The sequence below is a fragment of the Actinomadura sp. NPDC023710 genome (assembly GCF_040639875.1).
GTDB lineage: Bacteria > Actinomycetota > Actinomycetes > Streptosporangiales > Streptosporangiaceae > Spirillospora > Spirillospora citrea.
The window spans coordinates 1-56,570 of sequence record NZ_JBFAGB010000044.1; the positions used below are offsets into that span (position 1 = coordinate 1).

The 56,570-nt window shown below is 72.9% G+C and carries 50 protein-coding genes and 1 riboswitch (1 of these 51 running past the window's edge); of the genes, 18 read left to right on the forward strand and 32 right to left on the reverse strand.

The features are described 5' to 3' along the window. Positions 1–114: 114 nt before the first annotated feature. Positions 115–1,968: a translational GTPase TypA gene (gene typA / locus AB0H37_RS36700; RefSeq protein ID WP_329094791.1), complete on the reverse strand. Its 1,854-nt coding sequence runs from the start codon at positions 1,966–1,968 to the stop codon at positions 115–117. A 190-nt stretch (positions 1,969–2,158) separates the two neighbouring features. Then, a riboswitch (cyclic di-AMP (ydaO/yuaA leader) is annotated at positions 2,159–2,289 on the forward strand. 7 nt (positions 2,290–2,296) lie between these two features. Here typA and AB0H37_RS36705 point away from each other — a divergent pair. Further along, complete coding sequence (locus AB0H37_RS36705) at positions 2,297–3,313, forward strand: C40 family peptidase (protein WP_179832767.1); 1,017 nt, start codon at positions 2,297–2,299, stop codon at positions 3,311–3,313. Positions 3,314–3,677: 364 nt separating this feature from the next. On the opposite strand, the gene AB0H37_RS36710 is transcribed toward AB0H37_RS36705, so the two are convergent. Genes AB0H37_RS36710 through AB0H37_RS36720 form a run of 3 tightly spaced genes read right to left on the reverse strand, consistent with a single transcriptional unit; the run spans position 3,678 to position 6,196 of the window. Continuing rightward, positions 3,678–4,067: a (deoxy)nucleoside triphosphate pyrophosphohydrolase gene (locus AB0H37_RS36710; protein ID WP_360617289.1), complete on the reverse strand. Its 390-nt coding sequence runs from the start codon at positions 4,065–4,067 to the stop codon at positions 3,678–3,680. Between the two features lie 28 nt (positions 4,068–4,095). Further along, a complete protein-coding gene (locus AB0H37_RS36715) occupies positions 4,096–4,878 on the reverse strand; it encodes a Mut7-C RNAse domain-containing protein (RefSeq protein WP_360617252.1) in 783 nt (260 codons plus the stop codon). Between the two features lie 28 nt (positions 4,879–4,906). Continuing rightward, positions 4,907–6,196, reverse strand: coding sequence for an amidohydrolase family protein (locus AB0H37_RS36720; RefSeq protein WP_360617253.1), 1,290 nt, complete (start codon positions 6,194–6,196; stop codon positions 4,907–4,909). Between the two features lie 61 nt (positions 6,197–6,257). Between AB0H37_RS36720 and AB0H37_RS36725 the strand changes: the two genes are divergently transcribed. After that, positions 6,258–6,761 (forward strand): MarR family transcriptional regulator, encoded by a 504-nt coding sequence (locus AB0H37_RS36725; RefSeq protein WP_179832764.1) that lies wholly within the window; start codon positions 6,258–6,260, stop codon positions 6,759–6,761. 13 nt (positions 6,762–6,774) lie between these two features. Here the strand turns inward: AB0H37_RS36725 and AB0H37_RS36730 are convergent, their stop codons facing one another. The 8 genes from AB0H37_RS36730 to ychF all read right to left on the reverse strand — a co-directional run bounded on the left by AB0H37_RS36730 (position 6,775) and on the right by ychF (position 19,460). Beyond that, on the reverse strand, positions 6,775–7,833 hold the full coding sequence (locus tag AB0H37_RS36730) for a bifunctional lytic transglycosylase/C40 family peptidase (protein WP_329094797.1): 1,059 nt from the start codon (positions 7,831–7,833) through the stop codon (positions 6,775–6,777). Next, complete coding sequence (locus AB0H37_RS36735) at positions 7,830–8,471, reverse strand: hypothetical protein (protein WP_360617255.1); 642 nt, start codon at positions 8,469–8,471, stop codon at positions 7,830–7,832. The genes AB0H37_RS36730 and AB0H37_RS36735 overlap by 4 nt, the downstream gene beginning before the upstream one ends. Then, the gene (locus tag AB0H37_RS36740; RefSeq protein ID WP_360617256.1) at positions 8,471–10,954 is read right to left on the reverse strand and encodes a type IV secretion system protein; all 2,484 of its coding nucleotides are present in this window, start codon (positions 10,952–10,954) and stop codon (positions 8,471–8,473) included. Before AB0H37_RS36740 ends, AB0H37_RS36735 begins: the two co-directional genes overlap by 1 nt. Further along, positions 10,951–13,440: an ATP-binding protein gene (locus AB0H37_RS36745; RefSeq protein WP_329094804.1), complete on the reverse strand. Its 2,490-nt coding sequence runs from the start codon at positions 13,438–13,440 to the stop codon at positions 10,951–10,953. Before AB0H37_RS36745 ends, AB0H37_RS36740 begins: the two co-directional genes overlap by 4 nt. Positions 13,441–13,606: 166 nt before the next feature. After that, positions 13,607–16,486 (reverse strand): TcpE family conjugal transfer membrane protein, encoded by a 2,880-nt coding sequence (locus AB0H37_RS36750; protein WP_360617258.1) that lies wholly within the window; start codon positions 16,484–16,486, stop codon positions 13,607–13,609. Positions 16,487–16,542: 56 nt separating this feature from the next. Next, on the reverse strand, positions 16,543–16,818 hold the full coding sequence (locus tag AB0H37_RS36755; protein ID WP_179832758.1) for a hypothetical protein: 276 nt from the start codon (positions 16,816–16,818) through the stop codon (positions 16,543–16,545). 63 nt (positions 16,819–16,881) lie between these two features. Continuing rightward, positions 16,882–17,901 (reverse strand): conjugal transfer protein, encoded by a 1,020-nt coding sequence (locus AB0H37_RS36760; protein WP_329094809.1) that lies wholly within the window; start codon positions 17,899–17,901, stop codon positions 16,882–16,884. 467 nt (positions 17,902–18,368) lie between these two features. Beyond that, positions 18,369–19,460, reverse strand: coding sequence for a redox-regulated ATPase YchF (ychF, locus tag AB0H37_RS36765; protein WP_179832756.1), 1,092 nt, complete (start codon positions 19,458–19,460; stop codon positions 18,369–18,371). A gap of 154 nt (positions 19,461–19,614) precedes the next feature. Here ychF and rmuC point away from each other — a divergent pair, with 154 nt between their 5' ends. Continuing rightward, positions 19,615–20,994, forward strand: coding sequence for a DNA recombination protein RmuC (gene rmuC / locus AB0H37_RS36770; RefSeq protein WP_360617260.1), 1,380 nt, complete (start codon positions 19,615–19,617; stop codon positions 20,992–20,994). Further along, positions 20,991–21,602, forward strand: coding sequence for a DUF6542 domain-containing protein (locus AB0H37_RS36775; RefSeq protein ID WP_329094814.1), 612 nt, complete (start codon positions 20,991–20,993; stop codon positions 21,600–21,602). Before rmuC ends, AB0H37_RS36775 begins: the two co-directional genes overlap by 4 nt. On the opposite strand, the gene AB0H37_RS36780 is transcribed toward AB0H37_RS36775, so the two are convergent. Next, complete coding sequence (locus AB0H37_RS36780; protein WP_329094816.1) at positions 21,599–22,561, reverse strand: 4-hydroxy-3-methylbut-2-enyl diphosphate reductase; 963 nt, start codon at positions 22,559–22,561, stop codon at positions 21,599–21,601. The two genes, AB0H37_RS36775 and AB0H37_RS36780, sit on opposite strands and share 4 nt — an antisense overlap. Positions 22,562–22,700: 139 nt before the next feature. Between AB0H37_RS36780 and AB0H37_RS36785 the strand changes: the two genes are divergently transcribed. Next, positions 22,701–23,636, forward strand: coding sequence for a hypothetical protein (locus tag AB0H37_RS36785; RefSeq protein WP_360617262.1), 936 nt, complete (start codon positions 22,701–22,703; stop codon positions 23,634–23,636). A gap of 63 nt (positions 23,637–23,699) precedes the next feature. Here AB0H37_RS36785 and AB0H37_RS36790 read toward each other — a convergent pair whose 3' ends face one another. Together AB0H37_RS36790 and AB0H37_RS36795 are read right to left on the reverse strand one after the other, a co-directional pair. Next, positions 23,700–24,980, reverse strand: a complete 1,281-nt coding sequence (locus AB0H37_RS36790) for an MFS transporter (RefSeq protein ID WP_329094818.1) — start codon at positions 24,978–24,980, stop codon at positions 23,700–23,702. A 20-nt stretch (positions 24,981–25,000) separates the two neighbouring features. Then, complete coding sequence (locus AB0H37_RS36795; RefSeq protein ID WP_308427249.1) at positions 25,001–25,426, reverse strand: MarR family transcriptional regulator; 426 nt, start codon at positions 25,424–25,426, stop codon at positions 25,001–25,003. 144 nt (positions 25,427–25,570) lie between these two features. On the opposite strand from AB0H37_RS36795, the gene xseA reads away from it, so the two are divergent. Beyond that, positions 25,571–26,779 (forward strand): exodeoxyribonuclease VII large subunit, encoded by a 1,209-nt coding sequence (gene xseA, locus AB0H37_RS36800; protein ID WP_329094823.1) that lies wholly within the window; start codon positions 25,571–25,573, stop codon positions 26,777–26,779. A 77-nt stretch (positions 26,780–26,856) separates the two neighbouring features. Continuing rightward, positions 26,857–27,093: an exodeoxyribonuclease VII small subunit gene (locus AB0H37_RS36805; protein ID WP_329094825.1), complete on the forward strand. Its 237-nt coding sequence runs from the start codon at positions 26,857–26,859 to the stop codon at positions 27,091–27,093. A gap of 3 nt (positions 27,094–27,096) precedes the next feature. Here the strand turns inward: AB0H37_RS36805 and AB0H37_RS36810 are convergent, their stop codons facing one another. Together AB0H37_RS36810 and AB0H37_RS36815 are read right to left on the reverse strand one after the other, a co-directional pair. Continuing rightward, positions 27,097–27,831, reverse strand: coding sequence for a DUF4245 domain-containing protein (locus AB0H37_RS36810; RefSeq protein ID WP_329094827.1), 735 nt, complete (start codon positions 27,829–27,831; stop codon positions 27,097–27,099). Positions 27,832–27,845: 14 nt separating this feature from the next. Then, complete coding sequence (locus tag AB0H37_RS36815; protein ID WP_179832747.1) at positions 27,846–28,517, reverse strand: TetR/AcrR family transcriptional regulator; 672 nt, start codon at positions 28,515–28,517, stop codon at positions 27,846–27,848. 238 nt (positions 28,518–28,755) lie between these two features. Between AB0H37_RS36815 and glpX the strand changes: the two genes are divergently transcribed. Next, a complete protein-coding gene (gene glpX, locus AB0H37_RS36820) occupies positions 28,756–29,790 on the forward strand; it encodes a class II fructose-bisphosphatase (protein WP_329094829.1) in 1,035 nt (344 codons plus the stop codon). A gap of 11 nt (positions 29,791–29,801) precedes the next feature. Here glpX and AB0H37_RS36825 read toward each other — a convergent pair whose 3' ends face one another. Beyond that, the gene (locus AB0H37_RS36825; protein WP_329094831.1) at positions 29,802–30,413 is read right to left on the reverse strand and encodes a DUF1707 domain-containing protein; all 612 of its coding nucleotides are present in this window, start codon (positions 30,411–30,413) and stop codon (positions 29,802–29,804) included. Positions 30,414–30,496: 83 nt separating this feature from the next. Here AB0H37_RS36825 and AB0H37_RS36830 point away from each other — a divergent pair, with 83 nt between their 5' ends. The 3 genes from AB0H37_RS36830 to AB0H37_RS36840 all read left to right on the forward strand — a co-directional run bounded on the left by AB0H37_RS36830 (position 30,497) and on the right by AB0H37_RS36840 (position 33,604). Next, entirely contained in the window at positions 30,497–31,450 is a 954-nt protein-coding gene (locus tag AB0H37_RS36830) for an ABC transporter ATP-binding protein (protein ID WP_179832744.1), read from the forward strand. Beyond that, positions 31,447–32,259, forward strand: coding sequence for an ABC transporter permease (locus tag AB0H37_RS36835; protein ID WP_329094834.1), 813 nt, complete (start codon positions 31,447–31,449; stop codon positions 32,257–32,259). The genes AB0H37_RS36830 and AB0H37_RS36835 overlap by 4 nt, the downstream gene beginning before the upstream one ends. Before the next feature lie 88 nt (positions 32,260–32,347). Next, entirely contained in the window at positions 32,348–33,604 is a 1,257-nt protein-coding gene (locus tag AB0H37_RS36840; RefSeq protein ID WP_360617265.1) for an MFS transporter, read from the forward strand. Here AB0H37_RS36840 and AB0H37_RS36845 read toward each other — a convergent pair. Then, positions 33,587–33,820, reverse strand: a complete 234-nt coding sequence (locus AB0H37_RS36845) for a hypothetical protein (RefSeq protein ID WP_179832741.1) — start codon at positions 33,818–33,820, stop codon at positions 33,587–33,589. The genes AB0H37_RS36840 and AB0H37_RS36845 overlap by 18 nt on opposite strands. A 29-nt stretch (positions 33,821–33,849) precedes the next feature. Next, positions 33,850–35,268 (reverse strand): PLP-dependent aminotransferase family protein, encoded by a 1,419-nt coding sequence (locus AB0H37_RS36850; protein WP_360617267.1) that lies wholly within the window; start codon positions 35,266–35,268, stop codon positions 33,850–33,852. Between the two features lie 113 nt (positions 35,269–35,381). Between AB0H37_RS36850 and AB0H37_RS36855 the strand changes: the two genes are divergently transcribed. From AB0H37_RS36855 to AB0H37_RS36870, 4 genes are all read left to right on the forward strand, one after another. Next, the gene (locus AB0H37_RS36855; protein WP_360617269.1) at positions 35,382–36,323 is read left to right on the forward strand and encodes a DMT family transporter; all 942 of its coding nucleotides are present in this window, start codon (positions 35,382–35,384) and stop codon (positions 36,321–36,323) included. A gap of 1 nt (position 36,324) precedes the next feature. Beyond that, entirely contained in the window at positions 36,325–37,965 is a 1,641-nt protein-coding gene (locus tag AB0H37_RS36860; protein ID WP_360617270.1) for a fumarate hydratase, read from the forward strand. A gap of 150 nt (positions 37,966–38,115) precedes the next feature. Then, the gene (locus AB0H37_RS36865; RefSeq protein ID WP_179832737.1) at positions 38,116–39,378 is read left to right on the forward strand and encodes a serine/threonine-protein kinase; all 1,263 of its coding nucleotides are present in this window, start codon (positions 38,116–38,118) and stop codon (positions 39,376–39,378) included. An 85-nt stretch (positions 39,379–39,463) separates the two neighbouring features. After that, the gene (locus tag AB0H37_RS36870) at positions 39,464–40,864 is read left to right on the forward strand and encodes a class II fumarate hydratase (protein ID WP_329094842.1); all 1,401 of its coding nucleotides are present in this window, start codon (positions 39,464–39,466) and stop codon (positions 40,862–40,864) included. A 64-nt stretch (positions 40,865–40,928) separates the two neighbouring features. Here AB0H37_RS36870 and AB0H37_RS36875 read toward each other — a convergent pair whose 3' ends face one another. The 5 genes from AB0H37_RS36875 to AB0H37_RS36895 all read right to left on the reverse strand — a co-directional run bounded on the left by AB0H37_RS36875 (position 40,929) and on the right by AB0H37_RS36895 (position 46,085). Next, complete coding sequence (locus tag AB0H37_RS36875) at positions 40,929–41,810, reverse strand: lytic transglycosylase domain-containing protein (protein ID WP_329094844.1); 882 nt, start codon at positions 41,808–41,810, stop codon at positions 40,929–40,931. Between the two features lie 548 nt (positions 41,811–42,358). Next, positions 42,359–43,645 (reverse strand): PhoH family protein, encoded by a 1,287-nt coding sequence (locus AB0H37_RS36880; RefSeq protein ID WP_179838409.1) that lies wholly within the window; start codon positions 43,643–43,645, stop codon positions 42,359–42,361. A 249-nt stretch (positions 43,646–43,894) separates the two neighbouring features. Further along, a complete protein-coding gene (locus AB0H37_RS36885) occupies positions 43,895–44,719 on the reverse strand; it encodes an isoprenyl transferase (RefSeq protein WP_329094847.1) in 825 nt (274 codons plus the stop codon). A 155-nt stretch (positions 44,720–44,874) separates the two neighbouring features. Further along, positions 44,875–45,432 (reverse strand): hypothetical protein, encoded by a 558-nt coding sequence (locus tag AB0H37_RS36890; protein WP_360617271.1) that lies wholly within the window; start codon positions 45,430–45,432, stop codon positions 44,875–44,877. A gap of 131 nt (positions 45,433–45,563) precedes the next feature. Further along, positions 45,564–46,085: a hypothetical protein gene (locus AB0H37_RS36895; protein WP_360617272.1), complete on the reverse strand. Its 522-nt coding sequence runs from the start codon at positions 46,083–46,085 to the stop codon at positions 45,564–45,566. 116 nt (positions 46,086–46,201) lie between these two features. Between AB0H37_RS36895 and AB0H37_RS36900 the strand changes: the two genes are divergently transcribed. After that, positions 46,202–47,740 (forward strand): MFS transporter, encoded by a 1,539-nt coding sequence (locus AB0H37_RS36900; protein ID WP_360617273.1) that lies wholly within the window; start codon positions 46,202–46,204, stop codon positions 47,738–47,740. Continuing rightward, a complete protein-coding gene (locus AB0H37_RS36905) occupies positions 47,721–48,362 on the forward strand; it encodes a TetR family transcriptional regulator (protein WP_329094853.1) in 642 nt (213 codons plus the stop codon). The genes AB0H37_RS36900 and AB0H37_RS36905 overlap by 20 nt, the downstream gene beginning before the upstream one ends. A 22-nt stretch (positions 48,363–48,384) precedes the next feature. Here AB0H37_RS36905 and AB0H37_RS36910 read toward each other — a convergent pair whose 3' ends face one another. The 4 genes from AB0H37_RS36910 to AB0H37_RS36925 form a co-directional block, all read right to left on the reverse strand. Further along, positions 48,385–49,557, reverse strand: coding sequence for a C40 family peptidase (locus AB0H37_RS36910; protein ID WP_360617275.1), 1,173 nt, complete (start codon positions 49,555–49,557; stop codon positions 48,385–48,387). Positions 49,558–49,766: 209 nt separating this feature from the next. Then, positions 49,767–51,752 (reverse strand): thioredoxin domain-containing protein, encoded by a 1,986-nt coding sequence (locus tag AB0H37_RS36915; RefSeq protein WP_360617276.1) that lies wholly within the window; start codon positions 51,750–51,752, stop codon positions 49,767–49,769. 31 nt (positions 51,753–51,783) lie between these two features. Continuing rightward, a complete protein-coding gene (locus AB0H37_RS36920; protein ID WP_329094860.1) occupies positions 51,784–53,157 on the reverse strand; it encodes an NAD(P)/FAD-dependent oxidoreductase in 1,374 nt (457 codons plus the stop codon). A 25-nt stretch (positions 53,158–53,182) separates the two neighbouring features. Then, positions 53,183–54,118, reverse strand: a complete 936-nt coding sequence (locus AB0H37_RS36925) for a ribonuclease Z (protein ID WP_329094862.1) — start codon at positions 54,116–54,118, stop codon at positions 53,183–53,185. Positions 54,119–54,197: 79 nt separating this feature from the next. On the opposite strand from AB0H37_RS36925, the gene AB0H37_RS36930 reads away from it, so the two are divergent. Next, positions 54,198–54,674, forward strand: coding sequence for a pyridoxamine 5'-phosphate oxidase family protein (locus tag AB0H37_RS36930; RefSeq protein ID WP_329094863.1), 477 nt, complete (start codon positions 54,198–54,200; stop codon positions 54,672–54,674). Positions 54,675–54,687: 13 nt separating this feature from the next. On the opposite strand, the gene AB0H37_RS36935 is transcribed toward AB0H37_RS36930, so the two are convergent. The 3 genes in view from AB0H37_RS36935 to mca are tightly spaced (at most 56 nt apart) and all read right to left on the reverse strand, a layout consistent with a single transcriptional unit that may run on beyond the window. Then, positions 54,688–55,488 (reverse strand): hypothetical protein, encoded by an 801-nt coding sequence (locus tag AB0H37_RS36935; RefSeq protein ID WP_360617278.1) that lies wholly within the window; start codon positions 55,486–55,488, stop codon positions 54,688–54,690. Between the two features lie 56 nt (positions 55,489–55,544). Then, positions 55,545–55,787, reverse strand: coding sequence for a hypothetical protein (locus AB0H37_RS36940; RefSeq protein ID WP_360617279.1), 243 nt, complete (start codon positions 55,785–55,787; stop codon positions 55,545–55,547). Next, a protein-coding gene (gene mca, locus AB0H37_RS36945) for a mycothiol conjugate amidase Mca (protein ID WP_179838408.1) crosses the window boundary here: on the reverse strand, positions 55,787–56,570 show its 3' portion. The gene runs 80 nt beyond the window's last position; 784 of the gene's 864 nt are visible here — the last part of the coding sequence; its start codon lies off the right edge, out of view; the stop codon is at positions 55,787–55,789. The genes AB0H37_RS36940 and mca overlap by 1 nt, the downstream gene beginning before the upstream one ends.

Here is a 56,570-nt window from a genome sequence, read left to right on the forward strand (position 1 = left end):
CCGCTGGCGGTCGAGGGATACGGGCTGCCCTTCCACCGGGCCCTGCTGAAGCAGGCCGGTACGTTCACCCCGCGGTTCCGAGAACCGCGGGGCCGCCCCTTTGAGCTTCGGCGCTCAGCCGGCGCGCTTGGTGCGGGCGCGCGTGCGCTCGCGCTCCTTGGCGTCCAGGACGACCTTGCGGATGCGGACGGCGGTCGGGGTGACCTCGACGCACTCGTCCTCGCGGCAGAACTCCAGGGCCTCCTCCAGCGACAGGAGACGGGGCGGGGTGAGCCGCTCCAGCTCGTCGCCGGTGGACGACCGCATGTTCGTGAGCTTCTTCTCCTTGGTGATGTTGACGTCCATGTCGTCGGCGCGGGAGTTCTCCCCCACGATCATGCCCTCGTACACCTCGGTGGTCGGGCCGACGAAGAACGTCCCGCGCTCCTGGAGGTTGGTGATCGCGTAGGCGGTGGCGGCGCCGGACCGGTCGGCCACGAGCGAACCCGAGGGACGGGTGCGCAGCTCACCGAACCAGGGCTCGTAGTCCTCGAAGACGTGGTGCGCCATGCCGGTGCCGCGCGTCTCGGTCATGAACTCGGTGCGGAACCCGATCAGGGCGCGGGCCGGGACGAGGAACTCCATCCGGATCCAGCCGGTGCCGTGGTTGGTCATGTGCTCCATGCGGCCCTTGCGGACCGCCATCAGCTGCGTGACCGCGCCGAGGTACTCCTCGGGGATGTCGACGGTGAGCCGCTCGACCGGCTCGTGCTTCCTGCCGTCGATCTCCCGCGTGACGACCTGCGGCTTGCCGACGGTCAGCTCGTAGCCCTCGCGGCGCATGTTCTCCACCAGGATCGCCAGGGCGAGCTCGCCGCGGCCCTGCACCTCCCAGGCGTCGGGACGCTCGGTCGGCAGCACCCGGATCGACACGTTGCCGACGAGCTCGCGTTCGAGCCGGTCCTTGACCATCCGGGCGGTGACCTTGGTGCCCTTCTCGCGGCCCGCCATCGGCCCGGTGTTGGTGCCGATCGTCATGGAGATCGCGGGCTCGTCCACCGTGATCAGCGGCAGCGGGCGCGGGTCCTCCGGATCGGCGATGGTGTCGCCGATCATGATGTCGGGGATGCCGGCGATGGCGATGATGTCGCCGGGCCCGGCGTCGTCCGCGGGCTTGCGGGTGAGCGCCTCCGTCATCAGCAGCTCGGTGATCTTCACCCGGTCGACGCTGCCGTCGTGCCGGCACCAGGCGACCTGCTGGCCCTTCTTGATCGTGCCGGCGTGCACCCGGCACAGCGCGATCCGGCCGAGGTAGCTGGAGGCGTCCAGGTTCGTCACGTGCGCCTGGAGCGGGGCGTCCGGGTCGTAGGCCGGCGCGGGGATCGTCTCGGTGATGACCTTGAACAGCGGCTCCAGGTCGTCGCTGCCGGGCATCGTGCCGTCCGCGGGCTTGTCGAGCGAGGCCCGCCCGGCGCGGCCGGACGCGAACACGATCGGGAAGTCGATCTGCTCCTCGTCGGCGTCGAGGTCCATGAAGAGCTCGTAGGTCTCGTCCACGACCTCGTCGATGCGCGCGTCGGGACGGTCGGTCTTGTTCACGACAAGGATCACCGGCAGCCGCGCCTCGAGCGCCTTGCGCAGCACGAACCGGGTCTGCGGGAGCGGGCCCTCGCTGGCGTCCACCAGGAGCACGACGCCGTCCACCATGGACAGGCCGCGCTCGACCTCGCCGCCGAAGTCGGCGTGCCCCGGAGTGTCGATGATGTTGATGGTCAGCCCGTTGTGCAGGACCGCGGTGTTCTTCGCGAGGATGGTGATCCCCTTCTCGCGCTCCAGGTCGTTGGAGTCGAGCACCCGGTCGTCGACGTCCTGGTTCTCGCGGAAGGCGCCGGACTGCCAGAGCATGGCGTCGACCAGCGTCGTCTTGCCATGGTCGACGTGGGCGACGATCGCAACGTTACGGAGGTCGTCGCGCGTGGAGATGGGCATGCGGGTTCGCCTTGCGTGAGAGTTCGGGAGTCACCGCAGACACGCGGCAGTACCCATTCTACTTGGCCGGGCGTACCACCCACTCCGAGCCGTTCGTCCCACCGGTCGCACGGGCCTCGATTGGCCAACTTTGCGCATCCTTTGTAATCTGCCCGAGATCCGGTCGTCCGGAGTCCCACCCCCCGGGACTGCGGCCGGAACGCCGAATCTCCCGCGGGAGAACCGGGGACCCACCACCCTCGGGGTGAATCGACGCTCGTCGTAGGGCGACTCCGGCCCGAACCCGTCAGCTAACCCGGTAGGCGTACGAGGAGAGGAGAACACCGGCTTGGCTCCGGATTCCCACCGGCGGCGTCGCGTTCTGCCCACCGCCACCGCCACCCTGCTCCTGATCGGCCTCGGCGCCACCGCGCCGAACCTCGCCCACGCCGCGCAGCCGTTCCGGCCCGCCTCCGCGCCGTCGGCTCCGAGCCCCACGCCGACGACCGAGAAGGGCCTGCGCAAGAGCCTCGACGCGCTGAACGAAGAGGCCGAGATCCTCACGGAGAAGTTCAACAAGGCCCGTGTGGAGTTCAACAAGGCCCGCAAGGCCGAGCAGGACGCCACCAAGGAGGCCGAGCGGCTCCGCGCCCTCGCCGAGCCCGCCCGCCGGCGGCTCGGCGCCCTGGCCGCCGCGAACTACATGGCCGGCAGCCCCGACGTCCTCTTCGGCTCCGGCGCCTCCCCCGAGGGGCTGTCCGACCGCGCCTACCTCGCGCAGAGCCAGGCCACCGCCGTCCTCGCCCTGAAGAAGCAGATCGACCAGGCCGACGCCGCGGAGCGCACCGCGAAGGCGAAGACCGCGCAGGTCAAGAAGGCCTGGGACGACGCCAAGAAGGCGCGCGAGGCGGCCAGGACCAAGGTCTCCGAGGTGATGAAGCGCCTCGACAAGCTGACCACCACCCACGCGAGCGACCCGCGCACCGGCCTCAGCGCCACCGTCAAGGGCTCCGGCCTGCCCGCGAAGATGGCCCGCAAGGCGCTCACCAAGCTCGGCTCCCCGTACGTGTGGGCCGCCGCCGGACCGAGCAGCTTCGACTGCTCCGGCCTCGTCGTCTGGGCTTACGGCCAGGTCGGCAAGCCCGGCCTCCCGCACTACACCGGCGACCTGTTCGCCATGGGAACGAAGGTCTCGCGCGGCGCGCTCCGCTCCGGCGACCTCGTGTACTTCGGCGGCAACCTGCACCACATGGGCATCTACCTGGGCGACGGCAAGTACCTCCACGCCCCCCAGACCGGCGATGTGGTCAAAATCTCCAAACTCTCCGACCGCTCCGACTTCGCAGGCGCGAACCGTATTTCTTAGCGTTTTTCTCCTCCTTCGGGCCTGGCGGCCCTCCATCGTCGATAAACGCGGGCGATCGCTGGCATCGCTTCGTCTCGCCTTGCGGCTCGCTGCGCGATCAGGTTCTCGCTTCGCTTGAACCTGCCTTCGGACGCGATCGCGGCCCTTGGGGTTGTTGCGGGGTTGCTGTGGCGGCTGAGGTCGGTCGTGAACGGCTTGGGTGCTCGGCCGATCTCGATCAGATTCACGCTTCGCTCGAACCTGCCTCCGGACGCGATCGCGGTCCTTCAGGTTGTTGCTTGGTTTCGGCCGTGGCCAGGGTCGGCGCGTTCGGGCTTGGGCGCCCGGGTGGATCCCCGCGGGGCGGGCCCGGGTTCAGGAGGTTCTAGGTGAGGCCCTGGGCGGCCAGGAGGTCTATCACTGGGCGGTCGCCGGGGAGCCAGTCGACGTCGTAGAGCTCGGGCGGGGTCAGCCAGCGGAGTTCCAGGTGTTCTAGAGGCTGGGGCTCGCCTTCTACCAGCTCGGCCGTCCAGACGCGCAGGACGGCGCGCTCGCTCAGGCGCCAGTCGCCGCCGACGCGGCGGACGAGGCGCACCTTCACGGCCAGTTCCTCGTGGCACTCGCGTACCAGGGCGTCCTCGTCCGACTCTCCGGGGTCGACCTTGCCGCCGGGGAGCTCCCAGCCGCCCGCCATGTGCGGCGGCTCGGCGCGCTGGGCGGCCAGCAGCCGCCCGTCCGCGAGGATCGCCGCCCCCACCACCACCACGAGATCGATCGCGACCAGCTCCTCTCCGTCTTCGTGATCAGACCGCGGCGCCGGTCCGTCCGGTTCCGTTCCCCCGGAGGGAGTCGACCAGACGCGTCGCGTCGCGGACGATCTCCTCAAGGTGGTCGCCGTGTGCCCCGCGCCAGTAGACCTGCCCGCACCCGGCGCAGCGGCCGTAGACGTCGTAGCTGCGGCGCGTGCCAGCCCGCAGCTCGCGCTCGACCTCCTCCTTGTCGACCGGGACGAGCTCGCCGTTGCAGGCGGTGCAGCGCGTCCACGGCCGCAGGACGGGCGCGAAACGGTCGAGCAGGTCGCGGAGCTGGTCGTCCGGCCGCGAGCCGCGGACGTAGGCGCCGAACCACAGGGCGCGGCGGCGCAGGAGGCCGCGGTCCTGGGTGAGCAGGACGCGGCGCTCCTCGTTGGCCTGGACGACGAGCGCCGGGTCGTCCATGTCGTTGTGGTAGGCGGTGTCGAGGCCGAGCAGGCGCATGCGCCGGGCCAGCGTGCCGAGGTGCACGTCGAGGAGGAAGCGGGGGGCGACCTGGCCCGGCTCCAGCGGCACGGGCTGGGGGCGCGGCACCGCCGCCACGCGGACCTCGGCCCCGGCTTCCGGACGGGTGGCGGGGCCTGCGGGCTCGCCGTCGGCGGTCATCGGGCCCGCCTCGGGCAGCGGCACGCCCAGCGACTCCACGAGGTGCCCCAGCGTCGAGGTTCCGTCGTAGGGCACCCGCGCCGGGGACTCCCGCCGGGTGGCGGGCAGGAACATCAGCAGCTCGTCGGCGACGCGGATCGTGATCTCGGACTCCACGCCGATCAGCATGCCACGCGGGGCCGACGATTCCCGCGGTTCAGGCCGCCGTCACATGCGCGGCGGAGTCCGACAGGCGCGCCAGGAGGGCGGGGACGTCGTGTCCGCGCAGCACTCCCCCGCGCTTGACCACCCGTCCGCCGACCAGGACGGTGTCGACGTTGCGGGTGTCCGCCGCCAGGACCACGGCCGCGATGGGGTCGTGGGCCGCCGCGAGGCCGAAGGTGTCGGTGCGCAGGACGAGGAGGTCGGCCTGCTTGCCCGGGGTCAGCGATCCGGTGACGTCCGCGAGCCCCGCGACCTCGGCGCCCTCGATCGTGGCCGTCCGCAGGGCGTCGGCTGTGGTGAAGCCGAGGCCGGCGCCGTCCGGGCGTCCCCGTTCGAGGACGTAGGCGGCGCGCATCACGCTGAACATGTCGCCGGGGCCGGAGGCGACCGTGTCGGCGCCGAGCCCGGTCGGGGCGCCGGCGCCGCGGGCGCGTCCGGTGGGCGGGGCGCCGATGTCCAGTGCGGCCTCGATGGCGGGGGCGACGGAGACCGTCCCGCCGCTTCCGGCGATCCGCTTCAGGTCCTCGTCGGTGTAGAAGTTGGCGTGGACGTACGTGGCCGGGTGGTCCATCAGCCGGTGGGCGTCGAGGAACGCCAGGCCGCGAGCGGCGCTCTCGGCGCCGTGGCCGCCCATGTGCACGGTGACCGGCAGCCCGAACTCGCGGGCCGTGCGCCACTCGGCGAGGGCGCGCTCGTCGCCCGCGATCTCGGGGCCGAGCGCGGCCATCGCCATCGTGACGGGGCCGCCCGGGGCGGCGAAGTGCTCGCGGTGGACGCGGCCGGTCTCGGCGGCGAGCGCGCCGAGGTCGCCGTCGCCGCCGTAGCAGTACCCGAAAACCGCCCTGATGCCGGCGGCCCGCAGCGCCGCGATGTTCGCCTCGGTGTGGTCCGGGCTCAGCTGGATGTGCGACCAGTCGACCAGCGTCGTGATGCCGGAGTCGAGGCACTCCAGGGCCCCGGCGAGCGTCCCGGCGAACACGTCGTCCGGGCGGTACCGGGGCGCCATCTCGCCGAGGACGCGGCGCAGGTAGGCGGGGAGCGTGCCGTCCGGCAGGGCGGCGCGGATCCCGGCCTGCCAGGTGTGCCGGTGGGTGTCGACGAAGCCCGGCATGACGATGTGCCCGGTCGCGTCGATGGTCTCGGCGCCGGCCGGCACGGCCAGGTCCGGACCGACCGCGGCGATGCGGCCGTCCTCGACGAGCACGTCGGCGGTCCCCAGCACGGTCGGTTCGGGGGCGGTGTCGATGACGAGGCCGTTGGTGATCAGGAGAGTCGTTGTCATACTCAAAAGCTTAAGAGTTAGCTTTCTAAAAAGCAACCAGTGGAGCGAGTACGCTCGGGGCGTGCAGGACGAGATCGATGACGTGGCCGCCGCGTGGCGGCGGGACGGGCTCCCGGAGCCGCTCGTCGCGATGCTGGAGCTGAGCAAGCGCGCCGGGCGCGTCGCCCTGCTGGTCCAGCAGGCCCTCCGGGGCCCCCTGGCCGAGCTCGGCCTCACCTACGCCGAGTTCGAGGTGCTGACCGTGCTGCGCCGGGAGGGCGAGCCGTACCGGTTGAGGCCGAGCGAGCTCACGCGCTCGGCGTTCCTCACCTCGGGCGGGACGAGCAACGTCCTGCAGCGGCTGCAGAAGGCGGGCTACGTGGAGCGCGAGGCCAACGCCGGCGACGCGCGCAGCCGCTTCGTCCAGCTGACCGCGGACGGGCTGCGCGTCACCGAGCAGGCCCTGGCCGCGTCGGGGACGGCGCACGAGGAGGTCATGGCCCGGGTGCCGCCGGAGGACGTCCGGGCCGCCGCCGACGCGCTGCGCGAGGTCCTGCTCGTCGTGGGCAGGCGCCGGTTCCGCTGAAGCCGCCGGGCGGCTACTGCCGCGCGGCCAGCTCGGACACCTTCTTCTTGAAGTCCGGCCGCGCGAGCGGGCGGGTCACCCCGATCCAGTTCGCCTTCTTGTAGGTCTTCACGCCGATCGCGGGCACGCACGCCGAGCAGCTCGCCACGATCATCTTGCCGCCGCCGATGACCATCCCGACGTGGCCGGGGTTGTCGGCCGACGTCCCAGGGCCGGAGTTGAAGAACACCAGGTCGCCGGGCTGCTCCTTGCCCTTGGCGATCTTCACGCCGAACGGCCACTGCTCGAACGTCGTGCGCGGGAGGTTGAGCCCGACCTGCCGGTAGGCGGCCTGGATCAGGCTGGAGCAGTCATAGGCGTCCGGCCCGTTCGCGCCGAACACGTACGGCTTGCCGCGCTGCGCCATCGCGAACGCGATGATCGTCTTGACGAGGGCGCCGACGTTGGCGGGCAGCTCGTTGTCCTCGCAGTTGATCCCGTTCGCCTGGACGGCCTCGAACTCGCCGCCGGCGTAGCGCTTCGCCCAGTCCAGGACGAGGTCCACGTAGTCCCACGAGTGGTTGTACTGGAAGATCGCGGTGCGCATGCGCTCGGGGGCGCCGTTGTGCTTGAGGTAGGCGGCGGCCGTCGGGATGGCGTCCTCCGGGTCGTAGCGGTCCTTCTTGCCGTCCTTGTCGCCGTCCACCGCGAACGCCTTGAACGTCGCGGCCAGGAACTGCATGGGACCGCCCGCGCCCGCGTAGTTCTCCCCGCTGGAGACGCCCGGCATCGTCGACCTGCCGTGGTCGGTCTCGACCTTGCCGACGCCCGCCAGGAGGTTCCAGGGGATGCCGTACTTCTTGCCGGCCTCCTGGTACAGCTTCAGGTAGTCGGCGGGGACGGACTTCGCGTCGGTGGCCGCCGCGGGCTGCGCGCCGGCGCCGGCGACGTTCACGCAGCCGCCGCCACCGCCGATCCCGCCGCCGAACAGGAACTGGCTCGCGCCGAACAGGATCGGGACGAAGACCAGCGCCGCGAACATCACCGCTGCGACGCCGAGAGCGCCGACGAGCAGCAGCCTTCGCGGGCTCATCCCGTGTCCCCCGCCTGTCCGGCGTCGGCCGGCTCGAACGAGTAGACCTTCAGCGAGCCGCCGTCCCTCGTCACGGTCACCGCGTACCGCTTGCTGTCGCTGCTGGTCCGCCCGTTCCTGGTGACCTGCTGCCGGCCGGTCACCAGGAAGATGATCGAGTTGTTCTCGATGTCGCGGATCTGGTCGAGGGACGCCGCGCCCTGCGCGACGAGCTGCTCGCGGCGGCGCTCCTCCACCATCCCGGGCGTCGCCACGCCCTGGCCGAGCCGCTGCCCGAGGTCGGTGGTGGTCAGGCCGGCGAAGCGCGCCATGTAGGCCTGGGGGGCCTCGTCGTAGCGGTACGTCCCGTAGGCGGCGACGAACCGCTGCGCCATGTCGGCCGCCGTGGCGAACTCCTGCCGGGAGAACGGCAGCAGCCGGTACACGTCGAAGTCGTTCGGGTCGACGGCGTTCTGGATCCCGGGCGGCGGGGACGCGGGGGCCTGCGGCCCCTGCGTCGCGGTCGCGCTCGGGCGGGCCTTCGGCTCATCGCCGGACCCGCCCGAGGGAGAGGCCACCGTCAGGTAGACGCCGACCGCCGCGAGCAGCACGACGAGACCCGCGAACAGCAGCTTGCGCCGCCGGTCGTTCAGGTTCATCACTCGTCCCGATTCGGCTCACCGGACCGGCGATCCACCGGACGCAACCAGAACGGGATCGGCGGGCTGGCGTTGGAGCCGCCCCTGCCCCACAGCGGCGGGGGCGCCTGCCGCCCGCCGGGCTCGGGCCGCGAGGGCCTTCCGCCCCCGGCACCGCCGCCGCGGCCGCGTTGCCGGGGGACGTTCCCGGACCCGCCGCCCGAACCGCCCGAACCGCCGCCGCCGTTGCCGCCGCCGTTGCCGCCGCCGGAGAACCAGCCGCCGCCACCGGAGCCACCCGAACCACCGGAGCCACCGGACCCGCCAGAACCACCGGAGCCACCGCCCGAGCGCCCGCGGCCGCGCCCGGAACCGGACGACCGGCCGCCACCGCCGCCGCCGAACCAGCCTCCGCCGCCACCGCCGGAACCGCCCGAGCCGCCGCCGGAACCGCCGCTGCCGCCCGAACCGCCGCCATCGGACACGCCGCCGCCGGTTCCGCCGCGGCCCGCCCAGGAGGTCGGACGGACGGTGCCCTTGCCCGACCCTCCTCCGCCGCCGGAGTCCTCACCGTCGCCCTTCGCGACGGTGACGCCGCCGGGCTTGACGGCCGCCGCCCTGGCGCCGTCCGTGCGGCGGTCGCCGAGGGCGCCCGCCCTGGTCGGCAGGTTCAGCGGTGGAGCACCGCGCCTGGAGCGCCCCTGGGCCGCCGCGGCGCCCGCGCCGCGCGGCTTGGCCGCGAGCACCGGCGCGTCCTCGGGCGACTGCTCCGTGCCCGCGCCGGGCGCCGACCGGTCGGCCGCGGCCACCGTTCCGGCCACCGCGCCGCCGCCCGTCACGCCGCCGGCGACGGCGGCCGCCATCGCCGGGTCGTTCTTGGCCTTGCGGAACATCTGGTAGGCGGCCACCGGCGGCATCGCCTCGGTGCTCTTGCGGGCCGCCGCGATCGACTTGCCGAGTTCCGCCTCGCCCTTGCCCCGCGCCCCGACCGCCGAGTAGCCGACGGAGGAGAACAGGTGCTGGAACGGCTTGCGGTACACGAACGCCGCGAACGTCACCAGCGCGATCAGCACCACCTGCAGGCCCCAGGGCAGCGTCTCGCCGAGGATCAGGCTGTACGCCCACAGCAGCAGCGAGAGCACCCCGATGAGCGCGGCCTGCTTCAGCAGCATGGACAGCAGCAGTTCGAGCCAGCGGACGGCGATGACGCGCCCGACGCCCGGATGGATGCCGATCCCGAGGAAGATCGGCCCCGCGACGAGGAGCAGCAGGAACGCGATCTTCACGACGATCAGCGCGAGCGCGATGACCAGGATGAGCAGGCCCGCGACCAGCGCCGCGAACAGCGCGATGAGCGACACTCCCAGCCGGTTCTGCCAGTCCTTGCCCTGGAAGAGCGCGTAGTTCTGGGGATGGTTGTCGTGGATGTCCTTCGTGACGTCCTTGTAGGCGTCGCCCTTCTTGCCCAGGTCGACCTTGTTCGTGCCGTAGGTCTCCGGAAGGTCGACCGCCTGCGCCCAGAGCAGCTTGTCGGCGTTCTGCTTGATGATCTTCGCGTTGGGGTCGCTGGTGCCGAACTCGCCCTGCAGCCACGGCTTGCAGACCAGCGCGACCCACAGCGCGTTGGCGTTGCGGGACGTCGCGTCCATGCTCTCCGACGTCGCCGGGTCGGGCTTGCCCTCGGGGACGGGAACGCACGTCCCGCCCTTGGTGTCGCTCGGTGGCAGCGCGGCGCTGAACGCGGCGCTGGTCGCCTCGGACACCTTCGTCCCGAGCGTGGTGAAGTCCGCGGGCCGCGCGATCAGCCAGACCAGCGCCACCATCGCGGCGACCATCCAGATCACGCCCTCGGTGACCTTGCTCGCGCGCTTGCGGACGAGACCCCACCAGGCCAGCCACATCGCGCCGAGGATGACCACCCACGACCAGTAGCGGGCGTTGAACGTCTTGCCGACGTTGGTGATGACCCCGTCGACGGTGTCCTTCAGCCAGCTCAGCAGCGACTCCGACGCGGCCGCCTGGTAGACGCTGATCGTCGTCCGGTCCACCGTCCGGACGAGGGTGAACACGGTGTTCGCGATCGCGTTGCCCATCATCGACATCGCGTCCGAGCAACCCATGTCGACCGCGTACCAGGTCTGCCCGGCGGTGCCGTACCGGTCGTAGTACGTGAGCTTCTCGACGGGCGTCTTCCGCAGCTTCTCGTCCGGGTAGTCGGGCGGCTTGATCATGCCGTCCGTCCCGGATCCGTACTGCTCGGGCGCCGGATGGTCGGCCGGGCTGCACGCGTCGTTCAGCGGGTTCGGCAGCTGCGGGACCGACGCGGACGCCGGCGACAGCGGCCCCAGCATGAACAGCGCCATGACGACCAGCAGCATCACCGAGCGGCGGGTGCGCGGCGCGCGGCGGCGCCTTGGGCGCCGGGGGCGCCGCAGGGCCTTGCGGTCGAGTCCTTCGCCGGGCGAGCGCTGCAGGCGCGCCGTCCCGTCGCGGGAACCCATCATCGGGAGACCTCCTCGGCCTCGGCCCCCGCGGCGGTGAGTTCGGACGTGCCCGGACGGGACCGGGTCGGGTTGGTGTCGAGCCAACGCTGCAGTTCCTCGGAGATCAGGTCGACGCCGATGCGCCCCGCTCGGCCGTCGAGGTCACGGAAGATGCATTCGCCGTTGCCGAGGTTGCGCAGCACGGCCTTGTGCTCGTCGGACGCCTCGACCCCGAGTAGGGACATGACGTTTCCGACCTCGACCCGCTCGGTGGAGCGGAACGAGAACACCGAGGACAGGCAGTTCGTCACCTGCTCGTTCAGCAGGTCCCCCGCGTTCTGGGAGACCAGGATCAGCGCGGTGTTGCGGGAGCGTCCCATCCGCGACACCTCGGGCACCAGCTTGGCGCCCTCGGGCGTCGAGGTGATCGCCCACGCCTCGTCCAGGAAGATGGCCTTCGGGACCCGCCGGTCGAGGCCGTGCATCAGCCGCCGCGCGAACTGCGACACCAGGTACATCAGCGCGACCGACAGCCGCTGCTCGTAGGAGTAGTCCTCCCGCGAGATCGTGACGTCCGGCAGGGTGAGCCCGCCGAGGGTGAACACGGTCGTCCAGCCGGCGGTGTCGATGCGCTCGCCGCCGGACGGGTCGAAGCACAGCCGCGCGAGCCGCATCTCCGACATCGAGCGCAGCACCGCGCCGAGGTTCTTGGAGGCCGGATCGTCGGCGGCCTCCAGGTGGTCGACGACGCGGCCGAGCGAGGGACGCTCGGCGTTGGCGACCGCGCCGACCGCCTGGATCATCGCGGACTCGCGCTCCTCCGACATCCGCGGCAGCAGCAGCCGCAGCGTCTCGGTCGCCATCGTCTTCATGGTGGCGAGGTCGTCGCCGAAGGAGAACGGGTCGAGCAGGCCGGGCGCCGCCGAGCCGAGCGGCAGGATGCGCGCCTTCCTGCCCCGCGCCTTGAGCAGCTCCACGAGCGACTCGGCGTCGCCCTTCGGGTCGATCGCCGCGATGGTGACGCCGCGCAGCGCCATCTGGTAGATCAGCAGCAGTGCGAGCGTGGTCTTGCCGCCGCCGGGCTCGCCGGTGATCGCCACGGCCGTGGGGCGGTTGCGCGCCGCGGCGACGAGCGGGTCGAAGTGCACGATGGCGCGGGCCCGGCCGAGCGACTCGCCGATGTAGGGGCCGACCCAGCCCTCGCCCTCGTCGTCGGAGCGGTCGCCGAGGTCTACGGTCGCGACCGGCATGCCGCCCGCGATGGTGCGCAGCGGCTGGCGCTGCGCGTAGGCGTTCAGCCGGATCTGGTCGCCGGGCAGCGACTCCAGGAACAGCGAGAACTGGTCGCCGGTCGAGTTGACGACGTCGATGCCGATGTCGCGGTAGTGCTCCACGACGGCGTCCACGCGCTGCGCGAGGAGTTCCTCGGTCGGCGCCGACACGATCAGCCGGTGCCACCCGTAGACGAACGGCAGCCGCTCCTTGGTGATGCCGTGCTCCAGCATCCGGGCGGCGTCGATCTGCTCCGCGAGCGCGATCGGCGCCTCCGCGCCCGCCTCCCGGATGTGCTGGTCCATGTCGCGGGCGTGCGCGAGCTTGCGCGAGACGTCCTTGGACGCCTTCGCCGGGGGGATCAGCTTCATCCGCGCGCTGATCTCGACGGGGAACGGCAGCGCGTCGGCGTAGTGGAGCCAGGGCTCGCCGTCGGGGAACGGCATCATGTCGGGGAACCGCGCGAACGACAGGTACGCGACGTACGACGCGGCGGTGGCGCCGCCGCCCGCCCCGGTGAAGTTGGGCTGCTCGATCCGCAGGTAGGAGCGCCCGTTGTGGATGGCGCCCTCCACCAGCGCCTCGATCTCGCCCTTGCCCCACGTCCGGCGCGCGACGGCGGACGGCGGCGGATCGGCCAGGGACCCGGTCACCGCGTGCTGGAACAGCCACGCGACCTCGGTGGAGGTGGCGTGCCTGGCGTACAGGGCGGAGCCGCCGAGCGCGCGGCCGATCCGGTCGGCCTGCTCGGTCCAGCGCGCGATCTCCTTCTTGTCGACCGCGTCGTCGTGCACGCCGAGGACGCTCTCGCTGCGCTTGTAGGCCCTGAGGAGCTGGGGCAGGACGCCGCCCGAAAGCTGCGCGCCCATGCCGCGCGGACCGAGCCGCACCCCGAGGTAGACCTCCTTGGTCCAGAAGTCCTTCGCCCACACGTGGGCGTAGGTCTCCTCCAGGTACTCACGCCACCCGGAGCCGCCGTCGGACGTCCCGTCCAGCGCCAGCGCCCACTCCGCCGCCGGATACGTCCGGTGCCCGATCCGCAGGTGGACCTCGGCGTCCTGCATGCGGATGCCCGCCAGCGCGATGGTGATGTTGGTGGCGAGCGCCTCGCGCTCCTCACCGGTCGTGAACTCGTAGGACACCGTGGGGAGCCGGAAGTACGCCCACGCGGCGCTGTCGGTCAGCAGGACGCGGTCGTCGAAGTACCGCACGGCCAGCCGGCTCGACTTGCTCATGCCGTCCTCCCGACGCCGGTTCCGATCAACGATTCTCTCCAGCGCCGGGCGGCCGCACAGGGCTGCCCGGGAAAGTGTTCGCCATCCGGACGGTCATGAACGTCAGGCGCGTCCGCCAGCAATGCCCGGTTCACCTCGGTCTCCGCTCGATGCCCGCGAGGGGCGCTCATCGGGTGGCCTCCTGCTCCTGCTGAAGCTCCTGGTAACGCTCGGGCATGACGGTGAAGCCGCCGGCCACGACGCCGGCGAGGGCAAGATAGGCACGCCGCGTCGGCGTGCGCAACGACTTCAGCTCGTTGCGCGGCGCGCGGTCCATGCTCAGGTGATCATCCCACGGGATGCGCACCAGCGCCCGGCAGCGGCCCCGCGCCACGGCCTCGGCCTGCTCGACGTCGTCCATGCTGCGGCGGCTCACCCCGTTGATGACCGTCACCGCGCGGGACCGCAGCTCCTCGTAGCCGTGGCCGTCCAGCCACTCGAACGTCATCGCGACGGCGCGGGGCGCGTCGGCGCTCGCCGGGGCGACGAGGACGATCTGGTCGGCGTACGGCAGGACGCGCGCCACCACGGCGGCGGCCGCGTCGAGCAGCGTCACCGAGTAGAACTTGTCGATCGTGCGGATCGCGAGGGCGTAGTCGCGGTCGTCGAGCGCCTGCAGCGGGTTCTTGCCCGCCGCGATGACGTCGAGGCCGGACTTGGCCTGCGAGGTGTACCGGCGCATCGCGGTGAGGCTGGAGACCTGGTCGGCGCGCGTGATGAGCCCGGTCAGCGTCTCGTTGGTGTCGCTGCGGGTGCGCCGCGCGAGCGCGCCCGGCCCGGGGTTGACGTCGATCGCCACGACCGGCTCGCCGTTGTGCTGCGCGAACGTGTGCCCCAGCATCAGCGCCGTGACGGTCTGCCCGGCGCCGCCGGTGCAGCCGAGCACGACGACGTGCCGCGTCCCGTGGAACGGCTGCTGGATCCGCTGCTGGTAGTCGGCGTCGACCTCGCCGTGCCCGCCGCCCACCGCGTGGATGAGCCGCCGCAGCCCGCCGGACGTCACCTCGTGCTCGGGACCGGGCGGCGTGATCGCCGGACCCGACGGCGGGGGCGAAGGCGGCGGCGGCAGCGGGCGGGGGCGGACGGGCGACGCGGGCTGCGACCGCACCTCCCGCGGCGGCGCCTCCTCCTCCACCGGGCGCGGGGGCTCCAGCAGACGCGGCGGCTCCACCAGACGGGGCGGCTCCACGGGCGGCACGTCCTGCGCGGGCGGCGCCACCGGCTCGGGAGCCTGCGGCCGCTGCGGCTTGGACAGCCCCTTCGACCAGGGCCTGGGCGGCTCCCGCAGGACCCCGGGCTGCTCCGGCGGCGCGGCGGGACGCGCCGGCGGCACCTGCGGCGGCGGCACGGGCCGCGGCGCCGGCGGCGCGGCGGCCTGCTCGGCCGACGCGGCGGGCAGCTCGGGCCGCGCGGTCTCCCGCTCCGGAGGCGCGGCGGGCGGCCGCACCGTCCACCCGGGACGCGGCTCAGGCGGCATCGGAGGCCGCACCGGCTGCGCGGCGGGCCGCTCTACAGGCGCGTGCGGCTGCTCCGGTGAAGCGGGCCGCTCGGAGTGCGCGGCAGGCTCCTCCGGTCGCGCAGAAGGTCGCTCCGGCGGCGTGGTGCCCTGCTCCGGCCGCGCGGCGGGCAGCTCCAGCGGCGTGGCAGACCGCTCCGACGGGGCGGGCGACTCCGCCTGCGCGGCGGGCTGCTCCGGCTGCGCAGGAGTCTGCTCCGAAGGCGCGTGCGGCTGTTCCGGGGGCGCGGGGGGCGGCACCGGCTCCGCCGCACGCTGTTGCTGGGGCCGGCCGTGGGGCCGGGGAGGCTGGGCGCCGAAGGCGCCGGGGACCATGGGGATGTCCGGGCGGGTGGCCGCGGGGGGTTGGGGGGCCGGGGTCGCTCGTTGCGGGGTGCGCGCGCCGGCGACCTTCCTGTCGCCGGGCTCTCCGTTGAACGCCTGCGTCGCGCGCACGCGCTCGCCCTCGGCGGCGTGGACCTGGTCGGGTTCGGCGGGCGGCTGCCGCGTGACGCCGTCGCCCGGTTCGACGGGGCGCACCCAACAGACGCTCGGCGCCGCGGGGGCCTGCTCGTTCTCGCGCGGGGTCGGTTCGGGGGCGCCCGCGATCTCCTCGGCGGCCCTGCGGTCGTCGGGGCGGGGCTGCTGGGGGATGTCCGGACGGGTGTCGCCGACCGGGACGGCCTGCCAGAACTCGGCCTGCTCGCCCGGCCGGCGGACGCCGGAGGCCAGGGCGCGCTTGCCGGAGCCGGGGGGCGGGCCGGGCGGGGGGACCTCCAGCCGCGGCGTCGCCGGGGGCTGCTCGACGCCGGCGGGGAAGGCCAGGACGTCGTCCTCGTGCGAGATGTCCCGGCTCGTGCGGCGCCACGCCTTGGGCGGGACGACGGGTTCGGGCGCGGCGGGCGGGGCGACGGCGGCCTGCGGGACGGGCTCGGGGGCGACGGCGATCGGAGCGGCGGGGACCGGTTCGCGCTGGGCCGCGTACTCGACCAGGGACGGCGGCGCGGCGGCGACCGCGGGGCGCGGGATCAGGACCGGGGTCGCGGCGGGGGCCGCGGCGGGTTCCTGCTCGGCGGCGCGCCTGCGGCCGCGGCGGCGGGTCTTGATCGCGGCACGTTCCATGGCGGCGGCCGGGGCGGGGCTCCCGGCGCGCCGCCAGACGCGGGCCACGATGACGACCTCGCGGGGCTCCTGGATGGGGGTGAGACGGCACCAGGTGCGGGGTTCGGCGAGGTAGCGGCCCTGGGAGAGCAGCAGTTCGGTGAGCCTCTTGCCCTCGATGACGGGGCGCGTCGCCAGCCAGGTGAGCACGCCCGGCGGGACGATGTAGAGCACGTGCCAGGGGGACGCGAAGGGGATGCCGACCAGCCGGAGCAGCAGGATCCACGGCACGAACACGCCGAGGAAGACGCCGATCTGGACCAGCGGCAGCGGCATCGGAAGCCGCAGGTCGTACAGCTTGTACAGCCGCTTCTCGATGCGCCAGATGTTCGTGTACGTGGGTAGATCCACGCCCCTACTCCCCTAACTGCGCGAGCACCGTGCCGCCTGCCGACCTCCGCCCGAGGTCAGGCGTCCACGCCTAGGGCCTTGGCGATCGCCTTGGCCGTGGTCTCGATGATGTTCGGTACGTAGAAGACCACTCCGATCCCGATCGCCAGGCAGATGAATTGCACGAACCGCGTGATCTCGCGGGTGAACAGGAAGAAGATCGCCACAATGGAGACGATCACGAGGAACAGCGGGCCGAAGATCTGGCGCAGCCAGTCGGCGAGCTGATCGGTCTTGAGTTCGTCGGCCGCAAGGATTTCGTGCGGAATCGACGCCATGACGTGCTGCAGCATCGACTGGCTACCTTCCCTGGTCGGCGGTCGGGCTGGGGGTGGTGGTGTTCACTTCGCGGCCTCTCATGACGCGTTCGGTTGTGTGGTGCCGCGAATGTCCTGGACGAGCCAGGTCGTCCCCTTCTTCACCATGGCGAGCTGGTAGCTCTGCTCGAGCTCACCACCGCCGCCCCCGGCCGGCTGCCACACCACGGTCGCGGTGACGGTGCGCGAGCCACCGGGCCCCTTCGGCGCGACGACCTCCTTGACCTGTACGAAGATGACGGACTTGGCCAGCCCAGCGATGGTCGTCCCGTTGGAGAAGCGGGACAGGGCCGCCTGGTTGCCGTTCGCGTACTCCTGGAAGAAGGTGCCGAGGAAGGGCTGAAGTTCGGTTTCGAGGGAGGTGTCGCGGTCTTGGACCCCGTCCTGGGGAAGCTGCGCCTTGGCCGGTGGGGGGAGCAGGGCGGGACGGGCGGAGACGACCAGCGAGCCGCTCCGGTCGGCGTACACCGGGACGGCGAGGCGGAGCCAGCGGTCGGCGGTGCGGGCGAGGAGCGTCACGGTGGCGTTGCTGGCGTCGCGGGCGTCGACGCCGGCGACCTGGACGGACTGCACCTGCATCCTGCCGACGCCGTTCCAGCCGTACTGGGCGTCGGCGCCGTCGGGCAGGAAGGTCCGCAGCTGCGCCTCGCGGGCGGGCGCGGTCTTCTGGTCGAAGTTGAGGTAGACGTTGGCGAACTGGAGGGCGAACGCGCCCGCTGCGCTGCTGGGGAACCCCGCGTTCTTCGGCGCCTTGGACGTGGCGCCCCCTCCGCTGGGCGTGTCGTCGGCGGTGAAGCGCTCGAACGGGGCGCGGACGCCGTTGACGAGGATGACGAGGATCAGGGCCCACAGCACGGCGCGGCCGACCCAGACCCACCAGCGCCCACCGGATCCGCCCCAGCGGCCACCGCCGCGCGAGCCGCCGCCGCCGGACCGTCCGCGGCCGCGCTCGGGCAGGTCCCACGGGTCGGCGGACGCCGCGAGCGCCCGTCCGGGCGCCGCGGTCTCCTCGACTACGGCGGTGTCACGGCCGCGTCCCACGGCCGACCTGCGAGCCATCCTGCCTCCGCTCGCGCCTCGCCCCCGGTCGGCGCGGTCCTGTTGCCTGGTCATGTCGGTGGCTTTTCTGAACCCACCTCGGGCCCAGGGTAACCACGGGCGTCAATTGTTCCAGCGCATCCCAGCGAAGCACAGCCCCGGCACGCGGTTGCGGATAATGCAATCCACCTCAGCAGGAACGGGGAGGATTGCCAAACGGTGACGTTCTCCTACCCAGGCCTCCGAACGGTGCGCAACCCCAGGTAACGGACAAGCGGGACGCCTCAGAAGTTGCTTGGTCACGGGATGGCGGCGCCGCCCGCAATCCGTTTCCAGAAACAGCAGACACTGTGTCGGAAATGCGACACCCCGCACCAAAACACCCAGCTCACCGGGCACACCGGCCACACGGGCATCCTGTGTCGCCAAAATCACACAGGTCACGGGGTCCGTCCGCCCCTGGCGGGCGCGGTCGGACGGTGAAGCGGTCAGACGTTGAAGCGGAACTCCACGACGTCGCCGTCCTGCATGACGTAGTCCTTGCCCTCCATGCGCACCTTGCCGGCGGTGCGGGCGGCGGCCATCGAGCCCGCCGCGGTCAGGTCGTCGTAGGAGACGATCTCGGCCTTGATGAAGCCGCGCTGGAAGTCGGTGTGGATGACGCCGGCGGCCTCCGGCGCGGTGGCGCCCTTGGGGATCGTCCAGGCGCGCGACTCCTTGGGCCCCGCCGTCAGGTAGGTCTGGAGGCCGAGGGTGGCGAACCCGATCCGGACGAGCTGCGACAGGCCGGACTCCTCCTGCCCCATGCCCTGCAGCAGTTCGAGCGCCTCGTCGTCGGGCAGCTCGATCAGCTCCGCCTCGATCTTGGCGTCCAGGAAGATCGCCTCGGCGGGCGCGACGAGGGTGCGCAGGCGTTCGCGCAGGGCCTCGTCGGTCAGCTCGCCCTCGTCCAGGTTGAAGACGTAGAGGAACGGCTTGGCGGTGAGCAGGTGCAGTTCGCGCAGGAGCTCCAGGTCGACCCCGGCCTGCTCGGCGCCCGCGAACAGCGTGACGCCCTCGTTCAGGAGCTTCTGCGCGGCGTTGACGGCGTCGACGACGGCGAGCTTGTCCTTGTCCTTCTTGGTCCGGGCCTCCTTGTCGAGGCGCGGCAGCGCCTTCTCGATCGTCTGGAGGTCGGCCAGGATCAGCTCGGTGTTGATCGTCTCGATGTCGCGGGACGGGGCGACGTCGCCGTCCACGTGCGTGACGTCCGGGTCCTCGAACGCCCGGATGACCTGGCAGATCGCGTTGGTCTCCCGGATGTTGGCGAGGAACTTGTTGCCGAGCCCCTGCCCCTCGGACGCGCCCTTGACGATGCCCGCGATGTCGACGAACTCCATCGTCGCCGGGATGGTCTTCTGCGAGCCGAAGAGCTCGGCGAGCACGGTCAGCCGCGGATCGGGCACGCCGACCACGCCGACATTGGGGTCGATGGTCGCGAACGGGTAGTTGGCGGCCAGCGCGTCGTTCTTGGTCAGCGCGTTGAAGAGCGTCGACTTGCCGACGTTGGGCAGCCCGACGATTCCGATGGAGAGGCTCACGGCCGTCAAGTTTATGGGCGCCCGCGGACCCCTCGGGCTGCCCGGAACCTCCGTGCGGCCTCCCCCTGGTGAACACTGGGCCAAATGTCCGGTGACGCGGGGCGCCCCGGCGCGTCGCGGTCGCCGATCGCGGACGCGCTGTCACGATGAGCGGATGGACCTCGCGCTGTTCGCCGGACTCCTCGTCGGCGCCGTCTTCGGCGCCGTCGCGGGGTACGCGCTCGCGACGAGCCGCCAGGGCGCGCTGATCGCGCGGGCGCGGGCGGCCGAGGAGAAGCTCGCCTACGCCGAGGAGCGGATGGCCGAGCACTTCGAGAACCTGTCGGCCAAGGCCCTGGACGCCAGCAACCAGCGGTTCCTGGAGCTGGCGGACGCGCGGCTCAAGGCGGCCGGCGTCGAGGCGGCCGGGGAGCTGCAGCGCCGCCAGCAGGCCGTCGAGCATCTGGTCGCGCCGCTCAAGGAGACGCTCGCCAAGGTGGAGGAGCAGCTCCGCGAGGTGGAGACGGGCCGCCGCGAGTCGCACGCCATGCTGGCCAAGCAGGTCGACTTCGTCCGGCAGAGCTCCGACCAGCTCCGGCGCGAGACGCAGTCGCTCGTGCGGGCGCTGCAGCGGCCCGAGGCCCGGGGGCGCTGGGGCGAGCTCCAGCTCCGCCGCGTCGTGGAACTGGCCGGGATGGCGCACCACTGCGACTTCGACGAGCAGGCCGGCGCGGTCACGGCCGACGGCACGGTCCGCCCCGACATGGTGGTGCGGCTGGCCGGCGGCAAGAACATCGTGGTCGACTCCAAGGTCTCGCTGGCCGCCTACCTCCAGGCGGCGGAGAGCGGCGACCCCGTACGGCTGGACGCGCACGCGCGGCACCTGCGCGACCATGTCGACCGCCTGTCGGCCAAGTCGTACTGGCAGGCGTTCAGCCCGGCGCCGGAGTTCGTCGTGCTGTTCATCCCGGGCGAGGCGTTCCTGGCGCCCGCCCTCGACCGCGACCCCGGCCTGCTGGAGTACGCGATGAGGCGGCGGGTCCACATCGCCACGCCGACGACCCTCATCACCATGCTGCGGACGGCGTCCTACGCGTGGCAGCAGGCCGCCCTCTCGCGCAACGCCCGCGCGGTCTTCGACCTGGGCAAGGAACTGTACGAGCGGCTGGGCACGATGGGGCAGCACGTCGACGAGCTCGGCCGCGCGCTGACCGGCGCCATCAAGTCCTACAACCGGACGGTCGGTTCCCTGGAGACGCGCGTTCTGGTCAGTGCGCGCAAGCTGAACGAGCTCGGAGTGGTGGACGACGGCCTGGAAAGCCCCCATCCTGTCGAGGAGAGCCCCCGCGCTCTGTCCGCGGCCGAACTGACCGCGTACGACGAACTTTTCGACGACGAGGACCATCTGCCTGATCGGGACCATTCCCGGCCTGGCCCCGCCGCGGCGGGTCCCGGCGGGCGCGTCCCCGAGCAGGGCGATCCGCGGAACGTCCAGGAGCGGAACGGGCCGGGGCGTGTGGGGGGTCCGCCTCCCATGGGGAAGAGGTGGCGATGAGTTCATCGACGGTACGCGACGCGCCGGGCGGCTCCTCGGCGTCCCCGGAGGGCCCGGCGCGGCGCCGGCGCGGCGGTGCGCCCCGCTCGGAGTCGGCCGGCCCGATCACGCTCACCGGGCGCGGCGGCATCGTGGTCATGTTCGCCGCCGGGGTGCTGTGCGGGCTGCTGTCGCGGTGGTTCGGCGTGCCGCTGCTGGCCGGCGCCGGGTTCGCGATCGGCTGCGCGCTCGCCGCGTTCGCGACCCGTCCCGCCGACCTGCTCACGCTCGTCGTCAGCCCGCCGCTGGTGTTCCTCGCCGCCACGCTCACGGTCGTGCTCGTCACCACGCTCGGCGAGGGCTCGCTGCTGCGCGGCGTCACGGTGGGCGTCTTCACCGCGCTCGCGGCCACCGCGCCGTGGCTGTTCTTCGGCACGCTGCTCGTGGTCGTGATCTGCCTGGCGCGGGGCGTCCTGACGAACGCCCGGGAGCTGCACGACAAGCTGGTCGGGGTCCGTCTCTTCGAGAAGGAGGAGAACGAGAACCCCGTCCGGTGGGACGACTCCCCCGGCACGCCGGAGGGCCGGCACGCCCGGGGCGACCGGCCGCCGTCCGGGGCCGCGGGCTAGACGGGCGTGATGCGCAGGTCCTTGCGGAGCTCCTTCGGCAGGGAGAAGCGCATCCTCTCCTCGACGGACTCGATCTCCTCGGCCTCGCCGTAGCCGCGCTCGGCGAGCCAGGCGAGGACGTCCTGGACCAGCTCGTCCGGCACCGACGCGCCGCTCGTGACGCCCACCGTGGCGACGCCCTCCAGCCAGGCCGGGTCGATGTGCTCGGCGTAGTCGACGAGGTAGGCGGCGTCGGCGCCGTGCTCCTTGGCCACCTCGACCAGGCGGACGGAGTTGGAGGAGTTGGTCGACCCGACCACGATGACGAGCTGGGCCTGCGCCGCCATCTCCTTCACCGCGACCTGCCGGTTCTGGGTGGCGTAGCAGATGTCGTCGGACGGCGGGTCCATCAGCTTGGGGAACCGCTCGCGGAGCTTCTCGACGGTGGCGACGGTCTCGTCGACCGACAGCGTGGTCTGCGACAGCCACGCCACCTTCTCGGGGTCGCGGACGGTCACGTTGGCGACGTCGTCCGGGCCGTCGACGAGGTGGATGTGGTCGGGGGCCTCGCCGGTGGTGCCGATGACCTCCTCGTGGCCCTCGTGGCCGATCAGCAGGATGTCGTAGTCCTGGTCGGCGAACCGGACGGCCTCCTTGTGGACCTTGGTCACCAGCGGGCACGTCGCGTCGATGGTGCGCAGGGACAGGCCCCTGGCCTCCTCGTGCACCACGGGCGCCACGCCGTGGGCGGAGAACACCACGATGGAGCCCTCGGGGACCTCCTCGGTCTCGTCCACGAAGATCGCGCCGCGCTCCTCCAGCGTCCTCACGACGTGCACGTTGTGGACGATCTGCTTGCGGACGTAGATCGGGGCCCCGTACTTCTCCAGGGCGATCTCGACCGCTTGCACGGCCCGGTCGACGCCCGCGCAGTAACCACGCGGCTTGGCGAGCAGGACACGGCGCTGGGTGGAGGTCATGGCTCCATCGTACGAGGGGCCGGGCTGTGACCGACTCCACGGCACGCTTTGCCAGAATTCCATTCACCCCGCGTGACCAGGGTCGCACCGATGGGGCAGAGTGAGGGGGACGGAGACGAGGCAGGAAGAGGAACGTCCGATGAGGAAATCGCCGCGCCGCGTCAGTGAGCAGGTCCGCGAAACGGTGGGTGAGCAGGTCCGCGACCTCCCGCTGCACGCCGTCCGGCTGGCCATGTTCGGCGTCGGCCGGGCACTGCTGCTCACCGACCGGGTGACCAGGGACTACAAGGAGATCACCGAAGGCGGCGGTGTGAAGCCGGTGGTCGGGCGGCTGCGCGACGACGTCCAGCACACGGCCGGCAAGGTCGTCGGGCTGGTCGCCGAGCGCGTCCGCGGTGAGGAGCCCGAGGCCGGGCCCGCGCCCGAACCCGTGCGCCGCACCAGGACGGCCGCCGCGCGTTCGGCGGCCACCGAGGAGATCTCGATCGGCAAGCCCGGCGGCGGGCCGGGCCACAGGCCGAAGCACGCCCGCCCCGGACCGCCGCCGAAGCCCGCCAAGCCTGGTGCGCTGGGCAGGCACCACGCCAAGGCGGAGGGCGAGGCCGGTCCGGCCGCCGGGCCCGCGCCGAAGCCGGTGCCGTCCGAGCCGAAGCCGGAGCCCGCGCCGCAGGCCGAGCCCGCCCCGAGCCCGAAGGCCGCCGAGCCCGCGCCCTCCAAGCCGAAGCCCAAGCCCAAGCCCAAGGCGGCCGAGCCCAAGCCGGCCCCGGCTGCGGAGAGCAGGGCCCCGGAGAAGAAGGCTCCGGAAGCGAAGGCCCAGAAGAAGGCCGACGAGGCGGCGTTCGAGCCGAAGCCGGAGGCCAAGCCCGCCGCGCAGGCGGAGGCCAAGCACATCGCCGAGGATCTGCCGGTGCCCGACTACGACAGCGCCACGCTGCCGCAGCTGCGCGCGCGCCTTCGCGGCCTGTCCGCCGACCAGGTGAAGCTCCTGCGCGAGTACGAGCGCAAGCACGCCGGTCGTGAGGACGTCATCCGCATGTACGAGCGCCGCATCGCCAAGCTCAACGGCCTCAACTGAGCGGCACGGAGCGACGGCAGGAGGAAGCCCCCGGAGCGCCCGGGGGCTTCTTCCGTTCCGGGGTCAGGCCGCCGCTGGGGCGTCCTGGAAGGTGTGGTCGATGTCGACCCGCTCCAGCGGCTCCAGGTGGCGGCGGCGCACCGCGAGGATGCCGATCGCGACGGCGCAGCAGGCCGCGCCGACCACGTACGGCAGGTTCGCGTCGACCTCCTCCGCGAGCCTCGTCGCGATGTACGGGGCGAGGGCGCCGCCCATCCACCGGACGAAGTTGTACCCGGCGGACGCGACGGGCCGCGGGCTGTCGGAGACCTCCATGGCGGCCTCGGTGAACGCGGTGTTGTTCAGCCCGATCGGGATGCCGGACAGGACGGTGCAGGCGATGATCCCGCCGTGCCCGAGGAACGCGAGCCCGAGCTGGAACACGATCAGCAGCCCCAGCGCCAGGTACATGACCCGGACGGTCCCGATGCGCCGCTGCAGCACGGGGGCGCCGAACACCGACGCCAGCGCGACCATCACGCCCCAGCCGAAGAACACCAGGCCGATGCCGTGCGCGCTCATGCCGAGGACGAACGGGGTGAAGGCCAGGATGGTGAAGAACGCGTAGTTGTAGAACAGCGCGGTGAACGCGGTGGTGGACAGGCCGCCGTGCGCCAAGGCCCGGATGGGCGCGCTCAGCCGGGTCTTCTCGGCGGGCTTCGGGGTGGGCTTGAGCAGCGTGGCGATCAGCAGGAAGCCGACCGCCATGAGCGCGGCGGTGCCGAAGAAGGGGAACCGCCAGTTCATGTCGCCGAGCAGGGCGCCGGCGAGCGGGCCGAGTGAGATGCCGATGCCGAGCGCCGCCTCGTAGAGGATGATCGCCGACTCCGCGCCGCGCTTCCCCTTCGCGGGGGGCCGGTCCCCCGCACCCTCCGGGTCGCCTCCGGCTCCGCCAGAGGCCGCACCCACGATGACGGCGAGCGCGGTGGCGACGAAGAGGGCGTTGCCGAGGCCCCAGCCGGCGCGGAAGCCGACGAGCTGCCCGACGGTCCCGGACGTCCCGGCGAGGGCGGCGAACGCCACCACGATCGCCAGGCCGATCAGCAGCGTCCTGCGTCCGCCGATCCGGCTGGACACCCAGCCGGTGACCAGCATCGCCACCGCGGTGATCAGGAAGTAGCTGGTGAACAGCAGGGACACCTGGCTCGGCGAGGCGTCCAGATTGGCCGCGATCGCGGGCAGGATCGGGTCGACGAGGCCGATGCCCATGAAGGCGACGACCGCGGCGAAGGCGGTCGCCCACACCGACGTCGGCTGCCTGAGGATGCCGCCGCCCTTCGGGGTCGCCGAGGGCTTCGCGTGCATGAGTACCTCCGTGTGCTGGTTCAGGGTGCGCCGAAGAGCTTGTCGAGGGCGGGCAGCGCCGCGGCGACCGCCGCGCGCTCCCCGTCCGTCAGCTCCGCGAACCGCTCGGCGAGGAAGCCGATCCGGCGCTCGCGCCCGGCGGCCAGCCGGTCGCGTCCCGGCCCGGTGAGCCGGGCGGTGACGACGCGGGCGTCGGCGCCGCTCCGGCCGCGCGCGACGAGCCCGTCGCGTTCGAGCCGGTTGATCTGCGCCGTCATGGTCGGCAGCCGGACGCCGTGCTCGGCGGCCAGCTCGGTCATCCGCCGCGGCCCGTGCTCCAGGGAGCCGAGCACGGACAGCTGCTGGCTGGTGATCGGCTGGTCGGCGCTGACCTGCCGGAGCATCAGCACCACGTGGCGCAGGCGCCGGTTGAGCTGCTCGGCGAGCTCGCGTTCGGATGCGGTCACGGTGTCTCCTCGGAATTACTTAGCCAGTCTAAGTTAGCTTGGCTAATGTTTGGTGGCCCGACGCATGTCTCTTCGGTCACACGGATTCTGCCGGTGCGGGCGGCGTGCGGACCGGCGGCCCGGCCCGCGCCGTAGGCTGCCTGCATGGCGATGGAGACCACTGCCGAATCCCCGGTTCCGGTGCGCACCGTGCTGCAGGCGGTGAGCGGGTGGATCGGCAGGCTCGGCCGCATCTGGGTGGAGGGTCAGATCACCGACCTCAACGCCCGCGGCGGCACGGTCTACATGACGCTCCGCGACCCGGTGGCGAACATGTCGGTGCGGGTCGTCGGCCCGCGCGCGGTGTTCGAGGCCGCCGGGCCGGCGGTCACCGACGGGGCCCGCGTCGTCGTGCACGCCAAGCCCGACTTCTGGATCAACCGCGGGACGTTCTCGCTCAGCGTGCTGGAGATCAGGCCGGTCGGCGTCGGCGAGCTGCTGGCCCGGCTGGAGCGGCTCAAGCGGGTGCTGGCGTCCGAGGGGCTGTTCCGGCCCGAGCGCAAGCGCCCGCTGCCCTTCCTGCCCGGCCGGATCGGGCTGATCTGCGGGCGCGACTCCGACGCCGAGCACGACGTCCTGCAGAACGCGCGGCGGCGGTGGCCGGCGGTGGCGTTCCGGGTGGAGAACACCGCGGTGCAGGGTTCGTACGCGGTCGGCGAGGTGATGGAGGCGCTGCGCGCGCTGGACGCCGATCCCGAGATCGATGTGATCATCATCGCGCGCGGCGGCGGCGCGATGGAGGACCTGCTGCCGTTCTCCGACGAGGCCCTCGTCCGCGCGGTCCACGCCGCCCGCACGCCGGTCGTCAGCGCGATCGGCCACGAGCAGGACAGCCCGCTCCTGGACCTGGTCGCCGACGTCCGGGCCTCCACCCCGACCGACGCCGCGAAGAAGGCCGTGCCGGACGTGCGGGAGCAGCTCCAGCTCGTCCGGCAGTTGCGCGACCGCGGGCGGCGGTGCCTGTCCGGCGCGGTGGAGCGGGAGCTGGCGTGGCTGCGGTCGGTGCGCTCGCGACCCGCGCTGGCCGACCCGGTGCGGGAGATCGAGCGGCAGTCCGAGCAGGTCGCGGCGCTGCGCGACCGGACGCGCCGGTGCCTGTCGGCGGCGCTGGACCGGGCCGGGGACGAGCTCGGGCACACCCGCGCCCGGCTGCTCGCCCTCTCCCCCGCCGCGACGCTGGAGCGCGGGTACGCGATCGTCCAGCGGGAGGACGCGTCGGTGGTGCGGGAGGCGGCGTCGGTCAAGGACGGCGAGCGCCTGCACGTGCGGCTCGCCGACGGGCGGCTCGGTGTGAGCGTGACCGAGCGGGAATGAACCGCGGGTCGCCGACCGAACCGCGAGTTGCCGACCTGGGGGACGGGAGGTCCCCCCGGGGATGAGAGGGTGGGCCGGTGGCGGACGAGAAGGGGACGGCCGAGAAGCCGTCGTACGAGCAGGCGCGGGACGAGCTGGCCGAGGTGGTCAAGCGGCTGGAGGCGGGCGGCCTGACGCTGGAGGAGTCGCTCGGCCTGTGGGAGCGGGGCGAGAGGCTCGCCGCCGTCTGCGAGGAGTGGCTGGAGGGCGCCCGCGCCCGGCTGGCCGCGGCCCTGGAACGGCCGGGCGACGGCGACGCCGCCGCCCCGTTCTGAGGCTCAGGAGGCCGGTGTGACCGTCACCGGAGGCGTCGGCCCCCCGGTCTTCGCCTGCTCCTTGAGCGACCCGGCCAGGACGGCCAGCTCCGTGTAGGACGCGGTGCCGGTGACGACGATACTGGCCCCGTCCGGAAGCGTCCGGGCGAGGGAGTTCGCCTTCTTGTCCTTGCGGTGGTACTTGGTCCAGGCGACGCCGTTCACCTGCTGCGTCCCCACCGGCCGGCTGCTGTTGGCCATGCGCGGGACGTACTGCGACGCCTTCTCGTTGCTCTGCTCCAGCGCCGCGTACTCGTCGCTGGGCGTCACGAACCCCAGATGCCAGGCGACGGGGTCCTTGCCGTCGGCGTCCAGCCCGTGCACCCGCGAGCTGTTGGGACGCCAGGTGGCGGGCAGCCCCTCGGGCGCGTGGACGGTGAAGGGCGCGTCGTTGCGCATCACCCACAGCTGCGAGCCGTAGTCGACGGTCGGCAGGACCTCCTCGTTGCTGCGCGGCGTGACGACGTAGATCGCCAGCACGATCAGCAGGCAGGCGCCCATCGCCATGGTGAAGCCGCCGAGCCCCGTGGTCAGCCGCTTGTACACGCCGGGGCTCACCTCGACCACGGGCCGTCCCGCGGGCGCGGCCGGCTCGGGGCGTGCCTGCGGAGCATCCGTCTCGGGGCGGTCCGCGGGCGCGTCCGCCTCGGTCTGGACGGCCTCGGCGTCCGGGGCGGAGGATGGGGTCTTGTCGGTCACCCCTCCAGGATCCCCTACCCCTGGCGCTGCTCCGTACCGGGGTTGCGGATCGTGCCGACGATGGCCATGGTCCTGTCGGCGAGCCTGCGGGCGGCGTCCTCGTCGTCCAGCAGCGAGATCTCCGACACCGCGCCCGCCATCGCGCCCGTCAGCACCGTGACCAGGGCCTCGTCGACGCCGCCGTCGGCGGTGTGGAACAGGGCGGCGTTGCGGCTGGCCCACTTGTTCAGCCGCTGGCGCATGACCCGGTCGAACCCGGGGGGCCCGTCGCCGGAGATGAACAGCCGGGCGACGTCCCGCTCGTCGAGGCAGCCGTTGAGGTAGGCGCCCGCGCCGGCGATGAACTGCCGCATGGGATCCTTCTCGCCGGCCTCCCGGACGGCGTTGATCGCCTCGCGGGTGCGCTCCTGCTGGCGTCCCTGGAAGTCCTCGAACAGCGTCAGGTACAGGTCCGCCTTGCCGTTGAAGTGGTGGTAGAGGCTGCCCACGCTGGCGCCGGCCTTGGCGACGATGTCGGTCACCGCGGCCTGGGCGAAGCCGGACTCGCAGAAGACGTCCCTGGCCGCGGCCAGCAGGGCGCCGCGGGTGGCGGCCCCGCGGTCGGAGGTCCGCGCGGGGCCGTCGGCGGGCCGCGCGCCCCCGTTCCGAGTCACCCCGCCGGACGGGACGTCGATGTCGCTGCTCATGACGCCTGAGATTACGCCCTCTCCCAGGGGGAAACGATCCCTTGTCCGTGCCGCGGTGGTTTCACGGCTCCGCATCCTGTACTCGTTTCACCCGCGCCGGCTCGTTTCACCCGCGCCAGGACACCTGTTCGACCCGTGCCCGGACGGCCCGCGGCCCGGCTGGTCTGGTCCAATTTGTGGCCTGCCATCCGGTCCACGGAGAATCCGAGGCACCACCGACCGAAGGGGCTGCCCCGCCATGTCCGATGAGACCACCGTTTCCTCCCCCCTCGCCACCGAGCCGTCGGCGCCGGACCGCAACCTCGCGATGGAGCTGGTCCGGGTGACCGAGGCCGCCGCCATGGCCGCGGCCCGCTGGGTCGGCCGGGGGGACAAGAACGGCGCCGACGGGGCCGCCGTCAACGCGATGCGCCAGCTGATCAACACCGTGTCCATGCGGGGCGTCGTCGTGATCGGCGAGGGCGAGAAGGACAACGCGCCGATGCTGTTCAACGGCGAGGAGGTCGGGGACGGCTCCGGCGCCGAGTGCGACGTCGCCGTGGACCCGGTGGACGGCACCCGGCTGACCGCGCTCGGCATGAACAACGCCATCGCGGTGCTGTCGGTGGCGCCGCGCGGGTCGATGTTCGACCCGTCGGCGGTGTTCTACATGGAGAAGCTGGTGACCGGCCCGGAGGCGGCGGACGCCGTCGACATCGAGCGCCCGATCGCCGACAACATCCGCGCGATCGCCCGCGCCAAGGGGTCCTCGCCGCACGACGTGACGGTCTGCATCCTCGACCGGCCGCGGCACGAGGGCATCGTCAAGGAGGTCCGGGAGGCCGGGGCGCGGATCAAGTTCATCCTGGACGGCGACGTGGCCGGCGCGATCATGGCGTCGCGGCCGGGCACCGGCGTGGACCTGCTGCTCGGCATCGGCGGCACCCCGGAGGGCATCATCGCCGCATGCGCGATCAAGGCGCTCGGCGGGGTGATCCAGGGCCGGCTGTGGCCGCAGGACGACGAGGAGCGGCAGAAGGCCACCGACGCGGGCCACGAGCTGGGCCGGGTGCTCACCACCGACGACCTGGTGACCTCCGACGACGTGTTCTTCGCCGCGACGGGAATCACCGACGGGGAGCTGGTCGACGGCGTCCGCTACAGCAAGGGCACGGCGGTCACGCACTCGCTGGTCATGCGGTCGCGCAGCGGCACCATCCGGACGATCTCCAGCGAGCACCAGCTGAGCAAGCTGCGCGCCTACAGCGCGATCAACTTCGACACGGCGGTGTAAGGGCCGGGCGCCTACCGGCCGCGGTTGAGGCGGTTGCGGACGCGGCTGCGCAGCGTGAGCTTCGGAGCGCGCGCCCGCACCGAACCGAAGATCAGCGTGCCGCCCACCTCGATGGTCGGGCCCTCGGCCGCGGGACGGGCCCGCAGGTCGCGGGTGCTGAGGATGGTGCGCCCGGTGACGTCCACGCGGACGCCCTCGGGGACCAGGAGCCGGATGCGGCCGCCGAGGACCAGCGAGTCGACCACGATGTGGCGGCGCTGCAGGACGGCCTCGCGCAGGTCAAGCTCGACCGTCCCGAACAGGGCCAGGAGCGGGAGCTTGACCGGGACGACCCAGCGCCCGTCCCGCCGGGTGCGGCCGAAGAAGACCGAGACCGGGCGGTCGTCCACGAGGATGGGCTGCGCCTCCTCGGGGCTGAGGTCGCCGGTCAGCCCGGTCAGCTCGCCCAGGGTGCGGGCGGCGAAGACGCGGGAGGTGCGCTCGGAGTGCTCCTCCATGGTCAGCCGCCCGTCCGCGAGGGCCTCGCCCAGGACGGCGGCGACGCGTTCCCGGTCGGCGTCGGACGCGCGCAGGTCGCGCACGTTGGTGACCTTTTCGGTCGCCGGGCGATGGGGGACGTCCACAAGGAAGAGCGTATCCCCCGGCGGGGACGGACCCGCGGGAAAACGGGTGGGGATTCGTCCCTCCCTTACCTAGTGTGAGAGGTATGACCTTGCACCGTGCCCAGATCGCGGCTGCCCGCGAGGGCACCGGCGCGGCGGCGATCAGCCTCCGCGGCGTCGTGAAGCGGTTCGGCGGCTTCACCGCCGTGGACGGGCTCGACCTGGACGTCCCCACCGGAATCTGCCTGGGGCTGCTGGGCCCGAACGGCGCCGGCAAGTCGACGACGATGAAGATGCTGACCGCGCAGGCGATCGCCGACGAGGGCACGATCCGGGTCCTCGGCTTCGACGTGCCCCGGGAGTCCAAGCGCGCGCGGGCGGCGATGGGGGTCGTCCCCCAGCAGGACAACCTCGACGAGGAGCTGACCGCGCGCGAGAACCTGGAGGTGTTCGCGCACCTGTACCGGGTTCCGCGCAAGGGGCGGCGCAAGGCGGTGGACGACGCGCTGGCGATCGCGCATCTCACCGGGCGGCAGCTGACCAGGGTGGACGGCCTGTCCGGCGGCATGCGGCGCCGGCTGCTGATCGCCCGGGGGCTGGTGCACCGGCCCGCGCTCGTCCTGCTGGACGAGCCGACCGTGGGCCTCGACCCGCAGGTGCGGGCCGAGCTGTGGGGGCTGATCGACGGGCTGCGCGCCGGCGGCACGACCGTGCTGATGTCGACGCACTACATCGAGGAGGCCGAGCGCCTCGCCGACGAGTGCGCGCTGATGTCGCACGGCAGGGTCATCGCGCGGGGCACGCCGTCGGCGCTGGTCGCCGAGTACGCGGGCGAGCGGGTCGTCGAGCACTACGGGCCGCCGGACCGGCTGACGGAGGTGGAGCGGGTCGCGCGGTCGGCCGGGCTGCCGACCCGCCGCACCGGGCCGTCGGTGTCGGTGCTGAAGGCCGAGACCATCGCGCCCTCCCTGGAGGACGAGCTCGGCCCGGACGGCGTCCGCCGCGCCTCCAGCCTTGAGGACGTGTTCGTGGTGCTGACCGGGGAGCGTGTGGAATGACCGCCCAGGCGGAAGCGGCCCGGCCCGAGCGGGCGCCGCGCCTGCGCCGGTTCGAGACGGCCCCGGTCCGCGGCATCTGGCGGCACGAGCTGGCCCTCTACAAGCGGTACTGGAAGTCGCAGTCGTTCGCCTCGATGGTGGAGCCGACGTTCTTCCTGCTCGCCTTCGGCTACGGGTTCGGCTCGATGGTCGCGGTGATCGGCGACTACCGGTACCTGGACTTCGTCGCGACCGGCGTCGTCGGGACGGCGGCGCTGTTCACCTCGGTCTTCCCGGGGATGTTCAACGGCTACATCAGGCGCGTGTTCCAGCACACCTACGACGCGATGCTCGCCGCGCCCGTGGACGTGCACGAACTGGTGACGGCCGAGGCGCTGTGGATCGCGGCCAAGTCGGCGGTGTACTCGTGCACCCCGATCATCGTGGCGCTGTTCTTCGGACTCGACCCGTCCCCCGGGATGCTGCTGGTGCCGTTCGTGACGTTCTTCACCGCGCTCGGCTTCGGGCTGTTCGGCATGTGGACGTCGTCGGTGGTGCCGTCGATCAACTCGTTCGACTACGTGATCACCGGCGTGGTGACGCCGCTGTTCCTGATCGCCGGGACGTTCTTCCCCGTCGAGGCGCTGCCCGGCTGGGCGCAGAAGGTCTCCTACCTCAACCCGCTGTACCACTGCGTGCAGCTGGTCAGGGACGCGGTGTTCGGCCTGAGCCCGCTCGCCGACCTCGGGCACCTCGGCGCGCTGGTGGTGTTCGCCGCGCTGATGTGGATCATCGCCGTCCGGGGCATGCGCAAACGCCTCATCGGGTGACGCTCCCCGCCCATTGACCTGGGGCGTACCCTGTCCCTACGCTGACGCGAATCTTCTTCACGTTATGCAGCCAGAGAGGTCGGGGCGCATGAGCGAGGGCACCACCGCCCGGGACCGCCGGGCCCGGTTCGCCGCGTACACGGCGTTCGCCGTCCAGGGGCTCTGCTTCGCCTCCTTGGTGACCCAGGTACCGAAGATGCAGGAGTCGCACCACCTCAGCGACGCCACCCTGTCGCTGGTGCTGCTCATGGTGCCGCTGGTCGCGGGCGTGGGGAGCGTCGCTTCCGGCGCGCTGTTCCAGCGGCTCGGCAGCGGCCCGGTGCTGCGCGTCTCCCAGCCCGCCGTCGCCGTCACGATCGCCCTGATCGGCCTCACCGGCGACAACGACCTCGCCCTCTACCTCACCGTCGCCGCCTTCGGCCTGTTCGTCGGGGCGGTGGACGCGTCGATGAACGCCCAAGCGATCGCCGTCGAGCGCCGCTACGGGATCAGCCTGATCACCGGGTTCTACGCGGTGTGGAGCATCGCGGGGATCCTCGGCGGCCTGTGGGCGTCGCTCACCAACAAGCTGGACCTGTCGCTGTTCACCGGCTTCGCCATCGCCGCCGCCGTCGGCGTCGCCGCCTCGCTCTCCACCGGCGGCCGCCTCTACCGCCGCGCGGAAGAGGGCGACGGGCCCACCCCCGAGGAGCTGAAGGCGGCCGGGCGCAGCGTCCCGTGGCGTCCGATCCTGGTCGTGGGAGCCGCGATGGCCGTCGCCTACCTGGCCGACTCGGCGATCTCCAGCTACGGCGCCAAGTACCTGGACGACGAGCTGTCGGCGAGCGACTGGGTCGCCCCGCTCGGCTACGTCGCCTACCAGATCACCATGGTCGTCAGCCGCGCCGTCGCCGACCTCGCCGTCCGCCGCTCGGGCGCCGTCAAGGTGGTGCGGATCGGCGGCCTGGTCGGCATCATCGGCATGATCGGCGTGGTCGCCGCCCCCAACGCGGCCCTGGCCATCGCGGCGTTCGCAGTGGCCGGGCTCGGCCTGAGCGTGATCGCCCCGGTGTCCTTCTCCGCCGCCGGGCGCGTCGACCCGACCGGTCTCGGCGTCGCCGTCGCCCGCGTCAACATCTTCAACTACGTCGGCTTCGTCCTCGGCGCCGCCGTGGTCGGGGCCATCGCCCCGCTCAGCGCCGACCACGGCCTCCGCATCGCCTTCATCGTCCCGTCGCTCCTGATCCTGGTCATCTTCGCCACCGCAAAGGGCTTCGCCGTGTCATCCCAGGGGGGCGAACCCTTGGAACCCGCTGTGTCCGCCCAGGAGGTCGACCCCCCTGGGGAATCACGCGTCTTCGGCTAGGGCCGTCACGGCGCGTTCGCCTTCTGTCTGGGCCTCCTCGGGAGACATGTCCTTCAGGGCTTGGCTGAGCGCCACTTCGGCGGCGTCGGCTGCGGCCCGGAGCGTCACGGCGTGCTCCTGTGCCCGTTCGAGGTCGCCCAGACCGACACAGTCGAAGGCCACCTGCGCGTCGTGGGCGGCCATCTTCAACTGCCGCGCGGCCTCTTCCAGACTCATGCATACCTCCTACACCGGGGAAGCGGTTCTTACCCTCCAGCACCGTGAGCAACCGCTTGACCCAGCAGTTGCGCGGCTTTGACCAGGCGGGGCTCCGGGAGGCTCGCGTAGCCGAGGACGAGCGCGGGGGGCGCCTCCTCGGCGCGGCGCGGCGACCACATGGCGCGGGCGCCCGCGACCGACACCCCGGCTCGCGCGGCCCGCTCGACGATCTCGTCCTCGTCGCATCCGCCCGGCAGCTCCACGTAGAGGTGGATGCCCGCTGAGACGCCGCGAACCCTGGCGCCGGGCAGGTTCTCGGCGAGCGCGCCGGCGAGGGCGTCCCGCCGGGCCCGGTACCGCCTCCGCATGGTGCGCAGATGCCGGTCGTAGCCCCCGCCGCGCAGGAACTCGGTCAGCGCGTACTGCTCCAGGACGGGCGCGCCGAGGTCGGTGTTGGTGCGGTGCTCCCGCAGGCCCTCGGCGAGGAACGGAGGCGCGACGGCCCAGCCCAGGCGCAGGGCAGGGGCGAGCGACTTGCTGACCGAGCCGAGGAGGACGACCCGGTCGGGGTCGATGCCCTGGAGGCAGCCGACGGGGTCGCGGTCGTAGCGGAACTCGGCGTCGTAGTCGTCCTCCAGGATCACGCCGTCCACGTCGCGCGCCCAGGCGATCAGTTCGGCACGGCGCGCCGGGGACAGCACGACGCCGGTCGGGTACTGGTGCGCGGGCGTGACGAGCACGGCGCGCGCCTGGGTGCGGGCGAGCGCCGCGACGTCCACGCCCTCCTCGTCCACGGGGACGCGGACGAGGCGGACTCCGGCGGCGGCCAGCATCGGCAGCTGCCGGACGCTGGTGGGGTCCTCGACGGCGAGCGCGGTGTGGCCGTCGGCGCGCAGCTGGCCGAGCAGGCCCGACAGGCCCTGCGCCACCCCGTTCATGATCACGATCCGGCCGGGGTCGGCGTGCGCGGCGCGCACCCGGCCGAGGTAGGACGCGAGCTCGGCGCGCAGGTCCGCGACGCCGGCCGGGTCGGGGTAGGCGAGCGCGTCGTGCGGCAGGGTGCGCAGCGCGGCGCGGGCGGCGGCGATCCAGCGCTCGCGGGGGAACGCCGAGAGGTCGGGCTGCCCCGGGGACAGGTCGTACCGGACCGCCGGTTCCGCCTGGGGCTCGGCCTGCCGGGCGGGTGGACGGGGCGGCGCCGCGGCCTCCTCGTCGGGGCGGGCCAGCGGCGCGATGCGGGTGCCGTCGCCGCGCCGCGCGATCAGGAAGCCCTCGGCGGTGAGCTGCTCGTAGGCGGTGACGACGACACCGCGCGAGACGTCCAGGTCACGGGCCAGATCGCGGCTCGACGGCAGCCGGGTCCCGGCGGTCAGCCGGCCGGTGCGCACCGCCGCGCGGAAGCCCGCGGCGATCTGCGCGGCCAGCCGCCCGGCGGACCGGTCGAGGGAAAGATGAAGGTCGGTCACATGACTCTCAGCGTCAGGGGGCGGGGTGGACGTCACGGCCAGGCTATTGGTCCACGTTCAGACGCATTGATTGGCTCTGTCCGGTGGTCCAACCGCGCCCTAGCGTTCGTTCCATGAACACCTCCCACAAGCGCGGCATGGCGGGCGCCGGGGCCGCGATGTCCCTCGTCGGCACCTTGACCGCCGTCTCGGCGACCATCTCCGGCTACCCCGTCTTCGGCGGCCAGGCGGCCCGGTACGCCGTCGCCGCGCTGGTCCTGCTGGCCGTGGCCCGCCTCGCCGGCGGGCCCGCCCGCCGGCCCTCCGTGCGGGACTGGCTGCTGCTGGCGGCGCTGGCGGCGACGGGGCTGGTCGCGTTCAACGTCTGCATCGTGCTGGCCACCCGGGACACGAGCCCGGCCACCATCGGCACGGTGATCGCGACGGTGCCGATCGTGCTGGCGGTGGTCGGGCCGCTGATGGACGGCCGCCGCCCGGCCCCGGCGATCATCGCGGCGGCCTGCGTGGTGGCGGCGGGGGCGGCGCTCGCGAACGGCCTCGGCGGCGGCGGCGCCCGCGGGCTGCTGCTCTCGCTCGGCGCCCTCGCCGGGGAGGTGGGCTTCTCGCTGCTGGCCGTGCCGCTGCTGCCGCGCCTCGGGCCGCTGCGGGTCTCCGCCTACTCCTCCGCGCTGGCCGTCCCGATGCTGCTGGCGGTCGGCCTCGTCGCGGACGGGACGGCGCTGCTGCGCGTCCCGACGCCCGGCGAGCTGGCCGGCTTCGCCTACCTGTCGATCGTCGTCACCACGATCGCGTTCCTGCTCTGGTACGACGCCATCGGGCGGCTCGGGGCCGACCGCGCCGGGCTGTGCGCGGGCCTGATCCCGATCAGCGCGGTGGTCACCACCGTCGCGCTCGGCCTCGACCGGCCGCAGCCGGCCGATCTGGCGGGCGCCGCCCTGGTCGCCGCGGGCGTCGTGGTGGGCCTGCGCGCCCGGGTCGCCCCCCGTGAGCCCGCGCCCGCCGAGCCCGTAATCTGTGAGGCGGCCCCCATCGGAATCGCGCGAGGATCTGCCTGAGATGCCTGAGTTCTCCTACACCGACCTGCTTCCGCTCGGCCCGGACGAGACCGACTACCGGCTCCTGACCTCCGACGGGGTCTCGACGTTCGAGGCGAACGGCCGGACGTTCCTGCAGGTCGAGCCGGAGGCTCTGCGGCTGCTCACCGAGACCGCCATGCGCGACATCGCCCACCTGCTGCGTCCGGCGCACCTGGCGCAGCTCCGCCGGATCCTGGACGACCCCGAGGCCTCCCCGAACGACCGGTTCGTCGCGCTGGACCTGCTGAAGAACGCGGGCATCGCGTCCGGCGGCGTCCTGCCGATGTGCCAGGACACCGGCACCGCGATCGTCATGGGCAAGCGCGGCCAGCACGTCCTGACGGACGGCGACGACGAGAGGCACATCTCGCACGGGGTGTACGACGCCTACACGAAGCTGAACCTGCGCTACTCGCAGATGGCGCCGGTGACGATGTGGGACGAGAAGAACACCGGTTCCAACCTGCCCGCGCAGATCGAGCTGTACGCGACGCCCGGCGACGCCTACAAGTTCCTGTTCATGGCCAAGGGCGGCGGCAGCGCCAACAAGTCCTTCCTCTTCCAGGAGACCAAGGCCGTCCTGAACCCCAAGCGGATGATGTCCTTCCTGGAGGAGAAGATCCGCTCGCTCGGCACGGCCGCGTGCCCGCCGTACCACCTGGCGATCGTCGTGGGGGGCACGTCCGCCGAGTACGCGCTGAAGACCGCCAAGTACGCCTCCGCCCACTACCTGGACGCGATGCCCGCCGAGGGCTCACCGCTCGGGCACGGGTTCCGCGACCTGGAGCTGGAGCTCCAGGTGTTCGAACTGACGCAGCGGCTCGGGATCGGGGCGCAGTTCGGCGGCAAGTACTTCTGCCACGACGTGCGGGTGGTCCGGCTGCCGCGGCACGGCGCGTCCTGCCCGGTCGCGATCGCGGTGTCGTGCAGCGCCGACCGGCAGGCCCTCGCCAAGATCACCGCGGAGGGCGTGTTCCTGGAGCGGCTGGAGACCGATCCCGCCCGGTACCTGCCCGACACCACCGACGAGCACCTGGACGACGACGTCGTCGCGATCGACCTGAACCGCCCGATGGCCGAGATCCGCGCCGAGCTGACCCGGTACCCGGTCAGGACGCGGCTGTCGCTGACGGGCCCGCTCGTCGTGGCGCGCGACATCGCGCACGCCAAGATCAAGGAGCGGCTGGACGCGGGCGAGCCGATGCCGGGGTACCTGCGCGACCACGCCGTCTACTACGCGGGCCCGGCCAAGACGCCAGAGGGCTACGCGTCGGGCTCGTTCGGCCCGACCACGGCCGGCCGGATGGACTCCTACGTCGAGCAGTTCCAGGCCGCGGGCGGCTCCCTCGTCATGCTGGCCAAGGGCAACCGGTCCAAGCAGGTCACCGACGCCTGCAGGGAGCACGGCGGCTTCTACCTCGGCTCGATCGGCGGCCCGGCGGCGCGGCTCGCGCAGGACTGCATCAAGAAGGTCGAGGTCCTGGAGTACCCGGAGCTCGGCATGGAGGCCGTCTGGAAGATCGAGGTCGAGGACTTCCCGGCGTTCGTCGTGGTGGACGACAAGGGCGAGGACTTCTTCGCCGACACCACCGGACCCGTCCTCAGCATCGGCAGGCGCTGACTTTCCGCACCTCCGGCGGCTCCCCGCGGGGACCGCCGGGTGGAGGTCCCCCACGGTTTCTTGTCGGTAGGTCACAGTATTGGGCCAAAATTCGCGTTGGTGATGAAGTCTCCCCGATGACCGGCTGGCCACTCCGGTATCTTTTCCGCCATGTCACAGTCAGAGCGCCTCGTGCTAGCGACGCGCTACCGGCTGGTCTCGGAGATAGGTCAGGGCGCCAACGGCACCGTGTGGAGAGGCCACGACGAGCTCCTCGACCGCGCTGTCGCGATCAAGGAACTGCGGCTCCCCGACAACCTCGCCGAGGACGACCGGGTGGTCTTCTACCGCCGCACCCTCCGGGAGGCGCGCGCACCCGCGCAGCTGCGCACGCACTCCATCGTCGAGGTCTACGACGTGGTCATCGAGCAGGGCCGGCCCTGGATCGTGATGGAGATGATCGAGGCGCCCAGCCTCGAACAGCTCATCGAGCGGTCGGGCCCGCTGCCGCCCGAGCGCGTCGCGCACATCGGCCGCGCCCTGCTGGACGCCCTCAACACCGCGCACAAGGCCGGGATCGTGCACCGCGACCTGAAGCCGAGCAACGTGCTGCTGGACGGCGACCGCGTCGTCCTCACCGACTTCGGGCTCGCGTTCTCCTCGGGTTCGGCGAGCCTCACCAAGACGGGCCACTTCATGGGGTCGCCCGCGTACGTGGCGCCCGAGGTCGCCGCCGGGGAGACGGCGACCCCGCGGTCGGACCTGTGGTCGCTCGGCGCGACGCTGTACGCGGCGCTGGAGGGCCGCCCGCCGTTCGAGCGCGAGAACGTCATGGCGACGCTGTCGGCGCTGGCCAACGAGTCGCCCCCCGCCCCGCAGAACGCCGGTGCGCTCGCGCCCGTCATCACCGGGCTGCTGGAGAAGAACCCGACCCGGCGGCTCAGCCACGCCCGCGCGGTCGACCGGCTCGAACGGGCCCTGGCGGGCCCGCGCTCGGGGCGCCGCGCCCCGACCCCCCGCTACCGGCTGATGGTCGTGATCGGCCTCATCGGCGCGACCGTCGCCTCCTGCGGGATCGGCGCCACCGCCCTCATCGTCGGCATGATGCGCGAGAGCCCCGGCCCCTCCCCCACCGCCGCCGCGTCCACCCCGGCGGGCACCGCCCAGGCCGGCGCACCGCCCGGCGCCGCGACCAGCACGCTGGTCGTCCGGGCCCGCAGCGACTCCTGCAAGATCTTCGTGTCGGTGCCGGGGGCCGCGATGACCGTGCTGAGCGACGAGACGCTGCACATGGGCGAGGCGCGCCAGTACGACCAGCCGCGCATCAACGCGGTCGTCTACGACGCGTCCGCCTGCGACGTCTGGGTGAACGGGCGGCAGAAGCCGGCGGGCAAGCCGGGCGAGCGGCAGAACTACACGCTGAACAAGGAGTGATCCGCGCCTCACGCGGGAATGCGTGACCCACCGACCGGGCTGCCATGGACGACGGCGGCCGCCGAAGTCGAGTGGGAGGCGTTCCATGGGCGAGCAGGGGTTCCGGATCGAGCACGACTCGATGGGCGAGGTCCGGGTGCCGGCCGCGGCCAGGTGGCGGGCCCAGACGCAGCGCGCGGTGGAGAACTTCCCGATCTCGGGACGGACGCTGGAGGCCTCGCACATCGCCGCGCTCGGCCAGATCAAGGCCGCCGCGGCGGTCGTCAACGCCGAGCTGGGGGTCCTCGACAAGGACGTCGCCGGCGCCATCGCCGAGGCCGCCCGCGAGGTCGCCGGCGGGCGGTGGGACGACCAGTTCCCGATCGACGTGTTCCAGACCGGGTCGGGGACGTCGTCCAACATGAACGCCAACGAGGTCGTGGCGACGCTGGCGCAGGAGCGGCTCGGCGCCCCCGTCCATCCCAACGACCACGTGAACGCCTCCCAGTCGTCCAACGACGTGTTCCCCTCGTCCATCCACATCGCGGCGACCGGGGCCGTCGTGAACGAGCTGATCCCCGCGCTGCGGCATCTGGAGGCCGCGCTCGCCCGCAAGGCCGAGGAGTTCGCGACCGTCGTCAAGTCCGGCCGCACCCACCTGATGGACGCGACGCCGGTGACGCTCGGGCAGGAGTTCGGCGGATACGCCGCGCAGGCCGGGCACGGCGCGGAGCGGCTGGAGGCCGTCCTGCCGCGGCTGGCGGAGCTCCCGCTCGGCGGGACGGCGGTCGGCACCGGCATCAACACTCCGGAGGGCTTCGCCGCCCGCGTCATCGCCGAGATCGCGCGGGCCACCGGGCTGCCGCTCACCGAGGCCCGCGACCACTTCGAGGCGCAGGGCGCGCGGGACGGCCTGGTGGAGGCCAGCGGCGCGCTGCGCACGGTCGCGGTGAGCCTCAACAAGATCGCCAACGATCTGCGCTGGATGGGGTCGGGGCCGCGCGCCGGGCTCGCCGAGATCCGGCTGCCCGACCTGCAGCCGGGCTCGTCGATCATGCCCGGGAAGGTGAACCCGGTGATCCCCGAGGCGGTCGCGCAGGTCGCCGCGCAGGTCATCGGCAACGACGCGGCGGTCGCGTTCGGCGGCGCGTCCGGCAGCTTCGAGCTGAACGTGATGCTGCCGATGATGGCGCGCAACGTGCTGGAGTCGATCACCTTGCTGGCGAACGCGTCCCGGCTGCTGGCCGACCGCTGCGTGGACGGCGTCGAGGCCGACGAGGAGCGGATGCGCGAGTACGCGGAGTCCTCACCGTCGATCGTGACGCCGCTGAACCGCTACATCGGGTACGAGGAGGCGGCGAAGGTCGCCAAGCAGGCGCTCCGGGAGCGCCGGACGATCCGCGAGGTCGTGCTGGAGCGCGGCTACGTCGAGGAGGGAAGGCTGACCGTGGAGCAGCTGGACGAGGCGCTCGACGTGCTGCGGATGACCGGCGCGGCCCGCCGCTGAGGCGGGCGGCGCCCGTCGCGCGTCCCAGACGCCCCGCAGGGCGTCCGGGACGCGCCGGGCCGGGTCAGTACCAGCCGACGGACTGCGAGTGCGACCACGCGCCGCACGGCGTGCCGTAGCGGTTCTTGATGTAGCCGAGCCCCCACTTGATCTGGGTGGTGGCGTTGTTCTGCCAGTCGGGCCCGGCGCTGGCCATCTTGGAGCCGGGCAGGGCCTGCGGAATGCCGTACGCGCCCGAGGAGGGGTTGGCCGCGTGGGCGTTCCAGTGGCTCTCCTTGTTCCACAGGTTGACCAGGCAGCCGAACTGGCCGCTGCCGCCGAACCCGTAGCTCGGCAGCAGCCGCTTGGCGATCGCCTGCGCCTCGCCGGCCGGGACCGGGTCGCCCGTCGGGCCGCCGCCGGTGCCGCCGGTGGGCTTCTTCTCCGGCGTCTTGGTCGGGATCGGCTTGCCCTTGGGAAGCAGCGAGGGGGCCTTCTTGCCGCCGTCCTGGCGCGTCGCGCGGGAGGCCCGGTCGAGCGCCAGCTTCTTGCGCTGCTGCTCCAGCACCTTCGGGTCGATCTGCGGCGGCGCGGCGGCGTCGGCGAGCTGCTTGGTGGGCTTGACGGTCTGCGTGCCCTCGTCGCCGGAACCGCCGGTCAGCGCGAACGCGGCGACCGCGCCGCCGCCGAGCAGGACGGCGGCGCCCGCGGCGACCACCGCGATCCGCACGCCGTTGCGCCCGCCGGAGCCTTCCCTGCGACCGCCGGAGCCGCCCTTGCGACCGGCCCGGCGGGGCCCGCCCGGCCCGGAGGAGATCTGGTCGCCGGGGCCGGCGGTGGAGACGCCGGTGCGCAGCGGCTCCTGGAGGGGCTGGAGTCCGAGCGTGTCCCCCGCGGGGACGCCCGCGCGGGGGTCGGTGCCGGCGACGCGCACGTCGTCCTCGTGCGGCGCCTCGGGCCCCTCCACGGAGGGGTCGGGCGTCTGCGCCGGGACGGGGGCCGCGGCGGTCGGCTGCCGGGGGTCGGAGCTCTGTCGATCGTCTCGCCTAGGGGACCCGGGACGGTCTCCGAACAAGGCGGTCCTTCCGACGGTCGTACGCGCATGGACACGCGCACGAACTGTTTCCACCCCGGTCCGGCGTGCCGCCGGTGGTCCGGCGGCCTCGGACCCGGGACGGCGCCCCGCACGTCGCGCGCGTCGATCAGGGGGCGCGCTCCGGGCCGGCACCGCACTGGGGGTGCTTACGGGGAGACACAATGCCCGAGGCCGAGGGCTGCTTCGCAACCAAAACGAGACGAATGCGGCTGATGGGACGGTTGTCAACCCGTCCGAACGGGGGCCGAAAACCCGGATGGACCTGCGGTTCTCTCCTCGCGGCGCAGCAAATGTGACCTTCGCCACATTCCTACCCTCCGGGGTTTAATGATCACCCTCGGTAGGAATCATGCATGGCGTTCTGAGACGCGAGGACCCCGGCGGCCGTCACGGTCCGCCGGGGTCCTCACTCGTCCGGGTCAGACCCCGACGTCGCCGAGCATGTCCGTCACGAGCGCCGCGATCGGCGAGCGCTCCGACCTGGTCAGCGTCACGTGCGCGAAGAGCGGGTGGCCCTTCAGCCGCTCCACCACGGCCGCGACGCCGTCGTGCCTGCCGACGCGCAGGTTGTCGCGCTGCGCCACGTCGTGGGTCAGCACGACCCGCGACCCGGCGCCGATCCGCGACAGGACGGTGAGCAGCACGCCGCGCTCCAGCGACTGCGCCTCGTCCACGATCACGAACGCGTCGTGCAGCGACCGTCCGCGGATGTGCGTGAGCGGCAGGACCTCCAACATGTCACGGTCCACGACCTCGTCGACGACCTCCGGCGTCGTCACCGCCGAGAGGGTGTCGTAGACCGCCTGCGCCCACGGCGACATCTTCTCGTTCTCCGAGCCCGGCAGGTACCCGAGCTCCTGGCCGCCGACCGCGTACAGGGGGCGGAACACCACGACCTTGCGGTGCCGCCGCCGCTCCAGCACGGCCTCCAGCCCCGCGCACAGGGCGAGCGCCGACTTGCCGGTGCCGGCCCGCCCGCCGAGCGAGACGATGCCGACCTCCTCGTCCATCAGCAGGTCCAGCGCGATCCGCTGCTCCGCGGACCGGCCGCGCAGCCCGAACACCTCGCGGTCGCCGCGCACCAGCCGCACCGACTTGTCCGGCTGGACGCGGCCGAGCGCCGAGCCGCGCTCGGACAGCAGCCGCAGCCCCGTGTGGCACGGCAGGTCCCGCGCCTCCTCCAGGTCGGCGCTCCCCGCCTCGTACAGCTCCTCGACGGCCCCGGCGGTCACCTCCAGCTCGCGCATCCCGGTCCAGCCGGACTCCACGACGGCCAGTTCCGCGCGGTACTCCTCGGCGGCGAGCCCCACCGCGGACGCCTTCACCCGCATCGGCAGGTCCTTGGAGACCAGCACGACGTCGCGTCCTTCGCGGGCCAGCCACGCGGCCACCGACAGGATGCGGGTGTCGTTGTCGCCGAGCCGGAACCCGTCCGGCAGGACGCTCGGGTCGGCGTGGTTCAGCTCGACGCGGAGCGTTCCGCCCTGGTCGCCGAGCGCCCCCTCGATCGAGACGGGCTCGTCCAGCCGCCCGTGCCGCAGCCGCAGGTCGTCCAGCGTGCGCAGGGCCTGCCGGGCGAAGTAGCCGAGCTCCGGATGGTGCCGCTTGGCCTCCAGTTCGGAGATGACGACGATGGGGAGTACGACCTCGTGCTCGGCGAACCGGGTCATCGCCCCCGGATCGGCGAGCAGGACGCTGGTGTCCAGGACGTACGTGCGCCGGTCCGGTTCCCTGCCGGAGGCAGCGCCCCCGAGGTCCTCGGAGGTCTCCGGTTCGTTGCGGGGGGACGACCCCCCGCTCCCCCCGGACAAACCCGGGGCGGAAATCCCGGACGGGTTCCCGGACGTGCCGGGACGGCGCGCGGAGGTTGTGGCCACTCGATCTCCCTGGATATGGGGGAACTGCCGGTGGCGCGCAGGTCCGCCCGCGCAGGGGCGGTGGTCCGAGGAGGACGGTCAGGTACCGTAGCGCCGGTGCCGCGCGGCGTAGGAGCGTATGGCCCGGAGGAAGTCCACCTTGCGGAAGTCCGGCCAATGGACTTCGCAGAAGTAGAACTCCGAGTGGGCGCTCTGCCAGAGCATGAAGCCGGAGAGACGCTGCTCGCCCGAGGTGCGGATGACCAGGTCCGGGTCCGGCTGGCCGCGCGTGTAGAGATGCTCCGCGATGTGCTCCACGTCGAGGATCTCGGCGAGTTCCTCGATGCTGGTGCCACGACTCGCCTGCTCGATGAGCAGTGAGCGCACCGCATCAGCGATCTCACGTCTACCTCCATACCCAACCGCGACGTTCACAATCAGGCCGGGTGCGCTCGATGTGGCCTCCCCCGCATCTTTCAGGACGCGGGCCGTTTTGTCGGGCAGCAGGTCGAGGGCGCCGACGGGCTTGACGTGCCAGCCGTCGGCGGCGAGCTTGCGGACGGTGTTCTCGATGATCGCCAGCAGCGGTTCCAGCTGCTCCGCGGGCCGGTTGAGGTTGTCGGTCGACAGCAGCCACAGCGTGACGTGCTCGACCCCGGCCTCCGCGCTCCACTGGAGCAGCTCGGAGATCTTCTGGGCGCCGCGCTGGTGCCCGGAGTTGACGTCGGCCAGCCCCATCGACCTGGCCCAACGCCGGTTGCCGTCCAGGATCACGCCGACATGCCGGGGGGTGACGTCGGTGGGCAGCTCGGCCTCGACGCGCCGCTCGTACATCCGGTAGACGGCGTCGCGGACGGCCGCGTACGGTCCGGTCCGGCGGAGGGCGGAGATCAGCCGCCCGCCCTCGGAGGGGCGCCGGCGCACGCCGTCCCTCCGCGCGCCGCGCGGCCTCCTGGTGCGCGGCTCTCCCGTACGCCGAACCCCCATATGGGCTTCCCTTCGAGCGACCGACCCTGGCGGAAAGTCGCTCAATTATGGCCCGACGGCGACACTTCTCCCACCGTCCCCGTGACGCCAGACTAACGCGCGTGGCGCGCCAGACGGGGTGGATGGCCTGCTCTGGCCCGCTCCGCCTCGGCGAGCAGGTCGGCCAGAAAACGCGCGAGTTCGGCCGACGTGAGGACGGCGCGGACGCCGCGCCCGCTCGCGCCCCACGCCTCGATCACGGCGCGCCGCGCGACCCGCCACCGCCCCGCCGCGGACTGCTGGCGGCCGACCCACATCGAGGACGTGCGCAGGGAGCAGCGCAGCTCGCCGGTGCTGATCACATCGCCGCGGTCGCGGTACCGGAACGCGAACAGCTCGGGCTCGCGGGCGGTGTCGCCGGGGACGGGGTCGGGGAAGCGGTCGTCGGGGTCGGGCCAGCGCGCCGCCTGCGGGGACCCGTCGGCCCGCGCGGCGGCGACCCGGGCGGCGAGACCGGCCAGGAAGTAGCCGCACCGCTCCCCCACCGCCCCGAACGAGTCGCCGTCGCGCCACAGTTCGAGCGTGACCTCGAACGGGGTGCCGCCGCGGTCGAGCGAGGCGATCGGGACCACCGCGAGGGCGGACCCGTCCAGGCAGCGCAGCCCCAGCATCCCGTGCACCTCCCGCCCCGCGTCCGGCCCGCTATCCAGGCACAGTAGGGGAGGTCCCCACCATGATCACACCCAGTGACCATCGTGATCGGGTAATGGTTGGCCCGGCCCCGCCCGGCCGGTCGGGCCGGTCAGGCCTGCGGGCCGGCGGCGCGGGCGCGCTCGACGTGCTGCAGGGCGCTGCGCAGCTCCGACAGCCACTCGTCGGTGTTCTTGCCGACGAGCCGGACGCACCAGGCGAGCGCGTCGCTGCGGCTGCGGGCGACTCCGGCGTCCACGAGCGTGTCCAGGACGCGGCGCTCGGGCTGCCGCAGCCGCGTCATGACCGGCACCGACAGGGTGGTGAACATCTCCCGCTCGCCGTCGCACTCCACGCCCCAGGACACCTTGCGGCCGAAGCGCTGCTCGGCCTCCCGGGCGATGGCGATCCGCCGGTCACGGGTCTCGTCGCGGAAGTGCTGGACGTGCCCGGCGACGAAGCCCGCGCGCTCGGCGCCGGACGCCTCGGCGGCGGCGGCCGGGACGGGCAGTGCGCCGACCACCGCGACCTCCTCGCGGTCGACGACGACTTCGGGCGCGCCCTCGAACCACTCCTCCGGGATCCGCCCGGTGAACCAGCCGCGCAGCTGCTCCGCCGCTTCGCTCGTATGCATGTAATCAAAATTACATCGCCCGCCGCACGGTGCGCCAGCCCTTGCCCCGATTGACAATCGGCTCCATTTGATAGTTACTTTCATTTTATAGAGACACTCATTTGGAGGTGGCAGCCATGATCGTGGGGCACGCACGGCGCTGGTTCGGGCTGGGCGCGCTGGCGCTGAGCATGCTGGCGCTCGGGTTCGACATGACGATCCTCAACGTGGCGCTGACCACGCTGTCGGAGGAGCTGCACGCGAGCACCAGCGCGCTGCAGTGGATCGTGGACTCCTACCTGCTGGTGTTCGGGGCCCTGCTGCTCCCGGCCGGGCTGCTCGGCGACCGGTTCGGCCGCAAGCGGCTGCTGGTGGCCGGCCTCGCGGTCTTCGGCGCCGCCTCGCTCGCCGGGGCGTTCGCGGACGGCTCCGGCGGCGTCATCGCGGCCCGCGCCTTCATGGGGCTCGGCGCGGCGATCGTGATGCCGCTGTCGATGTCGATGCTCCCCGCGATCTTCCCGCCGCAGGAGCGCACCCGCGCCGTCGCGGTCTGGTCGTCGGCGATGGCGCTCGGGCTGCCGCTCGGACCGCTGCTCGGCGGCTGGCTGCTGGAGAACTTCCGCTGGGGTTCGATCTTCCTGGTCAACGTGCCGGTCGTGCTCGTCGGCGGCGTCGCGGTGGCGCTGCTGCTGCCCGAGACGCGGGACCCGTCCGTGCCGCGGGTCGACGGGGCCGGCTCGCTGCTGTCGATGGCCGGCATCGTCGCGCTCGTCTACGGGGTCATCGAGGCCCCTGCGCGGGGCTGGGGCGACACGGTGGTGCTGCTGTCGTTCGCGCTCGCGGCCGTCCTGCTGACCGGGTTCGTCCTGTGGGAGCGGCGCGCCGCCGCGCCCATGATGGACATGGCGCTCTTCCGCGACCCCGGCTTCACATGGGCGATGGTCGCCGCCGTCACCGCGAACCTGATGATGGCCGGGGCGCTGTTCGTCCTGCCGCAGTACCTGGAGGCCGTCCAGGGCAACGACGTGTTCGGCACCGGGCTGCGGCTGACGCCGATGCTGCTCGGCCTGCTCGCCGGCGGGATCGTCACCGACCGGCTCGCGCACCGCTCCGGGCACAAGCCGATCCTCGTCACCGGGCTGCTCGTGCTCGCGGGCGGCTTCGGGTGGGGCGCGCTCGCCGGGCCGGACGACGGCTACTCCGCCACCGTTCCATGGCTGCTCGTCCTCGGGCTCGGCTGCGGCCTGACCATCGTCCCGGCGATGGACGCGGTCCTCGCCGCCCTGCCCGCCGACCGGGCAGGACGCGGCTCGGGCCTCGTCCAGACGCTGCGCCAGACGGCCGGCACGCTCGGCGTCGCGGGGCTCGGCAGCCTGCTGTCGGCGTTCTACCGGGACCGCGTCTCCACCGGCGGCCTGCCGGCCGAGGCCGCGGACGGGGCGCGCGACTCCATCGGCGGTGCCGTCGCCGTCGCCGGGCGGCTCGGCGACGCCGGGCTGCTCGCCTCGGCCCGCGGCGCCTACGTCGACGGCATGAACGCGGTGTTCGCCGCGTGCGGCGCCGCCGCGCTCGCGACGGCCCTGCTCCTGTGGCTCTTCCAGCCCGGCCGTGCCCGGGAGGGTGCGGCCCCCGCCGCCGATGCACGACAATCGGACCATGAGCACGTCGTCCCGTGAGCACGCCATCGACCGGCTGGAGGACCGGCTCGCCCGGCTGCCGCTGCGGGAGCGCAAGAAGCTGCGGACCCGCCGGACGATCCAGGACCACGCCCTCCGCCTGTTCGCCGAGCGGGGATACGACGAGACGACCGTGGAGCAGATCGCGGCGGCGGCCGAGATCTCGCCGAGCACGTTCTTCCGCTACTTCCCCACCAAGGAGGACGTGGTCGTCACCGACGAGTACGACCCGATCATGGCGGAGGTCATGCGGGGCCAGCCGGCCGGGATGTCCCCCATCGAGGCGCTGCGCACCACGCTCCGCGAGATGCTCCCGCTGATGTACGAGACCGACCTGGACGTGGTCAACGCCCGGCTGCGGCTCACCTCGCAGGTCCCGGCGCTGCGCGCCCGCACGTTCGAGTCGCTGCGCGAGGGCACGCACGCCATGCTGACCGAGGTCGTCGGCCACCGGACCGGACGGCGGCCCGACGACCCGGACGTGGAGACGTTCATCTGGGCCGTCCTGGGCGTGCTCCAGGCGGCCATGTACCAGTGGGTCGAGGGGCGCGTGACGACCGAGGAGCTTCCCGAGCTCGTCGACCACAACCTGGAGTTCCTGGACCGCGGCTGCCCGCTGTGACCCGGCGCCCGAGCCGGGCGGGTCAGCGCGTCAGCGCGGCGGCCATCTTCGGGCTGACGCGGACGGCGCCGCGCATGTTGCGGGTGTAGACGTCCTGGACCTGCACCACGGTGCCCGTCCGCGGGGCCGCCAGCATCTTGCCCTGGCCCAGGTAGAGGGCGATGTGGGAGATGTAGCCGGGCGCGGTCGGGTCGTTGGCCCAGATGAGCATGTCGCCCGGCTCGGCCTTGCCGTAGGGGACGACCCAGCCGGCGCGGGCCTGGTCCGCGGCGACGCGCGGGAGCCGGATGCCCGCCCTGGCGAACGCGTACTGCATCAGGCCAGAGCAGTCGTAGCCGCCCTCGGCCTCGGACTCGCCGCCCCACACGTACGGCCAGCCGAGCCGGGTGTAGGCCGCCTTGATCACCGTGCGGACCTGGCCGGCGGTCATGACCTGGCCGTTGGCGGCCGGCACGTCCCCGGACTTCGGGAAGTCGATCTCCGGGTTGACCGCGACGGCCTTGGCGCCCTTCGGCAGTGCCTTGCGCAGCTTCTTGATGAACGTCTTCGGCGCGGCCTTCGGGACGCTGACCAGCATCGCGTTGCCGGTCGGCAGTCCGAGGGCCTGCGCGGTGGCGTGCGAGACGACCGCGTCGACGTCGCTGATGCCCATCGTCGCGTACGCACCCACCCGCAGTTGCGACTGGTGCTGCTTGCCGCCGACGGGCACCTGGCTGCCCAGCTTGACGCCGCCGTCGCTGCCCATCGTGAACGAGATGGCGACGTCGCCGGAGGCCACGTTGCGCCAGAGCGCGTCCGACTTGGCGGTCGGCTTCGGCGTGTAGTTGCGGAACGTCGACGGGTCGACGCCCATCAGCCCCACCCGCTTGCCCGCGACCATGCCCTGAACGGCGTCGACGACCTCGACGCCCTTCACTCCCTTGGCGCCGCGGACCTTCTGGACGAAGTCGGCCGGAAGTGTGGACGGCGCCGCCACGAGGACGTGCGGAGTGAGCCTCTTGCCGAGCGGCGCGACCGCCGTGGGCGACAGCCCGGTGCTGCCGGACGCGGCCACGAACCGGGCGCGCTGCTCGCCGCGCCGCGTCTGCACCGGCGCGTCGTCGCGCGCGACGAGGACGGCGGTGTTGGCGGCGAGCGTCGTCAGCACGGAGACGCCGATGATCGTCGGTAGCACCCGGCGGTTCGGCTTTCCCACTGCCACGCTCCCTCGATGGTCGCCCTGCACCGGCTCCTGACCGCGCACCGGACACGACTATGACTCAATGGTCGGCCATCGTCCAGATACCCGGGGTGCCCTATGACATCCTCGTCCGCTTCACCCCGTTGGGTCAGGAGCGGCCCAGTTACTCAGTAGTAACAGCCCGGCCATCTGAGATCAAGGTCACGTTGTCATAAAGTGGATCGTCAGTCCAATTGCCCACGTAGCTCGCGGTTCAGCTCGGCCTGGGTCGTGACGGGCAGCCGGCAGACGAACCCCCGGCAGACGTACGCCGCGGGCTCCCCCTCCAGCAGGCCCCGTCCCTCCAGCAGGGGCACGCCCTCGGCGTCCGGCGGGCCGGTGCTGACCACCGCGCCCGGGGCGACCGCCATGAGGGCCGTCCGGTGCAGGGCGCGGGTGCGCGCGTCGTCCGGATCGCCGATCACCGCGATCTCGACCGGGCCCGTCGCGCGGGCCTCGGCCACCGCGAGGCCCCAGCCCGCGAACCGCGCGTGCTTGTCGGCGAGCGTCCCGGCGGGCGCCAGCGCGTCCTCCGCCGCCTGCCGGTGCCAGTCCGACCCGGTCAGCGCGGCGAACGACAGCAGCGCCCCCGCCGCCGCGAACTGCCCCGACGGCGTCGCGTTGTCGGTCGGGTCCTGCGGGCGCCGGAACAGGCGCTCGGCGTCGTCGGCCGTGTCGTAGAAGCCGCCGGCCCCGTCGGCGAACCGTTCGAGGACGGTGTTCAGCAGCTCACCGGCCAGCCGCACGTGGTGCGGGTCGCCGGTCACCGCGTGCAGGGCGAGCAGCCCCTCGGCCACGTCGGCGTAGTCCTCCAGAACGCCGGCGTTCGCGCCGGCCGTCCCGTCCTTGGACGTGCGCGTCAGCCGGCCGTCCCGCAGATGGACCTCCACCAGCAGCCGCGCGACCTCCTCGGCCGCCCGGACCAGATCCGGCCGGTCGAACAGCGCGCCGCACTCGGCCAGCGCCGCGATGGCGAGCCCGTTCCACGCCGCCACCACCTTGTCGTCCCGTGCCGGCGGGATCCTCTGCGCGCGCGCCGCCAGCAACGCGGTGCGCACGCGCTCGTAGCGCTCGACGTCCTCGGGGTCGCTCAGAAGCTGGAGGACGGAGGCTCCGAGCTCGAACGTTCCCGTCACCTCGAACAGGGTCTCCGCGAACGCGCCGTCCTCGTCACCGAGCACCTCCCGCAGCTGCTCGGGCGTCCACACGTAGTACCTGCCCTCGACGCCCTCGCTGTCGGCGTCCAGCGCCGAGGCGAGACCACCGTGGTCGGTGCGCAGGTCGCGCAGCATCCAGTCGCACGTCTCCAGCGCGACCCGCCGCGCGAACGGCGTCCCCGTCAGCCGCCACCAGTGCGCGTAGACGCGGGCCAGCAGAGCGTTGTCGTAGAGCATCTTCTCGAAGTGCGGGACGACCCACCGCGCATCCACCGAGTACCGCGCGAACCCGCCGCCGAGCTGGTCGTACATCCCGCCGCGGGCCATCGCCTCCAGCGTGCGGGACGCCATCGCCAGCGACTCCTCGCCGCCCGTGCGCGCGTGATGGCGCAGCAGGAACTCCAGCGCCATCGACGGCGGGAACTTGGGGGCGCCGCCGAACCCGCCGCGTTCGGCGTCGTAGGAGCCCGCGAGCACCTGCACCGCGTGCGCGAGCACCGCGTCGCCGGGCGCCTCCGTCCCGGCGAGGCCGGACCCGCGCGAGGTGAGGGCCTCGACGACCTGCTGCCCCTGCTGGGCGACGTCGTCGCGCTGCTCCGTCCACGCCTTGTGGACGGCCTGCAGCAGCGCCCGGAACTGCGCCCGCGGGAAGTACGTCCCGCAGTAGAACGGGTGCCCTTCCGGCGTCATGAACACCGTCATCGGCCAGCCGCCCTGGCCCGTCATGGCCTGGGTCGCCTCCATGTAGACGGCGTCGATGTCCGGGCGCTCCTCCCGGTCGACCTTGATGTTCACGAACAGCTCGTTCATCGCCCGCGCCGTCTCGCCGTCCTCGAAGGACTCGTGCGCCATCACGTGGCACCAGTGGCAGGCGGCGTATCCGACGGAGAGCAGGACGGGGACGTCGCGCCGCCGCGCCTCGGCGAAGGCCTCCCCGGTCCACTCCCACCACTCCACCGGGTTGCCGGCGTGCTGGAGCAGGTACGGGCTGGTCGCGTCCTTGAGCCGGTTCATGCCCCCGATCCTGCCCGATCCGGCCGCCGCCTCACTCCCCCCGCGCCTGCGCGGCGAGACCGGCGAGGGCGGACTCGATGGCGCGGTGGAAGGTCGGGTAGGCGTAGATCATCTCGCGGAGCGCGGCGGTCGGGGTCTCGGTGTGGACGGCCACGGCCAGGAAGCCGAGGACCTCCCCGCCGGACGGGCCCGCGGCGGTCGCGCCGACCAGGGTGCCCCACTCGACGTCCTCGACCAGCTTGACGAAACCGTCGTTGCCGGCCTTGTGGATCCAGCCGCGGGTCGACTCGGGGATCGGCGCGACGGCCGTGCGGACGGGGAGGTTCTGGTCGCGGGCCTGGGCCTCGGTGAGCCCGACGGACGCGATCTCGGGATCGGTGAAGGTGACGCGCGGCACGGCGCGGTAGGCGGCGGGCGGTCCCTCCTCGCCGAGGACGTCCCGGACGGCGACGGCCGCCTGGTACATGGAGACGTGCGTGAAGGCGCCCATGCCGGTGATGTCGCCGATCGCCCACACGCCGTCGGCGGCGCGCAGGTGCCCGTCCACGGAGATCCGGCGGGCGTTCTCGTCCAGGCCGACGGCGCCGAGGCCGAGGCCCCGGAGGTTCGGACGGCGGCCGGTCGCGACGAGGAGGCGGTCGGCGACGAGCGTCTCGTCGCCGAGGTGCATCGTGAACTCCGATCCGTCGTGGGTGACCCTGGTGACGTTCACGCCGGTGCGCACGCCGATGCCCTCGCGTTCGAAGACCTCGCGCAGCAGGGCGCTGGACTCGGGCTCGTCGTTGATGAGCAGGCGGTCCGCCGCCTCGACGATGGTGACGCGGCTGTCGAAGCGGGAGAAGACCTGCGCCATCTCGACGCCGACCACGCCTCCGCCGAGGACGAGGAGCGACCCGGGAGCCTCCGTGGCCTGGACGGCTTCGCGGTTCGTCCAGTACGGCGTGCCGGCGAGGCCGTCGACGGGCGGGGCCGTGGGCGAGGTGCCGGTGTTCAGCAGGATGCCGCGCCGGGCCTGGAAGACGCGGCCGTCCACGGTCACCTCGCGGGGACCGGTGATGCGGCCCCGGCCGCGCGCCAGCCGCACGCCCTTGCCGGTGAGGCGGTCGGCGGCGACCTTGTCGTCCCACGCGTAGGTCGCCTCGTCGCGGATCCGGGCGGCCACCGGGCCCCAGTCGGGCCGCACCGACGCCTCGCCCGCCATGCCGGGGACGCGACCCGTCTCGGCGATCAGCCCGGCGGCGCGCACCATCATCTTGGTGGGGACGCAGGCGTAGTAGGGGCACTCCCCGCCGACCAGCCGCGACTCCACGCCGACGACCGACAGGCCCGCCTCGGCGAGCCTGCCCGCGGCGTCCTCTCCCCCGGGCCCGAGACCGATCACCACGACATCGACTTCGTCAGCCATGCCCTGGGTCCTGCCCACCATCCCGTCAGGTCAGACGGCGCGGCGGCAGCGGGATCCGGTCCAGATCGTGGACGAGGGTGATGTCGCCGCCGAACGCGGCGGACGCCTCGTCCGCGAAGCGGTGCTCGTCCGCGGCGGGGTAGCGCTCGGAGAAGTGGGTGAGGACGAGCCGCCGCGCGCCCGCCTCCGCGGCCACCGCGCCCGCCTGGGCGGCGGTGAGGTGCCCGTACTCGGCGGCCAGGGCGGCGTCCTCGCCCAGGAAGGTGGACTCGATGACGAGCATGTCGACCCCGGCGGCCAGTTCGCGGACGCCGTCGCAGAGCCGGGTGTCCATGACGAACGCGACCTTCTGCCCGGGACGGGTCACGCTGCACTCCTCCAGCGTGACGGTGCGGCCGGCGGGCGTGGTGACCCGTCCGTCCTCCTGGAGGCGGCGGATCAGCGGGCCCCTGACGCCGCGCGCGGCGAGCGCGCCCGGCAGCATCGTCACGCCGTCCGGTTCCTCCAACCGGTACCCGTACGCCTCGACGGGGTGGGACAGCCGCCGCGCGACCAGGCCGAACGGGGCGTCTCCGGTGTCGAGCGCCATCCGCTCGCCGGACACCGGCCGCTCGCGGATGACGTCGGTGTCGCGGAACGCGGTCGCGTGCCGCAGCCGCTCCCAGTAGGCCCGGCCGCTCGCCGGGAACGCCGCGTCCACCGGGTGCGCGACGCCGTCGCGGGCGATGCGCTGGACGATCCCCGGCACGCCGAGGCAGTGGTCGCCGTGGAAGTGCGTCACGCAGATCCAGGTCACGTCGTTCGCGGAGAGCCCGGCGTGCGTCATCTGCCGCTGCGTCCCCTCCCCCGGGTCGAACAGGACGCCGTGCCCGTCCCAGCGCAGCAGGTAGCCGTTGTGGTTGCGGGACCTGGTGGGCACCGCGCTGGCGGAGCCGAGGACGGTGAGATCGCGAACGGACATCCTCCCATGGTGCCGGTCGAAGTGCCGGACAAGCGCTTGGTTATTCTGTGCGCGGTGCAGACGACCTTGGGAGGGCCCGTTGGCCGGTAGCAAGCGCGACAAGATCAAGATGACGCCGGAGGAGGTGGCGGACTACCTGGCCGCCAACTTCAAGGTGCAGGTCGCGACCGTCGGCAAGGACGGCGAGCCCCACCTGGTGACGATGTTCTACACGCTGTACGAGGGCAGGATCGCCTTCACCACGTACAAGTCCTCGCAGAAGGTGATCAACCTGCGCCGGGACCCGACCATGACGTGCCTGGTCGAGGACGGCGTCGAGTACAACGAGCTGCGCGGCGTCGCCCTGTACGGGCGGGGCCTGGTCATCGAGGACCCGGAGCCGCGGTCCAAGGTCGGCATGGTCGTCGGCTCGCGCATGGCGGGCCTGCCCGTCCCGAAGCTGGGCGAGCCGGTCGACCCGGTCATCGCCGAGGGCATCGAGCAGGCGCTGGCCAAGCGCGTCCTCGTCGTCATGGAGCCCGACCGGGCCGTCAGCTGGGACCACCGCAAGGTGTAGGCGCCGGGCCCGGTCAGGCCGGGCGGATGAGCTCCGCGGCGCGGTCCAGGGCGGCGCGCTCGGCCGCGTCGTCGCCGCGGAGGCGGGCGGCGTCGGCGAGGCGGACGAACATCGCGGCCTGCCCGCCGACCGCGTCCAGCCGGCGCAGGATCTCCAGGGCCTGGCCGAAGAAGTTGACGGCCGCGACGGGCCGGTGCGCGCGCAGGTAGGCCTCGCCGAGGCTCTCCAGCGCGCCGGCCCGGGCGTGCTCGTCCGGCTCCGGCAGCGCGGCGAACTCGTCCGGCAGCGGGCCGAGGAGCCCGATCGCGCGGTCGAGGTCGCCGGCGACGATCAGCGCCCGGGCGAGGTCATGGCGCGCCACCAGCACCGCGTGGGCATCGCCGCCCTGCTCGGCGAGGCGCAGGGCCTCCGCCAGCGTCTCGGCCGCCTCCGCCCGGCGTTCCCGCTCCAGCAGGGCCAGCCCCTCGGCCTCCACCTCCCCCTCGCCGGCGGCCGTGCCGGCGAGATGGTGGTCCAGGGCGCGGCGGAGTGCGGCGTCGCGGTCGGCGTCGGACTCCTCACGCTCGGCGCGCTCGCGGGCGCGGGCGCGCACCGGCTCCGGAAGGCGGAACCGGTCGCCGGGGGACGCGACGACGAGGTCCCTCGCGGCCAGCGCCTCCAGCAGCTCGCGCGCCTCGGGCTCGGGGACGTCCGCGAGGACGGCGGCCGCCGCGGGCCCGACGTCGCCTCCGCCCGGCGGCAGGGACAGCAGCCGGAGCAGCCGGGCCGCCGCGGGCGGGAGATCCCGGTAGGCGTCATCGAAGTTCGCGCGCACGTCGAGGGTCCTCCCCGGAGGCGGCGGCGTCCAACCGGCGCCGGGGCCCGGCCGGGTCAGGCGTCGTCGTCGGAGGGCTTGGCGGCCGCACCCGCCTTGGCCGCCTTGGCGGCCTCCGCGCGCTCCCACTCCTGCTGCCTCAGGTCCGCCTCGCGGGGCGCCTGGATCTTCTTCATCTGCTTGCCCATCGACCGGATCAGGAAGACCGTCGCGGCCAGCAGGAGGAGGAAGACCACGAAGCCGAGGACGCCGGGGCTGACCGTGTCGTCGTTCAGCGGCATGGCGTAGACGGCAGGCATCACAGACACACCTTCTCCCGGATGCCGGCGAACAGGTCGTCCTCCGGCAGTTCCGTGTCGACCAGGGACCTGGCCAAATGGTAGTCCTCGGTCGGCCATGCCTCGCGCTGGACGTCCAGCGGGACGACGAACCAGAACCCGTTCGGGTCGATCTGGGTGGCGTGGGCGAGCAGGGCCTGGTCACGGGTCTCGAAGTGGTCGGCGCAGGGGACCCGCGTGGTGACCTCCCACCTGGCGGGCTCGTCGCCCTCCTCCTCGAAGCGCTTCAGCCAGTCGCCGTAGGGCGACTCCAGGCCGGCCTTCTCCATGGCGGAGTGCAGGGCGAGGATGCGGCCCTTGCTGAAGGTCATGTGGTAGTAGAGCTTCAGCGGCTGCCAGGGGTCGCCCGTGCCCGGGTAGCGCTCCGGGTCGCCCGCGGCCTCGAACGCCTCCACCGACACCTCGTGGCACTTCACGTGGTCGGGGTGGGGGTAGCCGCCCTTCTCGTCGTAGGTGAGCATCACGTGCGGGCGGAACTCGCGGACCGCGCGCACCAGCGGCTCGGTCGCGGTCTCCAGCGGCTCCAGGGCGAAGCAGCCCTCCGGCAGCGGCGGCAGCGGGTCGCCCTCGGGGAAGCCGGAGTCGACGAAGCCGAGCCAGCGCTGGCCGACGCCGAGGATCTCGCGGGCCCGCGCCATCTCCGCCTCGCGGACCTTGCCGATGTCGGCCTTGACCTCGGGACGGTCCATCGCCGGGTTCAGGATGTCGCCGCGTTCACCGCCGGTGCAGGTGACGACGAGGACC

Bases quoted from the DNA above. Each gene is read 5' to 3' on its own strand.
- AB0H37_RS36715 (WP_360617252.1), bottom strand. From the start codon at position 4,878: ATGCTGATCGGCGTGGAGTCCGAGATCACGATCCGCGTCGCCGACGAG.
- AB0H37_RS36845 (WP_179832741.1), bottom strand. From the start codon at position 33,820: ATGAGTCTGGAAGAGGCCGCGCGGCAGTTGAAGATGGCCGCCCACGAC.
- AB0H37_RS36720 (WP_360617253.1), bottom strand. From the start codon at position 6,196: ATGACAACGACTCTCCTGATCACCAACGGCCTCGTCATCGACACCGCC.
- AB0H37_RS36730 (WP_329094797.1), bottom strand. From the start codon at position 7,833: ATGAGCCCGCGAAGGCTGCTGCTCGTCGGCGCTCTCGGCGTCGCAGCG.
- AB0H37_RS36775 (WP_329094814.1), top strand. From the start codon at position 20,991: ATGAGTTCATCGACGGTACGCGACGCGCCGGGCGGCTCCTCGGCGTCC.
- AB0H37_RS36890 (WP_360617271.1), bottom strand. From the start codon at position 45,432: ATGCTGGGGCTGCGCTGCCTGGACGGGTCCGCCCTCGCGGTGGTCCCG.
- AB0H37_RS36855 (WP_360617269.1), top strand. From the start codon at position 35,382: ATGAACACCTCCCACAAGCGCGGCATGGCGGGCGCCGGGGCCGCGATG.
- AB0H37_RS36920 (WP_329094860.1), bottom strand. From the start codon at position 53,157: ATGGCTGACGAAGTCGATGTCGTGGTGATCGGTCTCGGGCCCGGGGGA.
- AB0H37_RS36865 (WP_179832737.1), top strand. From the start codon at position 38,116: ATGTCACAGTCAGAGCGCCTCGTGCTAGCGACGCGCTACCGGCTGGTC.
- AB0H37_RS36870 (WP_329094842.1), top strand. From the start codon at position 39,464: ATGGGCGAGCAGGGGTTCCGGATCGAGCACGACTCGATGGGCGAGGTC.
- AB0H37_RS36925 (WP_329094862.1), bottom strand. From the start codon at position 54,118: ATGTCCGTTCGCGATCTCACCGTCCTCGGCTCCGCCAGCGCGGTGCCC.
- AB0H37_RS36900 (WP_360617273.1), top strand. From the start codon at position 46,202: ATGATCGTGGGGCACGCACGGCGCTGGTTCGGGCTGGGCGCGCTGGCG.
- AB0H37_RS36830 (WP_179832744.1), top strand. From the start codon at position 30,497: ATGACCTTGCACCGTGCCCAGATCGCGGCTGCCCGCGAGGGCACCGGC.
- AB0H37_RS36735 (WP_360617255.1), bottom strand. From the start codon at position 8,471: ATGAACCTGAACGACCGGCGGCGCAAGCTGCTGTTCGCGGGTCTCGTC.
- AB0H37_RS36895 (WP_360617272.1), bottom strand. From the start codon at position 46,085: ATGCATACGAGCGAAGCGGCGGAGCAGCTGCGCGGCTGGTTCACCGGG.
- AB0H37_RS36840 (WP_360617265.1), top strand. From the start codon at position 32,348: ATGAGCGAGGGCACCACCGCCCGGGACCGCCGGGCCCGGTTCGCCGCG.
- AB0H37_RS36760 (WP_329094809.1), bottom strand. From the start codon at position 17,901: ATGGCTCGCAGGTCGGCCGTGGGACGCGGCCGTGACACCGCCGTAGTC.
- AB0H37_RS36860 (WP_360617270.1), top strand. From the start codon at position 36,325: ATGCCTGAGTTCTCCTACACCGACCTGCTTCCGCTCGGCCCGGACGAG.
- AB0H37_RS36905 (WP_329094853.1), top strand. From the start codon at position 47,721: ATGAGCACGTCGTCCCGTGAGCACGCCATCGACCGGCTGGAGGACCGG.
- AB0H37_RS36915 (WP_360617276.1), bottom strand. From the start codon at position 51,752: ATGAACCGGCTCAAGGACGCGACCAGCCCGTACCTGCTCCAGCACGCC.
- rmuC (WP_360617260.1), top strand. From the start codon at position 19,615: ATGGACCTCGCGCTGTTCGCCGGACTCCTCGTCGGCGCCGTCTTCGGC.
- AB0H37_RS36785 (WP_360617262.1), top strand. From the start codon at position 22,701: ATGAGGAAATCGCCGCGCCGCGTCAGTGAGCAGGTCCGCGAAACGGTG.
- xseA (WP_329094823.1), top strand. From the start codon at position 25,571: ATGGCGATGGAGACCACTGCCGAATCCCCGGTTCCGGTGCGCACCGTG.
- AB0H37_RS36755 (WP_179832758.1), bottom strand. From the start codon at position 16,818: ATGCTGCAGCACGTCATGGCGTCGATTCCGCACGAAATCCTTGCGGCC.
- typA (WP_329094791.1), bottom strand. From the start codon at position 1,968: ATGCCCATCTCCACGCGCGACGACCTCCGTAACGTTGCGATCGTCGCC.
- AB0H37_RS36940 (WP_360617279.1), bottom strand. From the start codon at position 55,787: ATGCCTGCCGTCTACGCCATGCCGCTGAACGACGACACGGTCAGCCCC.
- AB0H37_RS36790 (WP_329094818.1), bottom strand. From the start codon at position 24,980: ATGCACGCGAAGCCCTCGGCGACCCCGAAGGGCGGCGGCATCCTCAGG.
- AB0H37_RS36780 (WP_329094816.1), bottom strand. From the start codon at position 22,561: ATGACCTCCACCCAGCGCCGTGTCCTGCTCGCCAAGCCGCGTGGTTAC.
- AB0H37_RS36740 (WP_360617256.1), bottom strand. From the start codon at position 10,954: ATGATGGGTTCCCGCGACGGGACGGCGCGCCTGCAGCGCTCGCCCGGC.
- AB0H37_RS36745 (WP_329094804.1), bottom strand. From the start codon at position 13,440: ATGAGCAAGTCGAGCCGGCTGGCCGTGCGGTACTTCGACGACCGCGTC.
- glpX (WP_329094829.1), top strand. From the start codon at position 28,756: ATGTCCGATGAGACCACCGTTTCCTCCCCCCTCGCCACCGAGCCGTCG.
- AB0H37_RS36815 (WP_179832747.1), bottom strand. From the start codon at position 28,517: ATGAGCAGCGACATCGACGTCCCGTCCGGCGGGGTGACTCGGAACGGG.
- AB0H37_RS36835 (WP_329094834.1), top strand. From the start codon at position 31,447: ATGACCGCCCAGGCGGAAGCGGCCCGGCCCGAGCGGGCGCCGCGCCTG.